This window comes from Acinetobacter stercoris, assembly GCF_900323515.1.
In the GTDB taxonomy this organism is placed as follows: domain Bacteria; phylum Pseudomonadota; class Gammaproteobacteria; order Pseudomonadales; family Moraxellaceae; genus Acinetobacter; species Acinetobacter stercoris.
Map to the genome: position 1 here is coordinate 1 of NZ_OOGT01000001.1, position 57,368 is coordinate 57,368.

The window sequence follows — 57,368 nt, forward strand, 5'->3', positions numbered from 1 at the left end:
GATAATGATTAAGTAGCTGGAATGTTTAGACATAAAATATTTTTATAAAGATGGTTCAGGATGAATCAGGTGATAGAACTCTGTTTTAGACATGATCACAGGCTTGCTGATCAGTAAGTGTAGCGTATTTTCGATATAATTTTTCTATAAAAATGGATTGAGTGCCCTATGATTCAACACTAGAAACGGTTTTCTCTATGAAAAGTAATATTTCCGTACAAAAAGTCGTTTGGAGCTTTGGCAAAACAAGGTAATAATGTGCAGTTACATTTTTGAATAAACTGAACTTGTTTTTATGTCTCATATTTCTGTATTACTGAATGAAACTGTTGATGCATTGTTGGCTGATCGGAATACAGGTGTTTATATCGATGGGACATTTGGGCGTGGTGGACATACACGACTTTTGTTATCCAGATTAGATGAAAACTCTCGTGTATATGCCTTTGATAAAGACCCTCAAGCCCTGGCAGTAGGGGCTGACCTCGAACGAGAGGATGCCCGTTTTAAGATTATTCACGCGAGTTTTGCAGATATACTGGATGAGATGCATAAATTAGGGATAACACAGGTTGATGGCGTAATGGCCGATCTGGGAGTGTCTTCTCCACAGCTTGATCAGGCAGAACGCGGCTTTAGTTTTATGCATGATGGTCCACTTGATATGCGTATGGATAATTCTCAGGGGCAAACGGCTGCTGAATGGTTGGTTGAAATCGATGAAGAAGAGCTAGCCAATGTTATTTTTAAATATGGTGAAGAGCGTTATAGCCGTCGTATTGCCAGAGCGATTAAACAGGCCGGATATATTGAAACAACAGCCAAACTTGCTGAAATTGTTAAGGTCGCACATCCAAAGTGGGAAAAGAACAAACATGCAGCTACCCGTACCTTTCAGGCAATCCGTATAGCCATTAACAAAGAGCTAGATGATATTGATGCGTTTTTGCCGCAAGCTGTAGAATTATTAAAACCGGAAGGTCGATTGGCTGTGATTAGTTTTCATTCGTTGGAAGACAGGTTAATCAAACAATTTATACAAAAAGAGTCAACCTTGCCTGAAGATACAGGCTGGGGGATGCCGAGCAAACAAATAGATACACGTCAATTAAAGAAAATTTCTCGTATTCGTGCCAGTGAAGAGGAAGTACGCTTGAATCCACGTTCACGTAGTGCATGGCTTAGAGTTGCGGAACGTTTAAGTTTAAAAGGCGCAGAATGAAAACAGAAACATTGCAAGAAAACACTGAAGATGTCACTGAAACATTACCAAAAAACAGTTTAGGTATAAAAAAGTTTGTTACCTATGCAATATTGGTACTCATGGTTTTTATCAGTGCCATGATGGTGGTATTTCAGATTTTTGAATATCGTAATGATTTTAGGCAATTGAATTCATATATGCGCGAAAAAGAAGATATTAATGCAGAATGGGGACGTTTGCTCATTGAGCAACAAACCTTTGGTGCAACAGCACAAATTGGTACGCGAGCAGTGACTCAATTACGCATGTATTCTCCTCCTGCTGCACAAACTGTAGTGATTTCTTTACCTATGACGTCTCAACAAAAAAACTAAGGCTGCTGTACTATGGTCGATAAGCGAATGAAGCAAACACGTAAAAAACAGCAGTCAATTACGGAAAAACCATCACTTGCCCCTGATATGTGGCGTTTTTATCTGATGTGGGGCGTGGTGCTTTTATGTTTTGTGGTTTTGGTTGCACGTGCATTTTATGTGCAGGTGATCAATAAGGACTTTTTACAAAATAAAGCCAATGCCAAGATTTTAAGAACAGAAAAATTAAAAGCGATGCGTGGAGTAATCAGTGATCGTCATGGCGTGCCTCTGGCAATAAGTACGCCCGTAATGACGATTATTATTGATCCACGTGATTATTTTGAGACTAAACAAGAAAATAAAGAGATATTGGCGCAATTAAAAGAAGAGCCAAACAATCGGAGGCTAAAACGCCAGTTAACCGATAAAAATCTGAATCTGGATGAGTTGGCAGATGTGGTTGGCTTAGATCGTGCAACATTTAAAAAGCAAATGGCTGATCGACCACGCTCCCGTTACTTGGTGCTTAAAAAAGAAGTTCCACCACCACAGGCTGAACTGATTTTAAAAAGGAACTTTGCCGGTGTTTATACAGAAACAAGCTATAAACGTTATTATCCACAGCCTCAGCCGAATGCCCAGATTATTGGCTTAACCAATAATGATGGGGTAGGTATTGAAGGTCTGGAAATGAAGCTGAATAAGCAGCTTGCAGGTGTGGATGGTGAGCAAAAGATTATTCGCGATAAACACGGTAATCGGATTAAAGTTCCGGAGGTAATCCGAGAGGTTGAGTCAGGGAAAAATGTAACGCTGAGTATTGATTCGCGACTGCAATATATTATGTATCGTGAGTTGACAGCTGTAGGTGTTGCTAATAATGCACGTTCAGCGTCAGCTATTGCTGTTGATGTCAAGACTGGTGAAATTCTGGCGATGTCAAGTTGGCCATCTTACAATCCGAATGATAAGGAAGGGTTGAAAAATAAAGATGCCATGCGTAACCGTGGTGCAATTGATATGTTCGAACCAGGCTCGACCATGAAACCTTTCACAGTTGCAGCAGGTTTGGAAAGTGGTAAATACACACCAAATACCATTGTTAATACCAGCCCAGGGTCTATGGTCATTGGTAATCACCTTATTCGTGATACGCATAACTATGGTTCACTGACAGTTACAGGGGTGATTATTAAGTCATCTAACGTTGGTGCAGCAAAAATTGCCTTGTCTATGCCATATTCGACTTTACCAACGTTCTTTAAACGGATCGGTTTTGGTCAACGTTCTGCGGTGAAATTTCCTGGTGAAAGTCCTGGTCTGATTTTGCCACCACGCTTATGGCATGTCTCTGAAATCGGTACAATGGCTTATGGTTATGGTATCAATGCGACCATGCTACAGTTGGCACAAGGTTATGCAATGCTTGCTAATCATGGGATTAAACATGATTTAAGCTTGTATAAGCTTGAAGGCGAAGCTAAAGGAGAGCAGGTTTTATCTCCAAAAATTGCAGATGAAGTACTACTTATGCTGGAACAAGTAACATTGCCTGGCGGTACAGCGACTCAATCAACGATTCCTGGTTATCGTGTAGGTGGTAAAACAGGGACAGCACATAAACTTCGTCCAGATCATAAAGGTTATTCAAATACAGAATATCGTGCTTTATTTGCTGGTGTAGCGCCTATTAGTGATCCACGCTTAGCGATTATTGTTGTCGTGGAGAATCCGCGAGGACAGTACTACGGTGGTTTGGTTGCAGCTCCTGTATTTGCAAAAATTATGCAAGAATCTTTACGTCTAATGAATGTACCTTTAGACAAACCATTAACAGCTCAGAAATAATGGTTTAGGTGAAAAATAAATGATGACTTTACAAGAAATTTATCCTGCAGAAAATCAACTATCGTGGGTAATGAAACCTTTTAATGGCTTTTGTCTGGATAGCCGACAGGTAGAGAAAGGACAGATTTTCATTGCTTTAAATAGCTATTCTCAGCCTGAAAAAACTTTGCAATTTGCTTTAACTGCACTTGAAAAAGGGGCTATCGGGATTGTTTCCGAATCGGATTTAGGTTTGGAAGATGCAATTATATGTGAAGATGTACGTCATAGAATAGGTGAATGGCAAAAACAATATTTACAAAACGTAGATCCAGTTACGCCAGCTCATATTCTTGCTGTTACAGGGACCAATGGAAAAACAACAATTTCACGATTAGTTGCAGAGTTGATAACACTGCAAAAACATCGCTGTGCTGTTATGGGAACAACGGGCAATGGTATTTTGCCAAATCTGGAAGCTTCATCTCATACAACACTGGATGCTTTGCAGTTACAAAATTTATTACATGATTTTGCAAAACAAGGCGCTGAATTTGCTTCTATTGAAGCCAGTTCACACGGTCTGGAACAGGGGCGTTTGAATGGTGTTGATATTGAAGTTGCTGCATATAGTAATTTAAGCCGTGATCATTTGGACTATCATGGAACAATTGAAGCTTATGCGGAAGCAAAATCAAGATTGTTTCAATTTCCATCATTAAAAGTTGCTGTAATCAACATTGATGATGCACATGCCAATATCATGTTGGATGCCGCGAGTAGTAATCCAGCTCATCCTCGTATTTTAACCTATTCCACAACACAAGCTGCTGATTATCAGGTTTTTTCAATTCAGTATAGTATTGCTGGTGCAACTTTCAGATTGAAGTCTCCAAAAGGTGAGTTTGAAGTTAAAAGCCCTTTGCTTGGTCATTTTAATATTGAGAATCTGGTGGCAAGTCTGATTGTTGTTGAACAGGCAGGTTTTGATATTGCAACACTGGTCGCCGATGTAGCCAAGTTAAAAGGTGCACCAGGACGTATGCAGGTCATTCGTGATGATGAGCGCTTATTTGTCGTGGATTATGCGCATACTCCAGATGCCCTTGTTCAGGTTCTAAAGACACTAAAACGTCATACAAATAATCAACTTTGGGCAATTTTTGGTTGTGGTGGTGACCGTGATCGAGGAAAGCGTCCACTTATGACTCAAGCTGCTCTGGATAATGCTGATCCCGTGATTTTGACCTCGGACAATCCACGAACAGAAAACCCTGAACAAATTTTTGCAGATATGAAACAAGGTATTCATTTCGAAGATCATGATGTTAAAGAAATTCATGATCGTCGCGAAGCGATTAAATACGCCGTTAAAAATGCACAATCTGGCGATATTGTTGTTATTGCTGGAAAGGGGCATGAAAACTATCAGGAAATCGATGGCGTACGTCATTGGTTTGATGATGTGGTTGAAGTGCAGTCTGCGATTGATGCACTTCATCACAAACCGAATTCCGCTTATCCTGCTCAATAGGAAAAAGAGATGCATACCTCTACAACCAGTACAGTACCATTAGAGCCATGGACAGCCGCTCAGTTGTTGGATGCAACACAGGGTTACTGGTATCAAGATCAAATCCCGCAAGGGCAAATTAAAAGGATCTTGACTGATTCACGTGATGCTGAAAAGGGTGATGCCTTTCTTGCATTAAAAGGTGAAAGATTTGATGCGCATGATTTTATTGCCCAAGTCGCAGCTTCAGGCTGCGAAGTGGCGATTGTGGATCATCCCATTGAAGCTAATATATGCCAGCTGGTAGTCAAAGATACACGATTAGCATTAGGAGATTTAGGTGCTTATCGTCGTCGTCAATTTCCAAAGTTACAAGTTTTAGCATTGACTGGAAGTAGTGGAAAAACCACAACCAAAGAAATGCTGGGAAGTATTTTATCCCGTTTAGCACCTACTCTGATCACTCGGGGTAACCTGAATAATGATTTGGGTGTGCCCATGATGCTTTTAGAGCTTCGTTCTGAGCACCAATATGCAGTGATGGAGTTAGGAGCGAGCCATAAAGGTGAAATTGATTATACTTCTGATCTGGTAAAGCCTCATGTTGCTGGTATCTTAAATATTGGTACAGCACATTTAGGTGAATTTGGTGGGCGTGATGGTATCTGTCATGCCAAATCGGAAATTTATGCCAATATTGATGCATCTGGTACATCAATCATTCCTGCTTCTGATGATTTTACAGACAATATTCGTAATGCTGTACGCACTGTTAAAACCTTAAGTTTTGGAATGGGTGGAGATGTATATGCTACAGATGTGAAGCTGCACCCTCAATCAGCAGAATTTAAAATTCATACCCCTGAAGGTGTACGTGACATTAACCTGCCATTTGCAGGTTTGCATAATGTGCACAATGCAGAAGCAGCAACAGCCTTCGCTCTGGCAATAGGGGTTGAACTGGATGATATCATTTATGGTCTGGAACAAGCCCAAGGTGCCAAAGGCCGTTTAAACTTTATCTCTAAAAATCAACATTTATTGATTGATGACACCTACAATGCCAATCCGACATCAATGCGTGCTGCTGCTGAAGTATTATCGCAACAACAAGGGATTAAGGTTATGGTGATGGGAGACATTGGTGAGCTTGGAGAGAGTAGTCATCAAGAACATCACGATTTGGGACATGATGTGGTAAAATTACCTATCGACTATGTTGTTGCCGTTGGTGAGTTTTCAAATGCCACGTCAGATGGCGCTGCATCAGACAAATTAAAAGCTTTTGCGACTCAAGCAGAAGCGCTTTCTTATTTACTAACATTAGTTCAAAAACATCAACCCCAGTCCATGAGTTTCCTATTCAAGGGTTCTCGTTATACCCATATGGAAACGTTGATGGCTGATTTGATGGAGAAACTCTAAATGCTGTTATGGTTATTTGAACATTTGGCGGGCTATAACAGCACGTTTCAGGTTGTTCGGTACTTGTCCTTACGTGCTTTGTTGAGCGTATTGACCTCGCTTGCAATAGGTCTGGTTTTAGGACCTATCATGATCCGTAAACTTCAGGCTTTAAAATATGGACAAGCGGTAAGCTCTTACGCACCAGAAAACCATGCTAAAAAAATGGGTACTCCGACTATGGGGGGGATTTTAATTCTCCTTTCTATCGGGATTAGCACATTACTTTGGGCAGATCTGTCTAACCCATATGTCTGGATTGTACTGGCTGTTATGGTGATTTTTGGCGCAGTAGGCTGGGCAGATGACTGGATCAAAATTCGCTATAAGGACAATGCAGGTCTACCTGCGCGGAAAAAATTCTTTTGGACCTCTGTCGGATCTTTAGGTGCGGGTATTGCACTGTATGTGATTGCGACACATCAATCCAATCCTGCTTATACTGCAGATATGCTGGATTTGTTGATTCCGTTTTTTAAACATTTGAGTATCCCGTTCTCGGCTATCCCTTTAGGTATTGGTTTCATTATCTTTACTTATCTGGTGATCAATGGTGCATCCAATGCCGTAAACCTAACAGATGGTTTAGATGGCTTGGCTATTATGCCAATTGTATTGGTTGCAGCTGGTCTAGGGGTGTTTGCTTATCTGGCAGGTGATATCCGTTTTGCGAACTACCTACATATTCCTTATGTGAAATATACTTCGGAACTGGTCGTGATTTGCTCTGCAATGATCGGGGCAGGGCTGGCATTCCTTTGGTATAACGCCCATCCAGCGCAAATTTTCATGGGAGATGTTGGTGCATTAGCACTAGGTGCGATGCTTGGTACGATGGCTGTTATGGTTCGTCAAGAAATTGTATTTGCAATCATGGGTGGTGTATTCGTCGTTGAAGCCATTTCTGTATTCTTGCAAATCGGTTCACTCCGTATGCGTAACAAACGTGTATTTTTGATGGCACCTTTACACCATCATTATGAAAAAAAGGGGTGGCGTGAAACACAGGTGGTGATTCGTTTCTGGATTATCACAATTATGCTGGTAGTTTTGGGACTAATGACTTTAAAATTACGTTAAGCAAAAGCTGCTTGGAAAAGTCGGCATCTGCCGGCTTTTTTATGCAGGGTTGAATCTTGGAGTGGAAAATGAACCTGTTGATGTGTCCTGTATGTCGTGAAGCATTAAGCTTGGACGCAAGAACTTGGAGATGTATCAATAAACATAGTTACGATATTGCTAAGCAAGGCTATGTCAATCTACATGTGGTTCAACATAAACATAGTAAAAACCCAGGCGACACGCCAGAATCGGTTCAGGCGAGACGTGCATTTTTAAGTGCAGGTTTTTATCAACCATTACAGCAGGCAGTGATTGAAAAAATACGTGAATTGCGTATTGAAAATCTACTTGATATTGGTTGTGGTGAAGGTTATTACACGAATGCCATGCAAGCAGAAGTCATGCAATGCGTGGGAGTCGATATCGCAAAAAATGCGGTTCAGGTTGCAGCTAAGCTCAATAAAGACGTGACTTGGGTAGTAGGTACGGGCGCAACATTACCTGTACTTGATCATTCTATTGATCTATGTAGTAGTTTGTTTAGTCCAATTCCAGAACAAGAAATATTAAGGGTTCTGAAAAATAATGGCTTGCTTATGGTGGTTACTCCTGCTCCAGATCATCTTTATGCCATGCGTGAGGCGTTGTTTGATGAAGTTAAACCACATGAACCATATAAGTTTGTTGATCAACTTTCTAATCATTTTGAGTTGGTTGAACAGCCAGTGATTGAGTCTGAGTTTGAGCTAAATCAGGAGCAGTTAAAAAACCTGATCGCGATGACACCATATGCCTATAAAGCAAAAGCAGATAGACGTATTGAACTAGAAAAACATGAGAAATTTAAATTAAAAGCGGCTTTTCAAATGTATTTGTTTAAAAAGAAAGATTAGTTTTTATATTTGAAAACGATTGTAATACGCGTGATATGTTGTGCAAGATATTTGATATGCACAGAGCCTCGGGATTTTGAATCAATCATCAATAAAAAACTGCCATTACGGCAGTTTTTTTATTGAGCTATTGAACTTCATTAATCAGATTCTCAAGTGAGTCTCTTGTGGGCTGGGTTTCACGCTTTTGCGGAGAAACAGAATTTACATTTGAATTTGCTGGAGGAGTGGCAGTGGTTGCATTTCCATCATCAGGCAAGTCATCAAAATCATTGCCTGGCTCACGAGTTTCTACTGGCGCAGGTCTATAGATCGGGCGAGCGAGTGGAGGAGATGAGCGGTAGTCATCTTGACGGGTTTCGATTTGGTGTTGACCACGTTGTTCACGTGAAACAGGTGCTTTGGCATTTTTATCAAAATGAACCCAGGAAGATGGAGTTCCTTGTAGTGATTTACCCATAAAGTTCGTCCAGATAGGTAATGCTGCCACACCACCATATTCTCGGCGTCCTAGTGTTGTTGGCTGATCAAAACCAACCCAGGCAATAGCAACCAATTTTCCATTGAAGCCTGCAAACCAGGCATCTTTTGCATCATTGGTTGTCCCTGTTTTACCTCCAATATCATCACGACCAATTTTGAGTGCAGCACGACCTGTACCGTGGACAATTACATCATGCAGGATGTTAGACATATCAAAAGCAGATTGTGATTTCAGGATACGCGGTGCTTGTCGATATTTACTGTCAACAACAGCAACCTCTTTTTTGTTATTGTCTACAGTTTTCTTGGTCACAAGAAATGCTTCATCATCTGGTGTAATCGCATCTTTATCATCAGTTGTATCATCCGGTTGGTTGATACAAGAAATACATGCATATTCAGGATTTGACTCAAAAATGACTTTGCCATAAGCATCTTCAATGCGGCTTATAAAGTGAGGTTGAATACGATAACCGCCATTGGCGAAAGTGGCATAACCTGTCGCCATTTGCACTGGCAAAACTTGAGGTGTTCCTAGAGCGATAGTGAAGTTGCGAGGAATCTGATCTTCTTGCAAACCGAAATCCATTAACAGTTGACGTGCCCGTTCAACTCCGACGCTTTGTAACAGGCGAACAGATACGGTGTTGCGTGATAAATACAAAGCCCGACGTAAAGGGATCATCCCGAGATAACGTCCATCAGAGTTTCTGGGTGTCCATTTCCCGATAGTGATGGGACTGTCATTGACCATAGTATAAGGAGTCATTCCGCGCTCTAAAGCCAGCGCATAAATGAAGGGTTTAATGGTGGAGCCTGGCTGACGCCAACCCTGTAATGCACGGTTAAAACGGGATTGATAAAAATTATATCCGCCAACAACGGCTTCGATCGCACCATTATTTGGATTTAAGGCAATGAGTTGTCCTTGTACTTTTGGAACCTGAACCAAAGACCATGACGTTTTGGTTTCATTGGGACGTAGACGAATAATATCCTTCACCTTAACAATCTGGGATGCTCTGCTTGGTGCACCACCAACGGCATTGGCGTTAATATATTTTCTTGCCCAAGACATTCCTGACCATGGAACAGTAACGATAGAACCATCTTGCATTTTCGCATCAAAAGTGCTTGTTCCAACTTTTACAACTTCTGCCGGATAGGTGTTCGCATATTGCATGAATTCATTTAACGGTTTGTCATGTGCTTCCGCTCCACGCCATCCGTGTCTGCGATCATAAGCCTCTAGGCCATCTTGAACAGATTTTTCTGCATATTCCTGACGTTTGCTATCGATAGTTGTATAAACTTTATAACCGGAATCAACTGCTTGTTCACCAAACTTTTCAACTAATTCGGAACGAACCATCTCGCCCACATAAGGGAATTTGTTGCTAAGACTACGATCAGGCATACTTAGATTTAATGGCTCAGCCACGCCTTGTTGATACTGGGTTTGATTGATATAACCCAATTGCAACATACGACCCAAAATCCAGTTACGGCGTTCGAGCGCACGTTCTGGATTTACAACAGGGTTATATTTTGATGGCGCTTTAGGAAGTCCTGCAATCATGGCCATTTGAGCAATCGAGAGTTGATCCAGGTTTTTGTTATAGTAGATTTTGGCTGCTGCGGCGATACCGTAGGCATTTTTCCCCAGGAAAATTTTATTTACGTAGAGTGTTAAGATATCTTCTTTTGATAAATTTTGTTCAATCTTACGTGCCAGAAAAACTTCAGTTAATTTACGTTTTAATGTACGTTCAGGGGTCAAGTAATAGTTTTTTGCTACCTGCATGGTAATGGTTGAGCCACCTGTCTGTACATTTGATCCCGTCACACTTTCACTTAAAGCACGACCTAAGCCTTTAAAGCTAATCCCGCTATGTTCGAAAAAAGAAGAATCTTCAGCAGCGAGGAAGGCGTGGATAAAGGTTGGAGGAATTTGTTTATATTCAACAGGCACAGAAAGTTTGCCGCCATATTCAGCAATAAGCTGATTATCTGCAGAATAAACCTGCAATGGTTTTAATAGTGGTGCTTTTTTTAATGAACTCATCTCAGGTAAAGATGGAGCAATATAGAGATACATTCCATAAAAACCCATAGGAATTGCGACTAACACTATAATTAATAGCAAAAAAATAGGGTGAATACGGCCTGAAGATGATAGCTTTTTCATAACAAGTAAGTTTTAATAGGAGCTAATGGCAAACTAATTATGGGTCAGTATAGCTTCTCATATCGCGGATTGTTAGATGACTTATTGTATCCGCAACAAAAAATTAAGACCGTAACCGATTAGTTTGCATTTATTTGGGGATAAAAATAATAGGAATCGTATTGTGCTTAAATTATATCGTAAGCCAAATATGGGACTTCTAGGAGTAGACATTAGTTCTACTTCCGTTAAGTTACTTGAACTCTCATTGAAAAATGGGCGTTATTGGGTTGAAAGTTATGGGTTATGCCCTCTGGCCGAAGGTAGTGTTGTTGAAAAAAATATTTTAAATACCGATGCCGTTGCTGATGCATTAGAGCGAGCGATCAACATTGCAAATCCACAATCATCCAAAGCAGCCATTGCTGTACCCAACTCTATGGTGATGACTAAAACTATAGAAATGGATGCAGACATGACCGATGATGAGCGGGAAGTCCAGATACGTATGGATGCAGAGCAATATATTCCATATCCACTTGATGAGGTAAGTCTGGATTTTGAGGTTACGACCGAGCCAGCAGCGCATCCAGACCGGGTTAATGTACTACTGGTTGCTACCCGAACAGAGAACATTGACAGTAGAACAGAGGTTTTAAGCTTGGCTGGTCTTAAACCTCAGGTTGTTGATGTTGAAAGTTATGCTTTAGAGAGGGCTTTGGCAATCTTTTCTGACACCTTGCCTTTAGGGGTAAACATGGTGGCAATACTGGACATCGGGCATACAATGACAACACTTTCCGTCATGCATAATGGTAAAATTATATATACGCGTGAACAGGTTTTTGGTGGAAAGTTACTGACTCAGGATGTGCAGAATCGTTATGGGTTATCTTTTGATGAAGCTGGCCGGGCAAAAAAAATGCGCACTTTGCCTGATGATTATGAGTCGGAAGTACTGATGCCATTTTTAGAGTCCGTTGTTCAGCAAACAGCACGATCACTGCAGTTTTTCTTTTCATCTTCACAATATAATGAAATTGACCATATTTTATTGGCAGGTGGTAATGCCAACATTCAAGGGCTTTCAAAACTATTACAACAAAAGCTGGGTTACCGGGTAACCATTGCCAATCCATTTTTACAAATGGGTTTTTCACCGCAAATTGATTTAAAAAAGATAGAAAATGATGCGCCTTCTTTACTGGTGGCTTGCGGGTTAGCGTTAAGGGGATTTGATTAATGGCAAAAATAAACTTACTCCCGTGGCGTGAAGAGCTACGAGAGCAAAGAAAAAAGCAATTTATTCTTACTTGTATTGGGGTATCTGTTGTTGGTCTTTTGGTTGTTGTACTGATGTGGTTTATTAATGATTACCGTCTTCGTGATCAGGAGCAGGCCAATCAGCTGATCCAGAGCCGTAATCAGGGGCTGGATGCTGAATTAAAATCTTTAGATGGTTTGCATGAAAAACGTGATGCAATTATTGAAAGAATGAAATTGATCCAGGGCTTAGAGAGTCAACGCCCAGTTTCGGTGCGTTTATTTGATGAGCTTGCTAGAGTTACACCTGCAAATGTATACCTAACTAAATTTACCCGAACAGATAATAAATTTACGATTGAAGGAAAAGCCGAAAGTCCAAATGCAGTAGCAGACTTTATGCGGGCATTAGGGGCTTCACAGTGGTATCGCAATGTTTTTATGAGTTCATTTGTGGCATATGATGAAAGTAAAAACAAAGAAGAAAGTTCAGTTGTTCCTCGTGTTGAAGAAAAATATGGCAGCTTCATTGTTACTGCAGATTTGGGGGAAATCGCAGTGATGACATCTGAAATGCCTGCAGCTCAACATCAGGCGGAGGTGAAAAAATGAGTTCAAAAAAATTGGATAATTTAAACACCGAAGCACAAGTCAATAAAAAAGCAAAGCTGTCATTAAATCAGTTTTTCAAACAGTTTAATTCACTGGACATGAACAACTATGGTGCTTGGTCTTTTTCAGTCAAACTGACATGCTGGATTTTAATCTTTCTGTGCATTTTTTTTGTTGGTTTTCTATTGGTCATTCAGCCAAAATTAAATGATATTTCAATTGCTCAGGCACAACAAGCCAATTTGTTAAAAGAGTTTAAAGAGAAAGATTCAAAACTCAGAAATTTGCAACTCTACCAAAATCAGCTTCAGGAAATGGAAGCTAAGTTTAATCAGCAACTGCAACAGCTTCCGAAAGAAACTGAAATACCAAGTCTGGTTCAGGATATCAATGAGGCAGGTGTTCATTCTGGATTGAAGTTCAAAAATATTCGATTGGAAAATGAGGTTAAGCAAGAGATTTTCATTGAGCAGCCTATTTCCATTGAGATTACAGGTGATTACCAATCTTTTGGTGCTTTCGTTTCTGCAATTGCCGCTCTACCTCGCATTGTTACTTTGCATGATTTTGTTATTTCTACAGCCGAGAATCCGAAGAAAAAATCTGATATTCCAGAGATTGAATATTCTGTAAAAGCAAAAACTTATCGTTACATCGGTGAACAAGAAAAGAATACAGAGGAGAAGCCTGAATGAGCTTTACAAAAGTGATTTTTATTTTTCTTCTGGGGGGATTGTTCGCAGGGTGTGATTCGAAAATCGACACTGTTAACAAAGAAATGGCAAAAATTCATGCTGAAAAACCTATGATGATAGAACCTGCACCAGAATTTGAGGTTGTGCCATCATTTAGTTATTCAGCGGGACATTTGAGAAGCCCTTTTATTCCAAGTTCTCTAGCCAATGAACTTAAGGCAATGGAAGGTAAACGCGTTTATCCAGATTTTTCGAGACAGCCACAATCGCTTGAAAAGTATCCTTTAGAAAGTTTGAAAATGAAAGGAACCCTGAAAAATAAATCAGGTCCTGTCGTTGCACTGATTCAGGCACCTGATGGTGAAGTAGAACGTGTGAAAGTTGGAAATTATATGGGGTTAAATCAGGGGCGGATTGTGAATATTACAGCACAACGAGTTGATTTATTAGAAGTGGTTCCAGATGGTCGTGATGGTTATATTGAACGTCCTCGGACATTGGTTTTACTCAGTGTAAAATAGATTTTTATTTTTAAATTATTGATTATTTTTAACAATTAGAAAACAAATTTTTGACAGTTTATTGGGGAATACGCAGTAATGAATGTTCATATTCGGCAATGTATTTTGTCTGCAATCGCTATGGCAGTCATGCCAGTATCAATGGCTCAAGTCAGCATATTGAACGTAGTTCCTATGCAGATTCCAGATCAAGGAACAGAAATTCGAGTAATTTTTAATGGAATTCCTCCCGAGCCTAAAGCCTATCAATTAGATGAGCCTGCCCGACTTATTCTTGACTTTGAAAACACTCGGCAAATCATGTCGAAAAAGAATATTACACTTTCAAGCCCTGAGGCTAAATCAGTAGATATGATGGCTGATGATAAGCGAACAAGAATGACGATTAATCTAAGTCATAATCGTTCTGCTTTCACTACTCGTGTAGAGGGCAATACATTTATCCTGAAAATTAATAATTCGGCAAATGTTGTCCCCAAATTCCAGCAGAGTGCTTCTGAAAAAAGTAAGGGTATTTCAAATATTTCTTTCAAAAGAGGAAATGTTGGGGAGGGATTGGTGCTGGTTGATTTGCTTGGTACAAATACTCCTGTTGATGTACAGCAACAAGGGAGTAAGGTGCTGATCAGATTACTTGGACATAAAATTCCGGCACATCTGAATCGACGAATGGATGTTAATGATTTTGCAACACCTGTCCGTACCATTGATGCCTATAATGAAGGGTCAAATGGCATTATTAGTATTCAATCAAATGAAAGCTATGAATATATGGCATTTCAGGCTGAAAATAAACTGACAGTGAGTTTGAAACGCCCAGAAGATCGTGCAACTTTGAAAAACAGGTCTGCTATTTATAGTGGCAAAAAATTATCTCTGGATTTTCAGGATATAGAAGTTCGTAGAGTGTTGCAGTTACTTGCTGACTTTACTGGTATTAATATGGTTGCTGCTGATTCTGTTCAAGGCAATATAACTTTGAAATTGAAAGATGTACCTTGGGATCAGGCACTGGATATTATTTTAAAAACAAAAAGTCTGGATAAGCGACGTAATGGTGATGTGATTTGGATTGCACCTGTAACTGAATTGATAAAATCTGAAGCTGAGGAAGCAAAAGCAATAGAGCAAAGTATAAAGCTGGCGCCACTGCAAACCGAGTTTATTACATTGAAGTATGCAAAAGCAGCTGATATTGAGAAGTTGATCAGTAAAGAAACAAGATCAACAACCAGTAGTGAAAGTGGTAATGGTCAGAATATTACTTCTGAAACCAATGCCTCTCTTTTAAGCCCAAGAGGAAGTGTCTCAACAGATACTCGCACCAATACATTAATTTTACATGATACAGCAGCAAAAATTGATCAGATTCGAAAAATGATTGATTTGCTGGATGTTGCTGTAAAACAGGTCATGGTTGAAGCGCGTATTGTTCGGGCAACAACGGATTTCACCAAAGAAATGGGGGTGAAATGGGGCATACTCTCCCAAGGTATTACTAAGAATAGTGATCTGCTGGTAGGGGGGAGTGAAACAACGCTATGGGATCTTCGTGATCCTAAAAAAGATAGTGAGTCAGGGGGCTGGAAATATACAATTAGTCGCCCAGATAATCTGAATGTGGATTTAGGTGTATCAACAACAGGGGCGAGTAAAATTGCTTTTGGTTTGATCAGCTTGTCGGATTTTATGTTGGATCTCGAGCTATCTGCCTTACAGGCTGATGGTTTTGCCGAGATTATTTCTACTCCAAAAGTTTTGACCGCAGACAAACAAAAAGCCAAAGTTGCATCAGGTCAGGAAATACCTTATCAAACTACAACCAATTCAGGTAGTGGGTCAAGTACAGACACTTCATTTAAACAGGCATTATTGAGTTTGGATGTTACACCAAGCATTACTCCTGATGGGAAAGTACAGTTACAGCTCAACATTACCAATGATTCAAATGGTGGAACTGCACCAAATGGTGAAATTATTTTAAATAAGAATGAAATCAACACTAATGTGTTGGTGGATAACGGTGAAACAGTGGTCTTAGGTGGAATTTTTGAACAGACGACAAAAAGCAAACAAACAAAAGTACCATTACTTGGTGATATTCCAGTGTTAGGACATTTATTTAGAAAAGATGAGAAAGTTGACAATAAAAGTGAGCTTTTGATTTTTGTCACACCGAGAATTGTTAATGACAGGTAAAGCATAAATCATTAATATACTTTTAATGAAAGCAATTCAATAGGTGACTCCTTGCCAAGCAAAGAGTTTGAAACCCTGCCAAATATATATTTGGTAGGGCCCATGGGAGCTGGAAAAACCACAGTTGGAAGACATTTAGCAGAACTGTTAGGGCGTGAATTTCTAGATAGCGATCATGAAATTGAGCGTAAGACAGGTGCATCTATTCCCTGGATTTTTGAAAAAGAAGGGGAACAGGGGTTTCGCTCGCGTGAAACAATCGTAATAGATGATTTAACGTCACGTAAACAGTTAGTTGTGGCAACAGGTGGTGGGGCTGTTACGCAGTCAAAAAATCGCGAATTTCTAAAAAATCGTGGAATTGTGATTTATCTTTATACCCCTGTGGAGATCCAGTTACAACGGACTTACCGAGATAAAAATAGACCACTTCTACAGGTGGAAAATCCTGAACAAAAGCTTCAGGATTTACTTAAAATTCGCGACCCCTTATATAGAGATGTTGCACATTATATTATTGAAACAAATCAAGGTGCAGCGAGAGATCTTGCCCAGAGAATTTTTCAATTGATTATTTCGAAAGAATTATGTTGAACCCAGTTTTATTGGTTTAGGAAAAAATGCAGACTTTATTTGTTGAACTAGGTGAACGTCGTTATCCCATTTTCATTGGGAGTGATTTAAATCCAGCAGAATTACTTGCGCCCTATATTAAGGGCAAGCAAGTGATGATTGTGACTAATGACACAGTTAAACCACTTTATTTAAATCATTATCTGGATGCAGTTCAATCTTTAGGCAAGTCTGTTGCTACCTGTGTTTTACCTGATGGTGAAAAATACAAAAACATTCAACATTTAAATTTGATTTTTGATGCTTTGCTCGAAGCTGGGTTTAATAGAGATTGCACTGTCTTGGCTTTAGGTGGTGGTGTCATTGGTGATATGGCAGGTTTTGCATCTGCCTGTTTCCAGCGTGGCGTGTATTTTATCCAGATTCCAACAACACTCTTGTCTCAAGTTGATTCCAGTGTTGGTGGAAAAACAGGTATTAACCATCCGCTTGGTAAAAATATGATTGGGGCATTTAAACAGCCAGAAGTGGTGATGGCTGATATGTCCCAACTTAAAACACTCCCAGAGAGAGAGCTTTCTGCTGGTCTTGCTGAAGTCATTAAGTATGCATTTTTAGGTGATGTGGAGTTTTTGCATTGGCTTGAACAAAATATGGATGGTCTGGTTGCCCGTGATCCATTGTTACTGGCGGAAGCAGTTTATCGGTCTTGTGCCCATAAAGCACGCATTGTAGCAAATGATGAGAAAGAACAGGGTGAGCGTGCCTTGCTTAATCTGGGACACACATTTGGTCATGCTATTGAATCTTACATGGGGTACGGTGTTTGGTTACATGGTGAAGCTGTAGCAACGGGTATGGTGATGGCTGCTGATTTGTCTCATCGAATGGGATGGATTTCAGCGGAGGATTTGGAGCGTACAAAAAAAATCTTACAACGAGCACATTTACCTGTAGCATGTCCGAAAATTCCAATAGATGAATTTTTGGCATATATGTCACACGATAAAAAAGTGTTAAATGGTCAGCTACGTCTTGTTTTACTAAAAAAGCTAGGACAAGCGATTATTACAAAAGACTTCGATATCGAATTAATGAAACAAGCTATTTTAGCTAATCAATTGAGTGCATAGGTAAAATCATGACAGCAACACGTTTAAATTGGCAAAATATTCGACTGTATATTTGGTTGGTTGGCGGGTTGCTGTTTTTAGTTGCAGCAATTATTTTCTGGGCATTAACAGACACTAAAAAACTGGTAGTGAATGAAAATCCAATCGAAGAAACTCAAACTCAGATTCAACCGGAAAAAGTTGCGGCAACATCACATTTAGGTTCGCTGCTGGATGAAGTACGTCCTTTGGAAATGACAACACGTGTAGTTGCATCCGGAAATCATGAGGCTGAATTCCGTGGTACTAAGTTCATTCAGGATAATAAAACAAAATGGACTCTAGAGCTGTTTAGAGCAACAAAAGAAGATGTTGTTAAAGCATTTTTAGCCAAGCAGTTTGATCGAAAGAATTTTATTTATTTTCGTTTAAGTGGTGAAAAGCAAACTGAACAATATGTTCTGGTTTATGGAATTTGGGGTAATGAGGCAGAAGCGAAAAATCAGTCACAGCTATTGGATTTGAATTTGCCGAAATCAGTTCGCCCTCAAGCGCATAAATTTGGTGATTATGCTGAATTAGTGAATGATTTAGGTGCAGATGAGCTTACAAGCGGAAGTAATACGCTTTACGAAGTGCGTTTGAGAAATGCGCCCGTTCCAGCTGTTGATGAAACTATGTTGGCACGCCCTAAACCATCTACGCCAAATACATCTTCTACAACAGAAAATACTGCGACAAAAACAACGATTACTCGAAAAGATTCACAAGGGAATGTTGTGGATGTACAACGCTCACATAGTACAGTGGATTCAAATAAACCGAAAGAAAATGCTGGTTCGGGAAGCACTAAAAAAGGTAGTGAGCAAGAAATTAGTGATCCATTTAACTAAAAAAGTGCCAAAAAAGAGCATTATTTAAGATTGTGATCTGAAACGCACATTTATGGTGCGTTAAATATTTTTTAGTTTATTCGGTGATTTCTTTAGATGTATTTATTTTAAAGATCTTTAATTCATTTCGTGACTGAATAATAAGTTTGGCATATTTTTTGCTTTATTACTGCGCTAATTGAGAGAGTTGTCCCTATTTTAGAGCGTAATGAACCCAATTAGTGTGCGAAGCTGTCATATTTTCCTGCTTTAAAAGAGTGCGCATTTAGTAAAACATTTTTGCAATAAAGAGAATGCAATCTAGGTTATTTTCAGCCTATAGTGTAATTCGCAAAAAATTTTGCTTTGAATGAAGCCGTAAAGTATAAATCGGACGAAATCGCAAAGATTATTTTTGATTTGTTTTCTGCCTGAAAGGGCCATGTTGAAAGAAGGGTACGCTATGCACATGCCATCGCCTAATACTGTAGCTCCCGCTCAAGGTTTATACCAACCGGATGAGTTTAAAGATAACTGTGGTTTCGGTTTGATCGCCCATATGCAGGGTGATGCAAGTCATGATTTAGTCAAGACCGCGATTCATAGTTTAAGCTGCATGACACACCGTGGTGGTATTGCCGCCGATGGTAAGACAGGGGATGGATGTGGATTGTTATTGGCGATGCCAAAACAATTCTTCCGTGACGAAGCAAAAAAACTCAGTGATATTACCTTAAGTGAAATTTTTGCTGTGGGTACGGTATTTTTAAATACTGATCCTGCGCTTGCTGTAAATGCGAAAAATATTCTCAATAAAGAAATTGAAGAAGAAGGGCTGCGCGTACTCGCTTGGCGTGTCATTCCAACAAATAATGATGTTTTAGGTGAAATTGCACTGCAATCTTTGCCTGTATTTGAACAGGTTATTGTGAATTGCCCAATGGGTGTCACTGAGGTTGAATTTAACCGCAAGTTATTTTTGGCACGTCGTCGTGCAGAGCAAAAATTGGCGAATGATCCGGCATTTTATGTGACTACGCTTTGTTCAACAGTGATTAGCTATAAAGGCTTAATGATGCCTGAGGCAATTGCTGATTTTTATACGGATTTAGCTGATCCACGTTTGGAATCACATATTGTTGTGTTCCATCAGCGTTTCTCAACCAATACCTTACCTCGTTGGCCTTTGGCTCAACCGTTTCGTTACCTTGCACATAATGGTGAAATTAATACCATTACAGCAAACCGTAACTGGGCAATGGCTCGTACACCAAAATTTGAAAATCCATTACTTCCAGGCTTAACTGAGCTTACCCCAATTGTTAACCGTACAGGTTCAGACTCTTCAAGCTTGGATAATATGCTTGAAATTCTTGTTGGTGGTGGAATGGATTTGTTCCGTGCATTGCGTATGCTTGTTCCACCTGCCTGGCAAAACGTTGAAACTTTAGATGCTGATCTTCGCGCATTCTATGAGTTTAACTCTAAGCACATGGAAGCCTGGGATGGTCCTGCCGGTTTGGTGATTCAGGATGGTCGTCATGCGATTTGTATGCTGGATCGAAATGGTTTACGTCCTGCACGTTGGGTTATTACTAAAAATGGTTATATCACGCTTGCTTCTGAAATCGGCGTTTGGGGCTATGAGCCAGAAGACGTGGTTTCAAAAGGTCGTGTAGGTCCTGGTCAAATTCTGGTTGTAGATACCTTTACTGGTAAATTGCTAGATACCAAAGATGTCAGCAATCATTTGAAAAAAATGCGACCTTATCGTGAATGGTTACGTGAACGTTCTATTCGTCTGCAAGGCAGTCCAGAGTTAGAAGAATATTTATGTGATCGTGGTTTGAAAGGGGATGATCTGAAAGCCGCTCAGAAAATGTTTATGGTGACATTTGAAGAGCGTGATCAATTGCTTCGTCCAATCGCTGAAAGTGGTCAGGAAGCAGTAGGTTCTATGGGTGATGATACACCTATGGCAGTTTTATCACGTCAAGTTCGCCATGTATCGGATTACTTCCGTCAACAATTTGCTCAGGTGACAAATCCACCGATTGATCCATTGCGTGAGTCTATCGTCATGTCATTGGAAACATGTCTGGGACGTGAACAAAATGTATTTGAACAAGGCCCTGAACATGCTGAGCGTCTGATTATTTCAAGTCCAGTGCTTACCAACTCAAAAATGCATCAGATGCGTACTTTGGGTCGCGATGGTTATGAAGTCATTGATATCGATCTAAACTACCCAGAAGCAGAAGGATACGAAGCAGCAATCGATCGTATCTGTGCAGAGGCAGCTCAGGCTGTTCGTGATGGAAAAACATTAGTTGTACTTTCTGATAAAAAGATCCGTGAAGGTTACTTGCCAGCAAACGCAGCAATGGCAACAGGTGCAGTACACCATTATTTAATCAATGCTGGTTTACGTACTGATGCAAATATTATTGTTGAAACTGGTGTAGCACGTGACCCACATCAGTTTGCCGTGATTTTAGGTTTTGGTGCGACTGCAATATATCCTTACCTTGCCTATGATGTGATTAATGACTTGATTGCAAAGGGTGAGCTACTAGGTGATCCAATCCATGCTCAAGCGAATTTCCGTAAAGGTATTGAGAAAGGCCTGTTAAAAGTACTTTCAAAAATGGGGATTTCAACTGTAGCTTCCTATCGTGGTGGTCAATTGTTTGAAGCAGTTGGTTTATCTGATGAAGTGGTTAATAAATGCTTTACAGGTGTACCAAGCCGTATCAAGGGTGCGACATTTACCGACCTTGAAAATGATTTGAAAAAATTGGCAGAAACAGCGTGGAAGCCACGTAAGCCAATTGATCAGGGCGGAATGCTCAAATTTGTATTCGGTAAGGAATATCATGCATTTAATCCGGATGTAATCAATGCATTACACAAAGCAGTACGTTCTGGTAACTATGCTGACTTTAAGGAATATGCAGAACTGGTGAATCATCGCCCGATTGCGACCATTCGTGATCTATTTAAACTGAAGACTGATAACTCTATTCCTTTGGAAGCTGTCGAATCAGTTGAAGAGATTTTACCGCGTTTCGACTCGGCTGGGATGTCATTAGGTGCGTTATCACCTGAGGCTCATGAGGCAATAGCCATTGCCATGAATACCATTGGTGGTCGTTCGAATTCTGGTGAGGGTGGTGAAGATCCTGCACGTTATGGCACGATCCGTAACTCTAAAATCAAGCAGATTGCATCAGGTCGTTTTGGTGTAACTCCTGCATATTTGACTTCAGCTGAAGTATTGCAAATCAAGGTAGCACAAGGTGCGAAACCAGGTGAGGGTGGTCAGTTACCTGGTGGTAAAGTCAATGGCCTGATTGCACGTTTACGTTATTCTGTGCCAGGCGTGACATTGATTTCTCCACCTCCACATCACGATATCTACTCAATTGAGGATTTATCGCAGTTGATTTTTGACTTAAAACAAGTCAATCCAAAAGCGATGGTATCAGTGAAACTGGTATCTGAACCAGGTGTAGGTACGATTGCCGCTGGTGTAGCAAAAGCTTATGCCGACTTTATTACGATTTCTGGTTATGATGGTGGTACAGCAGCTTCTCCACTTTCATCAATTCACCATGCGGGTTCACCATGGGAATTGGGTCTAAGTGAGGCACACCAGGCACTGCGTGTAAATGATCTACGTGGCAAAGTTCGTGTACAGACAGATGGTGGTTTGAAAACTGGTTTAGACGTTGTTAAAGCGGCTATTTTAGGCGCTGAGAGCTTCGGTTTTGGTTCTACACCAATGATTGCTTTAGGTTGTAAATATCTTCGTATTTGCCACTTAAATAACTGTGCAACTGGTGTTGCAACACAACAAGACCATTTACGTCAAGAGCACTATATTGGCGAACCTGAAATGTTGATTAATTTCTTCCACTTTATTGCAGAAGAAACACGTGAATGGTTGGCAGCACTGGGCGTTGCAAGCTTAAAAGATTTAATTGGTCGTACTGATTTACTTGAAGTTTTACCAGGTGAAACTGAAAAACATGCTCACTTAGACTTAAGTGCATTGCTCGAGTCACATCCAGCTGCAAATGGCAAGGCACAATATTGCCAAGTTCAAGGTAATGCACCATTTGACAAAGGTGTTCTCGCTGAGAAAATGGTGGCTGAAATGCTTCCGGCGATTGAAGCGAATACTGGTGGTGAATATCACTTTAATGTAGTCAACTGTGACCGTTCTATAGGTGCGCGTATTTCTGGTGAAATCGCACGCCGTTATGGCAACTTAAGCATGGAAGATCATCCAGTCAAACTGAATCTGACTGGTACGGCGGGTCAGTCGCTTGGTGTCTGGAACGCAGGTGGTTTACATATCCGACTTGAAGGAGATGCGAACGACTACGTGGGTAAAGGTATGGCTGGTGGCCGTATTTCGATTTTCCCACCAAAAGGTTCACCTTTCCAGACTCAGGAAACTGCGATTATCGGTAACACATGCTTATACGGGGCTACTGGTGGTAAAATCTTTGCTGCTGGTACTGCGGGTGAGCGTTTTGCGGTTCGGAACTCAGGTGCGTTCGCGGTGATTGAGGGTGCAGGTGACCACTGCTGTGAATATATGACAGGCGGTATCGTGACTGTACTTGGTAAGGTTGGCCACAACTTTGGTGCAGGTATGACTGGTGGTTTTGCTTATGTGCTTGACTTGGAAAATGACTTTGTTGATCACTATAACCACGAATTGATTGAATTGAATCGTATTTCTACAGAATCGATGGAAGAACACCAAGAATTCTTGCTTCGTATTCTGGATGAACATATTAAAGAAACAGGTAGTGCTTGGGCGTATAAGATCCGCAACGAGTTTGATTATTACAGCCGTAAATTCTGGCTAGTAAAACCAAAAGCTGCTAATTTGCAGACACTTTTGAAAACAACTCAAGCAGATCCACAATAATTCCACTACTCAAATATACGGCAGGTGTGGATAACTTCTGATTTATACACAGGTGAAAGAAGTTGTCCACATCCACCCACGGAGAGAGACATGGCAGAGCGCCTAAACAATGACTTTCAATTTCTGGATGTAGCACGCCAAGATCCAGAGAAAAAAGATCTAACTGTCCGCAAAGCAGAGTTTGTGGAGATTTATAAACCTTTTACAGCGGAAATTGCGGCAAATCAGACCCATCGCTGTTTAGGTTGTGGTAACCCTTATTGTGAATGGAAATGTCCAGTACATAACTACATTCCTAACTGGTTAAAACTGATCGCTGAAGGACGCATTTTCCAGGCAGCTGAACTTTGCCATCAAACCAACACACTTCCAGAAGTGTGTGGACGTGTATGCCCACAAGACCGCTTATGTGAAGGTGCGTGTACCTTAAATGATGGTTTTGGTGCAGTCACTATTGGTAATGCTGAAAAGTACATCAATGACACAGCTTTTGCTTTAGGCTGGCGTCCAGATATGTCTTCTGTGAAATGGACAGATAAAAAAGTTGCGATTATTGGTGCAGGACCTGCTGGTTTGGGCTGTGCTGACATTTTGGTACGTAATGGCGTTAAACCAGTTGTATTTGATAAACGCCCTGAAATTGGTGGTCTTTTGACTTTCGGTATTCCAGAATTCAAAATGGAAAAAGATGTAATGAAACGCCGCCGTGAGATTTTCACAGGTATGGGGGTAGAGTTTCGTCTAAATACTGAAATTGGTACGGATGTAACTATAGATCAACTTCTTGCAGATTATGATGCTGTATTTATGGGTATGGGCACATACACATATATGAAAGGCGGGTTTGCAGGTGAAGATCTTGATGGTGTTTATGATGCACTTGATTTCCTGATTGCCAATGTAAATCGTTGTCAGGGCTGGGAAAAAGATCCATCAGAATACATTAGTGTTGAAGGCAAAAAAGTGATCGTTCTGGGTGGTGGTGACACAGCGATGGACTGTAACCGTACTTCTATCCGTCAGGGTGCCGAGTCTGTAACTTGTGCATATCGTCGTGATGAAGAAAACATGCCAGGTTCACGTCGTGAAGTTAAAAATGCGCGTGAAGAAGGTGTCGAGTTTCAGTTTAACCGTCAACCTGTTGAAATCGTAGGTGAAAATGGCAAGGTAACAGGTGTTAAAGTTGTGACAACACAGCTCGGCGAACCTGATAGCCGTGGTCGTCGTAGCCCTGAGCCAATTCCAGGTTCAGAGGAGATCTTACCTGCTGATGCAGTACTTTTAGCATTTGGTTTCCGTACTAGCCCGGCTGACTGGTTTGCAGGTGTGAATATCAGTCTTGATGGTTCTGGGCGTGTGGTTGCACCAGAACAGCAACAATATAAATTCCAGACTTCTAACCCGAAAATTTTTGCGGGTGGCGATATGGTGCGTGGCTCTGACTTGGTTGTGACAGCAATCTGGGAAGGTCGTCAAGCAGCAGAAGGTATTTTGGATTACCTTGACGTTTGATAGGAAGAGAACGTTAAAAATTCCAAAGACCCATTTCCAAAACCCGCAGTAATGCGGGTTTTTTATATGGATTAATTATTTTGAATATCAACTAAAAGAAGTAAAAATAGTACCTTATCTTAAATGAATTTGTTTTAGGGTACTAAGCAAGCGGGACTTGTCAGCTGAGCTCAGGTTTTTTTGATTTAAGCGATGTTTATATTTTTCAGAAGCAAAATGATCTAAGTTGCCTTGACGATAAAGTTCATTGGCAATACTGTCTACAATATCTGAAGATAATTGTGATATTTCGGAGCGTACCGAATTTAAATCTTTCGGTTGCCAATTTGTCTCAGGTTCTGCCAGCCAATCGGCGCGATAACGGTATTGTATGGCTTTCGCAGCATCCATTTGAGCAATAATAAAAGGCTGAATAGATGATGAGTCAATACCTTTTTGTGCGGCTTGATTCAGGGTCGCCTGTAAAACTTTGTCTTCCTGTGCTAAATCCTCAATGGCTTGATAATGAATAGCTTTACTACCAGCAACATCTTTCATTAAACCTAGTCGTGCATTGATTAGGTCGATTAGATTGTAAGTAGTCGCTTGAACACATAGTGAACAGCACAGGCAAATCACAAAAATAATGGATTTCAACATAATATATTCCGAATATGATAAGTGTTAATAGAATGTCGTAAGCTTTTAGATAGATTCTTTAATTTTCATTTATGAGAATTTTAACGTTATTATTGAAAGTTTTTTATTATGATATCACGATGATTTTGTAATAGCTCAATTTATTGGATACATCAGAATAGCTAAAGGTGAAATCTTATAAATGTATTTAATTCAAAATCATATGATCATTAGTAAGTATAAAATCTGATGTATCTTGGATACTTACTAATGATGGTTAATGATCAGATTTCATCATTAAATTGTTTGATTTTACGTTGTCGTTGCCAGGGTAAAGGTCGATCCAGTGTCTCTGGAACTTCTCCACTCATTGAACGTAAACGTAAGTGAATGGCTGCTTGGGCAATGAGATTGGCTGATACTGGTGCAGTGATAAATGAAAGCAGGGTAATGAGTAGTTCAGCAAAGCCAAATCGCCCATAATAGGCTGAGTAAATCATTGCTGCGATCAGAAAACTACCTAAGCCAAGTGTACTTGATTTGGTTGGTGCATGTAGACGCATGAATAAATCGGGAAGGCGTACCATTCCGATACCACCGACCAAAATAAAAAATGCACCGATCAAGAGAAAAATAGAAACGAATATTTCCATTGCTAACTGCATATTGTCCTCCTAATCAATGACATGCCCGGTTGTAAAATAACGGGCCAGAGCTGCTGTGGACAGAAAGCCCAGCATGGCAACCAATAAGGCACCTTCAAATAATGCGGTAGTTACCCAATAAATACCCAAGATAACCATAAGACAAATTGCATTTAAAAACAGGGTATCCAGTGCAAGCAACCGATCTACGATGGATGGACCAATGACCAGCCTGATCAAACATAAAAACATGGATATAGTGACTGCGACCAGGCAGATACCCAGAGCATAAGGCAGAATTGTCATGCATCTTCTCCTTGTTTTACATTAAAAATTTCAAGTAAGGGCTGTTCATAACGGCGCTTGATTTCGATAATTTCTGCATCAGTGTTATCTGTACTCAGGGCATGTACCAAGATATCTCCTCGTTCCTGATCTATACCCGCACTGACTGTTCCTGGGGTAGTCGTGATGATCATCGCCAATAAAGTGTTGACATGTTCGTGTTCTGAATCAAGTGGAACACGAAACCATTGTGGATGCAGATTTTTAATAGGACCTAGTACCTGCTTGGCAACACGGATATTAGAAATGATAATGTCCCAAAGAACGACAAAGAATAATTTCAGTGCCAGTCTCCATTTGATATGAGGTGTACCGACCAGAAATGGTTCAATTATTTTGGGAATACCAATTCCTAAAATAATAGCCACTAAAATATCAAACAGATCAGCACTATGTCCCAGCATTAACCAGCATGCAGCCACCACAACTGAAACAAATGGAAGCGGTAATAATCGCTGAAAAAAAGATTTCTTTTCTTTCATTTAGTGCTCCATTGGCTTGAGTGTTGAATCATCTGGAATATTTTCCTGATGTTCATTCTGGTGATGTATCTGCTCTTGTTTGTATTGTGAGATATGTTCACCCTGATAAGTATCAGGTGTAATCAGATATGGAATATAGTGTGCGTTTTCGTCCTTGGTTTCACCACCATATTTGGTTTCTGGTAGATAGGTTGGGTCGAATGGCAGTACACTAATTACATTTCCATGTTCATCCTTTTTCAATAATACATGTTCATATGCTGCATTATCTTGGATTTGTTGTGACGTTTGCTCAATATATTTCAGGATAGGGTTTGCACATATGACATATAAAACAAGCCCTGTTAGTAAAGCATATATCGCCCAGTCATTGCGCATTGGGGCATGATTCGGTATTGCCTGATAAGCCACATATTCACCCTCATCTGAAAGATCTTCGGGTCTGGTAGCACGCCAAAATAGAATGAAGCCAACGCGGGTAAAAGCAATAATACTGAGTAGACTAACGATCAGTACTGTACCGATAATCCAGGCCTGAAATGGGAAATCACTACTCGCTTGTAAAATAAGGACTTTACCCCAAAAACCGCTAAATGGTGGTAGACCGGCCATCATTAATGCAATAACAAAAAAAGTTATTGAAACAACTTTTTCCTGCTTCATCTTTGGTGCAGTTTTAAGGTGGTCTTTAAATTTTCCACGTTGTGATGTAATCCAGCCGCATAATAAATAAAATGCAGCAGCCACGATTGTACTATGCACCAGATAAAACAAACCTGCTGTCCACGCTTCTGTATTGAGCATGGAAAAAGCGATCAGGATTGTACCGACGGAAGATAAAATCATAAAGCCGACAAAACGGCGTAGACGGTCAGCAGCGATAGCAGCAATAGCACCGTAAAGAGAGGTGATTAAACCGATAGGTAACAACCATGCCATGAGCGACATTTGAGCTAAAGCGTCATCAAATACTGTGCCATTTACACGTAAAATTGCGTATAAGCCAACTTTGGTCATGATAGTAAAAAAAGCTGCAACAGGAGTTGCCGCTACAGCATAGGTTTTTGGTAGCCAGAAACCAACAGGTAACATGGCAGCTTTTATTCCAAAAACAACGAATAGTAGTAAGCTACCGGCAACTGCAAGTTTATGCTGATCAGGTTGTAATGCAGGTAAAAGACGTGCAACATCCGCCATATTCAAGCTGCCAACACTGCCATATATCATGCCCAGCCCAATCAGGAATAGGGCAGAGGCAAGTAAATTGATTGCAACATAATGAAAACCCATTTGAAAACGGGCTTTCCCTTGTCCATGTAATAACAGGACATAAGATGCCATCAATAAGATTTCAAAAAATACGAATAAATTGAATAAGTCGCCTGTTAAAAATGCTCCGCATAGCCCCATTAACAGAAAGTGGAACATGGCATGGAAGTAGCGACCGCGTTCATCAAAATCAGAACTTGCAAACCACAAAACTGGTGTTGCAAGTGTATAGGTGAGCACAAGCATCAAGGCTGAAAGGCGGTCCAGAACCAGTACAATTCCAAAAGGAGCCGACCATTCACTTAAGTTGTAAACTGTAATCTGACCTGTATTGGCATGGATCAAATAACTAATAGCAGTTGCCAGTCCTAACAGCACCGAAACAAAGCTGATTCCTCTTCGCCATGGTTGTCGCCAATCATGCGATAAATATCCGGAACCTGGATTTCCAAGCAAAATCAGAATAAATGCAGTAAATGCAGGGATTAAAATACTGATGATCGGAGTGTGAGTATGCCAGAAATTGAGAAAATCATTCATTATGGCGTATCCTCACGTGGGTCTATTTCCTCTGGTTTTTCTTTCGAGTCCACATGATCGGTACCTGACTCATAACGGCTGCGCAAAGCAAGTTGTACCACAAATGCTGTGGTGGCAAATCCGATAACAATTGCGGTTAGAACCAGTGCCTGAGGGAGTGGATCGGTTACTTTGGTGGCTTCAGTGAGAACAGCAGGAGAACTGACCTGAACACGGCCCATTGCAAATAAAAATAGATTTACCGCGTAACCGATCATGGCTAAGCCAAGAACAACAGCAAAGGTACGTGCACGTAAGATAAGGTAAATACCTGATGCAACCAGTAATCCGATGGATGATGCTAGTAAAAATTCTAAACTGATCATGACTTACTCCTTCGGAACTGGACCAGACATGCCTGAGTGTCTAGAGTCACCCAAAACAGAAATTAGTAACATGGCAGAGCCAACAACTGTGATATAGACCCCCAAGTCAAAACCAGCGGCAGAAGCGAGGTGCATTTTTCCAAACAGCGCTGGTTCTACGTAAATATGGGCACTGGTTAAGAATGGACGTCCCCAGAACCATGCAGCAATGCCTGTCAGACCTGCGATAACCAGACCCGAGCCAATCCAGACTTCATACAGTCGACCTGACTTGGCACGTAAAATCTTCTCTGCCTGATCTTGGCCGAGTGCGACATATTGAATGATTAGTGCTGATGAAGTGATTAGACCTGCTACAAAACCGCCACCAGGATAGTTATGCCCCCGTAGGAATATATATAGGCTGATGACCAAGGCAACAGGTAAAATCCACGATGCGGTCATACGGAACATGAGTGGTGAAGGATTAAAACGGTAGGTCAGACCTTGGGTAATTGTTGTTCCATGAGCACGCATGCCATCCATGAGACAAAGTGCACCAATGGCAGCGATGCCTAGAACAGCGATTTCACCAAAGGTATCGAATCCACGGAAATCAACCAGAATGACGTTCACTACATTTGATCCGCCACCAAGTGGTAAAGCCTGCTGAACGAAGAACCATGAAATTGAATTATGATCTCTGGTTAAAATCAGCCAGGTAATCCAGCCGATACTAACGCCACCTAGAATCGCGATCACAGCATCACGGTAACGATGAGACTTTTTAGATTCATAAGGTGTTAATTGAGGGAGGAGTGACAGGCTCATCAAAAGTAAAACTGTTGTCACAACATCTACGGTAATTTGTGTCAGTGCCAGGTCTGGTGCTGAAAATGAAACAAAAACCATAGTGACAACAAGTCCAATTGCACCACTGATGAGAACAGCCTTGATACGTTCATGATGGAACCAGAGCATCATCCAGCATGAACAGAATAAAATCAGCCATAAAACAATAGCAGTGATAGGTGCACTGGTGAGTTCTTTTGTACCCGTTCCAAGACCTTGATTAACTAATGGTGTTGCAACAATTGCAATACTGAACAGAATGATGAGGAATAAATAGCTTTGTAATGAGCCTGTTTCTGTTCTTTGTTTAATCTTTCGGGAAATCTGAAGCAGGTTTTTTAGAAAGTCCTCAAATAAAATTCTGCCCTGAAGCTTACCGAGCATAGGATCTAAGTCAATTTCACGAATCTTTCCACCTTTTGCCAGGGCGAAATAGAAAACAACCCCACCCAGCAAGGCTATGGCACTCATCAGTAAAGGTAGATTAAATCCATGCCAGATAGCTAAATGGACACCTTCAAAACTGCCCAACTGTGTACTTGACCGTGTTCCGGCATTAACGATATTTTCAACAAAAAATGCAGGAAGAATACCAACCAGAATACATAAAGTTGCGAGTAGGATTGCTGGAGCGCGCATTCCAAGAGGTGGTTCGTGCGCATCCTTGTTTGGTACATTTTTACCAATATCACCATCAAAAAATACGCCGTGAACTAAACGTACCGAATAAGCAACAGCAAAAAGCCCTGCCAAGGTGGCGACAACAGCAGCAAAGATAACGCTCATACCTGATAGATTTGCCAACAGTTCAGTAAAGAACATTTCTTTCGATAAGAAACCATTGGTTAGCGGAACACCTGCCATAGCGGCAGCTGTAATCATGGTCAATGTTCCTGTAAATGGTAACAATTGCCAGATCCCACTCAATTTTCTCAAATCTCTGGTTTGTGTTTCATGATCAATAATTCCCGCGATCATGAATAATGCGGCCTTGAATGTTGCATGATTGATGATATGGAATATAGCCGCTGCAACAGCTAGAGGAGAATCTATACCAAGTAAAGCAATAATGAGTCCCAGATGGCTAATGGTAGAGTAGGCAAGTAAACCTTTTAAATCCTCTTTAAATATGGCAAAAAAAGCGGCCATACATAAAGTCAATAAACCAATACTGGTGACAACATTATGGTAAAGCGCAGAACCTGCAAAAATTGGCAACAGGCGGGCCAGCAAGAAGATTCCTGCCTTAACCATGGTTGCTGAATGTAGATAGGCCGAAACCGGTGTTGGTGCTGCCATTGCATTGGGTAACCAGAAGTGAAATGGAAACTGAGCACTCTTGGTAAATGCGCCAAGTAAAATCAATAACAGAATAGGAACGAACAGATTGCTATTTTGAATGGTATCGCCCATTCCTAAAATCTGGTCGATTTGATATGTTCCAGTCACCTGACCCAGTAAAATAAATCCACCGAGCATGGCAAGCCCACCTAGCCCAGTAATGGTCAATGCCATACGTGAGCCACGCTGAGCAGCTTCATAATTGCTCCAGTAACCTACAAGTAAAAAGGAGGAAATACTGGTAAGCTCCCAGAAAACAAGCAAAATGATTAAATTATTGGATAGAGATATACCGAGCATTGCTGCCATGAATAACATGAGCAAGGTATAAAGTTTACTTAATGAATTTTTAGGGCTGAGGTAATAGTAGGCATAGATATAAATTAAGGTGCCTATGCCTGTAATAAGTAAGGAGAAAATAAGTCCTAATGCATCTAGACGAAAACTTAAATTAATACCAACTTGAGGCAACCAATGCCAGCTCTCTTCAATAGCTATACCATTGAAGACATTTTTAGCCTGAGTCAGTAACAAGCTGAAACTCGTTAAACTGACTCCAATTGCCCCTAATGCCGTAAGCCTGCGTGAAAAGTTTTTCAGCCACGAGACTAGGATTGTGCCAAGTATTAACGGTAACAATATAATAATCGGTAGCACACTCGTATCCAATGTATGAATAGGTCGAAACCTAAGTGAATCTTTTTTCCTAAATTACAGGATTACAAAATTGCAATCCAAATTACTCAATTTAGGAAACTGAAAATTGAAAGTAAACGAAAAAACCAAGTTGTGTTGCGCAACTTGCAATGCATATTGCAGAAAATTAGATTGTAAAATCTAATAGAGATTTCATCTTATTACATGAATAAAATAACATCAAATTTTTTTTACGCACACAGCACTATTTTACGCCTCAATGTTGATATTAACAGACATATTGGTCAAATAGATTGCACATTTATGTTGTAAAAAAAACTATTTTTAATAGAAATAAACTTAATTTCAGGAAATAATTCGTTTTAATTTACATGAAATAGAAAGTAAATTATTCAACATGATTTAAGTCAAATGTTCATGAGAAGAAGTATCGTCACCATTTTGTAATAACTGACGCAAAAGTTGTTGTTGCTCATCATTTAAATTTTGGATTTGATGAAACATTTGCTCAACTGCTGATAACTGGGTATCTGGTTCTTGCAGTATTTCTGTATTTTCCAGTTCCATACCTTGCATAAGGTGGTTGTATATTTCATCAAAATTCAATGTTTCCGGCTGTAAATGGATAGTGCTCAGGTTTTTATTTTCCAGTCTGAGACATTGGTAGTGTTCTGCATTTTCCAAAAGCTCTGAACGATTACCTGTTGCAATAATTTGTACTTGAGGGAATGCTTGATTCAAGCGAGCTAAGATCATTTGTGACATTTCTGAATCTAAATAAGCATCGATATGATCAATTAATAAAATACCATCCCCCTCCAGACATGGGTATAGACTGAGTGGATTAAGTATACATAAACGGCGTACAACATCTCCAATCAATGCAACCCAACTCTTTAAAGTGTTTGAAAGTTGCTGATACATGATATTGCTATTTTTATAGCAAACCATCAGTTGTAATTTAGGCTGGTATTCAAGGTATATATCAGTGATTTCTGGGAATACCGTATTCAGTGCAGTTTTCAATGCTTTTAAACTTGGTGCATGTAATTGAGCATGCGCCTGAAATAGTGTGCTATGTAGGTCAATTCCCGATAGATCCTCAGATTCTTGATGTTGGGAACTTACAAGATGCTGAAAAAGCTGAGCTGTCTGAGCATTCTCGATATCACTTACTTCTCTAAACCATTCAAAAAAGCGAGCATAAGTGGTAAAAGGAATAGCAACGACTTCATATGCAGCATGTACCTGAAATAGGCCAGGATTATTTTTACTCAGCAGGTTGGTTTCATTTACAAACCGTTCCGAAGGATAATAAGCAATCATTGGAAGACCTTGTAGAGGGTCATGTTTTATTGCCTGCTGGTATAAATGAATCAATTGTTCCAGTTGAGTTGTTTCAACCTTGCTTAATCCCATTCCCTGTGTATTGAGCGTTTTATACAGTTTCCATGAACAGCTGGATACATCCTGGTCACGGTTATCACTATTTTCGGGGAGTTGTCCAATTTCTGCTGGAAACTTGACTGTTAGCACTATTTTGGATTGGATTGCATTATCACGGATATCCTGATCGAGCATGACGACACCAGCGGTACGCATATCTTTTAGCCGTGCTGAATACCAGGTTAAAGCCTGATAGATATTTTTTATAATTGCAGTTTTCCCAGCCGCCTGATGACCTAAAATAAGGGTCACAGGTTTACTTAAGTCAAATTCGACCTTTAAATTAGAAAAATGAAAGGTTTGAGACAAATGTATTGATTTAATTTTCATACAACACCAGTGTTTGCAGTTGTAGTTTTATGCTGAAACTTTATTTTTGATTGGTTTTTTGACTTTGAGTTGTTGAATCAAGTCATAGATATGGTGAATATTTAAGCTTACTTTAGCACGAGTACAGGCAACGTATAATAATCGTAACTCTTCATCAGTAATTTTATGTTCTAAACCATTTATTTTAAATTGATAGTCATCTTCTAAATGAACACGGTCCCATTCTAGTCCTTTGGCTTTATGCGCTGTTGAAATCACATAATCTGCTTGATCAATTGGTGTGATTTTGGCAAGTGCCTTTTTGAGTGGGTCAGTTCCATGATCATCAACCAGTTTGACTAGTGGTTTAATATCACTGCCATCATTGGTTTCACAGTATTCATGTACATCATGCCAGGAATTAAACCATGCCAACTCTGGAACGTCAGTGACACGTTTACCTTGTTTAAGCAGACTCGCAGCATCGACAAAACGGTTCAATTTAACATGATCCGCTTGTAGACTGACTTTATCTCCCTGTACTAGACCAGAAAGTAATAATTCCATGGCACGGGCATTGGTACGACATAAAATGGCATCACGCATTTTTGTATGTGGTTTGTTGACTACACTGGATTTCATGTCAGGATTGCCCATGAGAGGAACATTTTCATCTAGAGCACCAAGTAGATAATTGGCAACATCGGCAATAGCATCACCAAAACGGAATGAAGTGGTTAAACGTGACTCTGGTAGAGGCATTTGTTGCATGGCATTGATTGCACCACGCCATGCATAGATTTGTTGATGAGCATCACCAACATAGATGACCTGGGTACTTCGCTGTTTAAGCAAAATTCCCAACATGAGTGGGTCAGCATCTTGGGCTTCATCAAATAAAACATAATCTGCTGGAATAAAGGGGTCTGATAGTGCCCATAGCTTTAAGTAAATATCATGTCCAATACCCGCTTGATGATTGGGGTCGATGGATTCAAGCCAGCGTCTTTCTACTGCCCGATATAGATGATTTTGCAAAGATTCGACATCATCTGGATGTAACCAGCTTGGTGCTTGAATATGACGAGGGGCAGGGTACGCTGAGCTGGTAGAACAAAAATAACTAACTGCGTTTGCTACTAGACTTGCCAAACGGCTTGGCATCAGGACATATTTCTCATAACGCCCCCCCATCATCCGCCTGAGAGTAATCGGTTCTAAACGGTATTCTTTAGCAATAAAGCTCGGGCTTAAGCGTGGAAGACGTAATTTGTCAGTTACTCCACGTGGAACGCTACGAAAAGCCAGTGAGTGGAAAGTTCGACAGTCTACATTTCGATGAAATTTATTTTGTGCTTCTGAGGCGATGGCTTTATTAAATGCCAGATACATACCACGCCGATGGGGCATAGCATCACTGATTAACTGTAAAGTTGTGGTTTTACCTGTGCCCGCATAGGCAATCACCTTAAATGATTCACCCTTTTGTGCTTGTGCAATAGCAAAACTTTGTTCTGTAGTTGGTGTGAAAGAATTGGGCACAGTATAAAAAAATCTAAAAATAAAAGTTAATTTTGAGGAAATGAGTATAGCAAAAATATAATCGAAGCGGGGTTTTAAATCATGTACCCCTAATCCCGTATAAAAATAGTAAATCACAATTTTTTATCTTGATGATATTGCTGATTTTGTCTTCGCTGTTAAGTTTTTGTCTTTAAACTGACCTAAAAGTGTAACTTAAATGTCATGCGTGCTTTCTAGAATCTGCGGAGTAAATTTCTAAATACAAAGCAAATGGACAATTCTTATGACGAATTCAGCCAACCAACATACACGCCGTGAAGTTATAAAATGGTTAGCCAGTATTCCTTTTTTACCACTTGGGGCTATGGCAACATCAGCAGCTTTAGTCGGTTGCAATGATGATAAGGATATTGTTGTTACTCCGCCAATTAAACCTGCAAAACTAAAATCAGCGACATTTACATCAATGAATGCTCCGAAGAATGGTGAATGGGCTGCCATTGCAACTACAACAGTGACATCTAAGCTGAATGTAACTTGGGAGGATGGTTCGACTACTCCGTATACATTAGGTTATAAAACCTTTTTTCAAACCGGTAAATCAGTTGACAAACTGGGTGGTGGAAAAATTATTGCGGGTGGCTATTATGATATTCAAAACAACCCGATTATGGATAATTCTTTGCCATCGAATGTTCGTCAATTTTTTTCTGATTGCCCAGATGGAAGCTCTTTGATTAGCTTTAAACAAGCAACAGGTAAAGATTTCACAGATGCAGATAAAAAAGCATTGGGGGTAACAGGAAATCCAGTTTTTCATGTGGTTCAATTTGAATATACAACCCGTGACCAAGGTGGTAACGATATGTATGGAAAATTACCATCTCCAATTGCAATTTTGGCACTGGATCAAGATCCTAAAACAGGTCATTTAGAGCTCAGAAGATACCACAACGTTGATATGTCTAAAGTACATGGCTTATGGATTACATGCGGAGCAAGTCTTTCACCATGGGGAACTCATTTATCTAGTGAAGAATATGAGCCAGATGCATTTGGTCAAGGTATTGGTACTGATTTAGCTACTCTCAAAGCTTATAGTAAAAATTTATATGGAAATGAAAATGAAGCAAATCCGTATAATTATGGTCATTTACCTGAAATTATCGTGAATGCAGATGGTACTGGTACAGCGAAAAAGCATTATTGTCTAGGTCGTATTTCACATGAATTAATTCAGGTTATGCCTGATAATCGCACAGCGATCATGGGGGATGACTATACTAATGGTGCATTCTTTATGTTTGTTGCTGATAAAGAAAAAGATCTTTCAGCAGGAACATTATATGCTGCAAAATATACGACAACGTTAGCTGAAACTACTACTGGTAAAATCCAATGGATCAGGCTTGGTCATGCAACTAGCCAGGAAATCGATAGCTTAGTTAATAATAAAAAGATCAAGCCCGAAGATATTATGGAAAGTTTAACGACTGATCCACAAGATGCCAGTTATACTAAAGTTATTTTAAGTAAAAAAACTCTTTGGTTAAAAGTAAAGCCTGGAATGGAAACAGCAGCAGCTTTCCTAGAAACGCATCGTTATGCTGCACTTAAAGGTGCAAGTATGGCATTTACTAAAATGGAAGGTACGACTGTCAATATCAAAGATAAGGTGGCGTATTCAGCTTTAGCTAATATTCAGGATTCAATGGTGAAAGATAATGCTGCTTGGAATGCGGCTGCCAATGTTACATTTGCAAAGAAAATTTCAGCAGGTGGGATCATGGCACATGATCTAGACAAAGGACAAAGCGATTCAACAGGCACATTAATTAACAGTGAATGGGTTCCACATCAAAGCCATATGCTATTAATTGGTAAAGATATTAAGGTTAATGAAGATCCATTAGATATTGGAAATACCTCGGATCCAAACAATATTGCCAGCGCCGATAACTTAAAATTCTCAGAAACATTACGTACATTATTTATTGGTGAAGATAGTGGTAACCATGTCAATAATTACTTGTGGGCTTATAACGTTGACTCTGGAGCATTAGATCGTATTTTATCTTGTCCAGCTGCTGCAGAATCAACAGGTTTGCATGCTGTGGACTCAATCAATGGCTGGACTTATATCATGAGTAATTTCCAGCATGCAGGTGACTGGAATGATTTACACGTCAAAGTAAAAGATCAAGTCAAAGATTTTATTGATAAAGAATATAATTATCGTTTTGGTGCAGCAGTGGGTTATATCACCGCTGATCCTATTGCACCATCAATTGAAAAGAAATCTTCTTAGAGTTTTTAAGAGATAAAAAATCCCCTGATTAATCAGGGGATTTTTTTGATTTGATTTTTAAATCAGTGTTCACGATTGGCTTTTTCAACCAGACCTGACAGTCCTTGACGACGAGCCAATTCATTTAAAACAACCTGAGGGTCAATATCAAAATAACCGAGCATGACGATACTATGGAACCAGACATCAGCAACCTCATAGACTAGATCATTTCGATTATCTTCAGATTTCTCCTTATCAAAATCCTTCGCAGCAATGACTGTTTCAAAGCTTTCTTCACCAATTTTTTCTAAAATTTTATTGATGCCTTTGTGGTAAAGCTTAGCGACATAGGAGGAGTCAGGATCTGCCGATTTACGTTCCGCCATCATTTGACCTAGATAAGTCAGGACATCCACTTGTTCTGATTTAGCTGTGGAGGTAGACATGACTTGGGTATGGTGATTTTGTGATTTTCCACCATAAATCTGGTTTGGATCTTTGAGCTGGGCATCAACGATTTCCCAACCACTTTCAGTCAGCTTACGATAAAAACATGATTCACGACCTGTATGGCAGGCAATGCCTCCATGTTGTTCAATTTGTAGCACAATTACATCAGCATCACAGTCTAGACGAATTTCATAGACCGTTTGAAAATGCCCAGACTCTTCACCTTTGTGCCAAAGCTTTTGGCGAGAACGTGAATAATAAACAGCCTGCTTTTTTTCGGCAGTCAGTGCTAATGCTTCACGATTCATCCAGGCGACCATCAAGATACGACCAGTTTGATGATGTTGAGCAATGGCAGGGATTAAACCTTGTTCGTTAAATTTTACTTCATCGAGCCATCGCAGATTATTCATGAGAATTTCACCAAATTTGATTACATACGGAAAATATCAAATACGCATTGCGTACTTGTTTTATAGTTTACGGTATTCGGTCACTTTTCGGGAAATATTCTTTAGTCAATTTTGGCATCATGGAAAGATAAATATTCACGCTCTTTATGGGGTGATGTTGCTATTTCAGCAAAATTAAGTTGCGTAAACATACCTGTTTTAAGCCCTGAGATAGTGATAGCCATTTCTTTACGAAAATATGGAATACGATACATCCATGTAAATGTAATATCCCGTAAAGGACCTGCCCAAAAATGATGAGACTGGTAAAGTGGTGTTAAAAGTCTGCTCAAAAATTGATAAAAATTGGTAGATGATTGACGAGTTGAATGATAATTTTTCCATAGTTTTACGAAATCAATTTGTTCATGCTTTCTGGCTTGGGCGGCGGCTTGACCAAGTGCCCAAGCATCAAGGAGTGCCATATTCGCTCCTTGCCCAAGCTGCGGACTCATTGCATGAGCGGCATCACCAATGACACCTATACGGCCTTGACCAAATTTAGACATAACAACATCACGATATTCAGCAGAAAGCCATTGTTGATTGTATTTATTGTGCTCTAGAACGCTTTCTAACCAGTCCGCGGCTGGTTTCCAGCGTTTTGCGACATCGTTTAACCAGTCCTTTTTTTGTATTTTCATGAGTCAAAAAGGTTTTTAGATCATTGGCTGGTAAGCTCCAGAAAACACTGGAAAGTCGTTGAGTCGGTTCATCTGGAATAGCTCCAGTGGGCATAATCCCCATCATGATTTGAGAGCGATCATAGAATTGATGCAAAATCTGTGGATTTAAAGAGAGACACTCTGGAACAATATTCCACACAGCACCCCATGGGTATGCTTTATCAATTTTGACCCATGGTTTCGGTCTTAGGGTGCTCCGAGCACCATTGGCAATAATTGCAGCATCAAAACGCGTTTCAAACTTCAAGTCCCCATATAAACCTGATATTCTGACTTCCTGTAATTGTTCCTGAATATTTTCAATTGAATGATTGAAGCGCCAACTCACCAAATCGGAATATTGCTCCAAACCAGTTTGCAATACATGGCATAAGGTTGAGCGATGAATTCCAAGACCAAAATAATGTTGATGTGCCTGTTTATAATGACTGTTGATCAAAAGTCTACCATCTGCAAGCTGGCCTTCTAACCCTGTAACATAAGCACCTAATTTGAGCGCATGATCCAAGATACCCAAATGCTCAAATACTGCTAAACCAGAGGGTTGTAATAATAGCCCAGCACCTACGGGTTCGAGTTTGCTGACTTTTTCAAAAATAGTGACTCTGATATTTTGTCGAGCTAATAAAATGGCTGTGGCTAAACCAGCTGTTCCAGCTCCAATTATGGCAAAATGCGGTGTTTTCATATTTATTATTAAAGTCTTTAATAGCTTAATAATGTAGCAGATAATTTCATTGTCGCATTATTCTTATTTTCTATGGATTCGTACAGCTTTTTAAGTTATTTATCAACTAATTTAATATATTTTTCGAGGACTATTTTGTCCAGAATAATATAAACACCAAGGCATCCATGCCCAATATCAGGAATCACATTTTCAATGGGATGATTTTACAAATCCTGTATGACTTCACTAAGTCTTTGCTTTTCGACCAGCTCTAAAAACTCATCCCCCATACGCTGGCTTTCAGCAATACATTGATTCCAGATTTGAATACGTTTTTTCTGGTCCAGTCCTTTTTCTACAAAATCATTTCGGTCAGGTAAACGACCTAAAGGCAATGTCTTAAGAAATTCTTGTGAAGGAGAAATGAGTAAAGTACGGTCTTGGTTACTGGAGTTCGCTTTACGCCATTTTACTAATTTATCAAACCATCCTGGTGTGATGTGATCGGTAAAATGAGGATAAAGTACAATGCCTTTACTTTGATATGGCAGGTCTATGTGATAATCAATCAATCCGCCATCCCGATAAACACCATTGGGTGCTCCCTGAATGTTTGAAATCCCAGACATTGCAAATGGAATAGACGCCGAAGCCATGAGCCAGTCTTCCACGTTATTTTCGAGTAACGGAAAATAATGAGTGTGAAAACCATCATCTGCTATTTTAAACTGTTGTCCATTTTCTGGCTGGGCAACAACCCGTTGCATGAATAAGCCACTTTTGGGGCGTGATATTGCATTTGTACCGATGATGCCTAGGATTGCTGCTGCAAGTGCCAGTTTCTTATCGCTTTGCATCAGGTTCTGTGATTTTACAGCTAGAACTGTCAGATGATAATCAGGGTGATTCAATATGTGGTTTTCTTTACCCTGAATAAGCCCCTGTAGCATATTTCTACAAATATCACTGACTTCTTGAGCTGTTATATTTTTTTGAAAATACAGGTTGGTGTAAAGCTCTGCCAAGCGTTCAGTACCTTGTTTTGCTCCCCAGGCCAAAATACTGGCAAATCTCCAGCTTCCAATTGAAGAGCCAATAACTGTTCTGTGTATTTTTTCTCTTTCTAGAAAATCTCCAAAAATTGCCTGATCTAGACCTTGAATACCAATACCTTTGGGACCACCAGCTGCACCAGGAATAACATCTACCTGAGCAGGACGTAATCCATCGTTCAAAATCAATTTTTTCGCAAGATTTCCAGCTTTGATATTTAGGCTAGAAGGATGTTTTTTAAGAATTTGCGTCATGGTCAATCAATTAACAAATGCAGAGATGCTTGTTATTGTATTTGGGAACTGCAAATGGACAATGGCGTGAAATATCGAGATGTGACTGAGAAGTCAATAAAAATCTGCCGCTTTATCAATTATAACGACAGATTGATCAAAGTTTACTGAAACTGTTTAATGCAATTATTTCATCACTCGCCAAAGCGACACAAATCCAGCCAATATAATTAAAATAACCGAAACAAACCAAGGTGCAATAATTGCAATGGATAAAAGAATTGCAATCATACTACCAAAAATCCAGTTACTACGTTGCTGGGTCTCGATTTGCATACGTAAACTTTGTAATTCTCTGAGTTGCTTATCATGCCAGGCAGATTGATTTTTCAACCCATTCAAACTGTCAATCATTAAACTTGGTAAATCCTGTGCACCTAATAGCAGATCAGGTACTTGCTGACCGATTTCTTTTAGATTCTTGACTGGATTCATGTTGGATTTAACCCATTCTGTCAAAATAGGTTTGGCTAGTTTCCAGATATCTAACTGCGGATATAAATCTGTACCTAACCCTTCGACATGAACCAATGTTTTGAGTAACAACATGAGTTGTGGTGGGATTTCCAAATGAAAACGACGGGCAATATCCATGACTTGTAGCAAAATACCTGCAAAGTCAAGTTGATCCATTGGTTTTGATACCATAGGACCTACAGTCCGACGCATTTCACGAGCTAAAGCATCCTGATCTGTGCCTGGTGGAATCCATCCGGCCTGATGTACGATCTGGATGAGTTGCATAAAGTTGCTATTCATTACAGCAAGCAACATACGCGCAACAGTCATTTGATCCTGTTTGGAAAGCTCTCCCATGATTGCACAATCCAGAGCAATAAAGCGCGGATTACTTGGGTTGATAGTCTCGACAAAGACATTACCCGGATGCATATCAGCATGGAAAAAATTGTCGCGAAAGACTTGAGTAAAGAATATTGTTAATCCACGTTCTGCAAGTAATGCACGATCCATTCCCAAACGGTCGAAAGTTTCAGTATCAGAAATCGGGACGCCCGTAATGCGCTCAGCGACCATCACATCAGTACTGTCCATATATACTTCTGGAACATACATCATGCTGGAGCCTGTAAAATAATGGCGCATACGACGGGTATTATCCGCTTCTAGGCTTAAATCCAGTTCATTTAAAATGATTTGACGATAGTCTTGAATGATTTCATTTAAATGTAAGGCCCGTGCGGCTTCAATGCGATTTTCTAAGGTATTGCCTAACCATGTCAGGATTTCAAAGTCCTGTAAAATCTGACTACGAATATTTGGACGTGTAACTTTTACAATAACTTCACGGCCATCATGTAATGCTGCTGTATGTACTTGAGCAATAGATGCAGCAGCAAGTGGCTGCTCATCAAAACGGGCGAAAAGTGTGTTTACATCTGCTTTTAATGACTGCTGAATACGTGTTTTCAGAACATCAACATCGTAAGGTTTAACACGATCTTGTAATAAAACCAACTGAGAAAGAATTTCAGGTGGAATCAAGTCACGTCGGGTAGAAAGTAGTTGACCAAGTTTGATTGCAAGAGGTCCCATATCTTCTAAAGCTTGTTTGAGCTTTAGAGGATTCTTGCGTTCACGACTAGACCATGCTGCTGGATGCATTCGTATTAAACTCAATGCATGCCGAGCTTTGATCGGTAATTCTTCCGCAGGGACTAACGTGTCAAGTCTATAGTGCGCAGCAATACGCCAGAGTTCAAGTAAACGTGTAATATGCGGAATCATAAAATTATTACCTAATCTTGAACCGGGTTGAGCTTGGCTTGAAGTGCTTTCACTTTAGCTTCAAGTCGGTCAACTTCTTGGTTGAGTTTTCGTGTTTCTTTATTTAAGTCATCCATTTGCCAGCGTGGGGCAAATAAGCCACTATCTTCTTTGAGAAAATCTTCTGCAAAGAAAGCATGGCTTTGAAGAGAGCGTTTTATATGTTTGGGTGCGAGCTGGATTTTGCCAATTTCATGCGCCAATGCGGGACCAATCCATGGGCTAAGATGTGATGCCAGATCGGGCTCAGCTTGCTGGATAATGTGCTGGATATCCTGTAACAGGTGATAATCACCTTCGAGGGGGATATTTCCTATATCATCAGCCAACAATAATTTCAGAAGTGCCACGATATTTTTGACATGTAAGGTCGCTGTGGCATCAGTGATCAAGTTATTTTTATCGAAAGGACGCTGTTCGAAAATGGAGTGCTGATTTTCATTTTGTCCTGTAACGGTTGGTTCGAGCCGAACTTTATTTTCATCAAAGAATATATCTACAGAAAGCTGTGGCGAGTCGATCACGACACGCAGCATTTTGCCTTGTAATTGATTAAGCTGAACGCGAGTAATTGCATCCAGATCAATAATATGATGAATGATTCGTTCAACTGCACCAAGTGCAAGAATCGACCACATAGGGAGAAACCTTATAGTTTAAAACCACGATGCACGGCAACAATCCCACCTGTCAGATTGTGGTAGTCACAGTTTTGGAAACCAGCGTGTTCCATCATCCCTTTTAGTGTACGTTGGTCTGGATGCATGCGAATGGATTCAGCCAAATATTTATAGCTTTCTGAATCATTCGCCACAATTTTACCCATGATTGGTAAAGCTGTGAAAGAGTATAAGTCGTAAAGTTTTGAAAATGGTTCAAAAACAGGTTTGGAAAACTCTAAAATAAGTAAGCGACCACCTGGTTTAAGTACACGATACATTGCTTCAAGAGCGGCATCTTTGTCTGTGACATTGCGAAGACCGAAACTGATTGTGACGAGGTCGAAACTATTGTCTGCAAAAGGTTCTAGTGTTTCTGCATTTGCTAAAACGAAATCAACATTGGTACAACCAGCATCAATCAGGCGGTCTCGACCAACGTTTAACATAGACTCATTGATATCAGAAAGGACGACATGACCTTGAGGTCCGACTTCACGACTAAAGACTTTAGCTAAGTCACCAGTACCACCAGCAATATCCAGAACATGTTGACCACGACGTACACCAGACATGTTGATTGCAAAGCGTTTCCATAAGCGGTGGATACCAAATGACATCAGGTCATTCATAATGTCGTATTTACTCGCTACAGAGTGAAATACTTCTGCCACTTTTTGCGCTTTTTCTTCACTGTTTATCGTTTGATAACCAAAGTGGGTTGTTGCACCGACATTACCAGTGTTCGCACCTTTAGGTAAATTGTATTTAGGAATGGCACCAGAAACCGAAGAGTCTGTAGCAGCATGTTGTAGTGATTGTTGCTGACCTTGAGGAGCACCTTGTGGTAATGGTTCAGATAAGAAAGGACTTGTAGTGTCTGTTTTAGTTGCCAAACCTTTAGGTTGGGAAGGCTTTTGGTTTTCATTAGACATGAGTCACTCCTGAACACAAAATAAGAAAAATCTCGCAATTATTGCATGATGACAGATTCTAGTCAGTTTTTCAGCGGTCATCATGCATTTAATATGAATAATATACAGAAAATAAAAAAAATTGTCGGACTTCATTTTCTGTGGCTAAATATTATCCAGAATAAAGTTCAAACTCTAAAAGGGTTTTCTTTTCCAGAATGAACATTGTTAACAATACGGCGTTCTTCAACTGTAAATGTTTTTATAAATTGTGCTGCAGATTTTAGAGGTTTCATTGCTACGAAACCCTCCCCAATAAATTCATACATTAAATCGAAATTATATTTATGAGCTGCACCTTTACACATTTTAAAAGCAGTATACATGATAAAGGAACGCATATATTTATCTAGACTTTCGCCCAATTCATCCAGTAAGTCAAGCTGCTTATAGCGAGCATCTGCCTGATCTAGTTTGATAAAGGTCTGACGCATGATTTCGTCATTGAGTGGCGTATTGGCTGGATAGTCTTTTAACAGTTGTTGGGCGACTTCTTCATCCAGTTGCATGGCGAGTAAAGCTAACCCTACAGATTTCAGACCTGTTCTGATCGCATTTTCCGGGATAATTTTTTCGGCTTTATGCGCGTATTTTAGGAGACGTTCAATTTGTATAGCTAGAGGATCAAAATCAGGTCCTCCATATAACCTGTTCATAAAATATTGTGCCATCAATTCATGGCGAGGTTGCTGGAAAAAATCCTGATGGGTATGCTGGATACGTTGTTTAAGCCAACTTTGTACCTCACGTAAACGTTGATTAAGTACAGGGTCTTGATGATAGTTTAGTTGTTTATATTGTTCTAAAAGTTGATCAAGTTGGGCGAGCTTTGACATCGGGTAACTCAAAATCAGATATACATATGAGGAGCATAGTAATACTTATACTGAAGGGCTATGACGAAAATGTGTTTAAATTGCTAAAAAAACGTCAGTTGAGTATGAAAATGAGAAAATATAGACATAAATTCAACAGGCTGTTTTTAAAATCCTGTTTATACTGTTGAAAAGTTGATAAAAAAAGAGAAAAAAATGTCTGAAAAGAATGACACTTTTAAATTAATTGATCCTGAACAATTAAGTGTGGAACTCATCGAGGCACAATATGCGTTAAAGGACTCTCGAGGAAAAGAAAATGCAAAAAGTCTGGTCATTTTAGTCAGTGGCATTGAACTCGCTGGTAAAGGTGAGGCCGTAAAACAATTACGGGAATGGGTTGACCCTCGCTATTTACATGTAAAAGCTGATCCAGCTTATTTATTTACTGCAAACAGAACTTTCTGGCAGCCTTATGCTCGGGATATCCCTGCTGAGGGGGAAATGTTGGTGATGTTCAGTAACTGGTATAGTGATTTACTTGCGACAGCATTGAATGAATCTGAACCTATGGACGACACTTCGTTCGATGCTTATATCAAAGATATGCAAGAGTTTGAGCAAGATTTGAAAAATAATCATGTTGATGTTATCAAGGTCTGGTTTGATTTGTCTTGGAAATCACTGCAAAAGCGCTTGGATAAAATGGATCCTTCTGAGCAATGCTGGCATAAATTACATGGTCTGGATTGGCGAAATAAAAAGCAATACGATGCTGTGCAAAAGTTACGTAAAAGGTTTACAGATGACTGGTATCTGGTTGACTGTGAAAGTGAAGAAGCTCGTGATCAACAGTTTGCGCAGTATATTTTAAAGCATTTGAAAGAGTTGCCAGTACATCCAACTCAATCAATATTGGAATGGCAACAAGCCGAAGTTCCGGAACAGTTGCTCAATCCATCTAATGAAAAGACCGATAAAGATGTTTATAAAGAAGAAATGAAAAAGCTGACTGCAAAAGTTGCAGAAGCACTCCGTTTTGATGGACGACAAGTTGTACTCGCTTTTGAAGGGATGGATGCAGCAGGAAAAGGTGGTTCTATTAAGCGTATCGTGAAAAAGCTTGACCCCCGTGAATATGGTATTTTTCCTATTTCCGCACCAGAAAAATTTGAGTTGGCACGCCCCTATTTATGGCGTTTTTGGACTAAATTAAATGAGGAAACCATTTCTATTTTTGATCGGAGCTGGTACGGACGGGTTCTGGTTGAACGTATTGAAGGATTTGCATCAGAGGTTGAATGGCAACGGGCTTACGAAGAAATTAATCGTTTTGAAAAAAATTTGAATAATAGTAAGACCGTGGTGATCAAGTTCTGGTTAGCGATTAGTAAAGATGAGCAAGAAGCACGTTTTAAATCACGTGAGGAATTGCCATATAAACAATATAAAATTACACCTGATGATTGGCGTAATCGTGAGCATTGGGATGATTATCTGGATGCTGCTGCTGATATGCTGCAAAGAACCAGCACATCTTATGCACCGTGGCATGTGATTTCAACGAATGACAAATACACTGCGCGGCTGGAAGTATTAAGAAGTATTTTAAAACAATTAGAGGCAGATTAATCTGCCTCTGTAGATTGTCAGTTAAACCTTAACTGACAATTTTTAAGCTTTGTTTATTTTGAATCTGTTTAGCCAGTTTATAACATTCTTCAACATGGGCTTCTGCGACTTTCTTCATCACGATGTAGCCCATACCTGCAGCAACAATTTGACCACCTATAGGAATAAATTTGGTCACTTGTTTGGTGATGACTTTGGTTGCAACATTATCCAATGTTTTTTTAACAGCAGTACGAGCAACAACAAAACCTGAAAACTCAAATCCACGTTTACGCAGTTCACTCCAGTGAATTTCTTTGGTTTTAGGATCATATACTGTAATTTGATCTGGTGCTAAACCAAATCTGGCACTAATTTCGGGAATTAGAATAGATAAAATACCGACGTCAATGACCACATCAAAAAAAGGAATCGGAATGATTGCAGCGCCTGCTGAAACATAGGCACGTTTTTTGACCATGTTTAAACATTCTTCTCGGACTTGTTCTAAATTCAAACTTGGATCAATTGATTCTGGCAGTTTATCAATTTTCATAAAGTACCTGTTTTCAAACTCGTTATAATATTTTTGATTATGCACATTTCCAATAGACAGTGTAAATTGAAGTGCATTAAACATTCCATCTTGTGTAAAAGTGACATAGTCTGTTTGAGATGTATAGTAATCTTTCTTTATTTTTTTGTGCACTGGTTCTAATAAAAGCTGAGGGTATATGGGGATTCATGTAATTCAAAGCCAGCGGATTGATGTGCTGGTTCAAGGTGTTTTGCAAAGTATCGCAACACCATCCTCTCATCCTTTCGATGTTTTAAAGACACAGCATTTTATTGTCCCAAGTCCCGCAGTACAGGAATGGCTTACCCAGAAGATTTCCGAGATTCAGGGAATTAGTGCAAATACGCTATTTCACCAGCGTATCCGTGGTTTTCAATGGTATGCCTATCAACAAGTTCTGGAAAATAAGGATAAAGTACGTAAGGCGAATATTCCACGTTTGATCATGAAATGGAGAATTTATCAAACTCTGAAACCATTTATTGAAGCTGAACATTTTGATCTGGCAGCAGAACATCCATTATTTTCGATTATTCAACGGATTTATGATAGTGCAGACCGGTTAGAGCAAGGCCTGGAAAAACAACAAAAAAAACAAAGTATGTTGTATTGGGTGGCAGAGCAAGTTTCTAAATTGTTTAGTAACTATATGATTTATCGTGGAGAGTGCACAAAGAAATGCGAGGGAGATTGCCATTGTGCTACCAACTGGTTAAGTCGCTGGGGGCAAAATCAGGCGCTGGATATAGAAAACTTATTTTTTAAAACCAATTCTGACGTTTCAGCATTTCATTTAAATCAGGCACAGGCTTTGGAGTCTTGGCAGCGTTGGCTCTGGCAACAGAGTTTTCATCAGGATTATTTGGAAATTCAAAATATTGATCGAGAATTTTGGCAAATGCTGGATCATCCAGATACTCAGGTTCAAGCGCTAAAACAACTCCCTAAACAAGTGGTCATTTTTACCGTTCTAGATTTGCCACCTAGCCAGTTACATTTTCTACGTCGTTTAGGGCAGTATATAGAAGTTCTGATTTTGCATTATAACCCTTCTCAGGAGTATTGGGCTGACAGTGTCGACCCGAACTGGAAGAAACAGTACGATTTAGGGGTGAAAGAACGTTTTATTGCTAAAAACCCCAATGCATCAGATCAGGAAATTGATCAATTTTTTCAAGAGTTCACCTTAAATTTTAATGCGGAAATACGTGAGTCTCGTCATCCACTTTTAACCCGTTTTGGTAAACAGGCGCGTGATCATTTTTCCATTTTGTCTCATCTTTCTTCTGGTGAAGAAGGGCAATGGGTTGATGCTTTTGTTGATGAGTTCCCTGAACATTTACTTGGTAAATTACAGTCTGATATTTTGTATCTGGTCGAGCCAGAACCGCATGCATATTCATTAAAAAAACAGGATGATTCAATACAAATTCATGTCTGCCATTCTACACAGCGTCAGCTTGAAGTTCTAAAAGAGCAGTTGATCCATTGGTTATCTAAAAATACTGTTGATCACTCGCATAAACCTCATGATGTTTTAGTTCTTGTTCCAAATTTAAAAGAAATCGAACCCCTGATTCGTAGTGTATTTCCGAGTTCTGGCAATGCTCAAGGAGTGCATTTGCCTGTAAAAATCGCAGGTGTGACTCAACTGGATGCCAATAATGCCTGGCGTGCTATTTTGGGGCGTATACAACTGGTACAAGGTCGATTTACAGTAGAAGATTTTGCAGACTGGCTTAATCTCAGTGCTACACAACTTCGTTATGCACTTGATGTTTCTGCATCACAAAGAATGGTTCAACTGTTGGTCAATGCGGGTTTTAAGCGTGGTTTAAATCCTGAACATTTAAAACAGAGTTTAAGTGAAAATGACGAAGATTTTCGCTTTAGCTTTAAATATGCGCTGGATCGTTTGGCATTAGGCATTGCCATACCTGAACATGCTGTTTTTGAAGATACCTTAAGTTATGATTCGGTGTTGCCAAGTGATTTTGAATTGATTGCAAAGTTGATTGATATTTATAAGGATTTTTCAGCACGTCAGAACTGGTTGATTTGGCATGAAATATATCCTGCACCTCGTTCGACAGAAAGCTGGATTAAACAATTATTTGATGATATTTCCGAGTTTGAACAGGCTGGGGTTGAATCATTAAAAACTGTTCGTGAGATTGTAAAAAAGCAGGAACGGATGCTGACACTTTCTTATAATTATGAAAATCAGGGGCAAGGTGATCTTAAATATATTCATTTACCTTTACCTTATTTGTTGCAGGAAATTCAAAATACTCTAGACAGTCAGATTGAACAGGCTATACCAACAGGACAGATCACTTTTAGCCAGATTGGGCAAATACGACCTATCCCTTACAAATTGATTGTCATGTTAAATCTGGATAGCGGTAAGTTTCCAAGTCGCAATCAGCATTTACCTTTTGATTTAATGCAATTGTTACGTCCTCAGTTAGGTGATCGTTCTCGTTTGGAAGATGATCAGGGAGCGTTTCTTGATGCATTATTACTGGCTCAGGAAAATTTATGGTTATTCTATAATGGCTTCGATGTGAATGATGGTGAAGTTCGTGAACCATCAAGTGTTCTTCAGGAGCTGATCAATCACATTGCTTTGATTAGCCGATCTGACGATGAGGATGTAATCATAGACCAGCGAGTGTCTTTAGAGGGGATAGAAGTTCCAGCCCAGATTGTGAACCTTTATCATTTACACCCATTACAGCCATTTGATCCAGTTGGGTTTGAATCAAATGAAATTGTACGTTATCAGGATCAGTGGTTTACCATTGCGTCACAAATAAGACAACAAAATGGGCAACGTGAAGCCTGGGTGAACACGCTTTATGCTACAAATCAGGAACAGATCAATGTACTCGATGCTGGGCAATGGATTTTAGATATTACATTTCCTGCACGTTTATATCTAAAAACACTAGGGGTAGAAAATTTAAGTCCAAATGATTTACCTATACAGAATGAACCATTGGTTCTGGATGGTTTGGGGCGTTATAACATTCGAGATTTCTTACAGAACGCAAATGAAATATCCAATACAACTATTATGGAAAGGCAGCTGGAAGACCAGCTTCCTGTAGGCAAAGTCAGACCAGCGGCTTTACGAATGAGTCTGGTAGAGCAACAAGCTTTGCAATCCAGATTGCATTTATATGCAACTGAGGTAACCCAGATTACCCAAAGGCAGTGGCGATATACTGATGATTTAACTTTAAATATTATTGTACCTAAAAATCCTGATCAGGATTGGATCAGTGTAGATGCCTCTAGCAGTCGTGCTAAGCGCAGAACTAAAGCTTGGCTAGAATATTTAATTTGGCTTGCTTATTTAAATCTGGATGATGAACAATCTGCAAAGTTAAGACGTATTGCAATTTTTAGTGATCATACGGTCATTAGTGAAGGCTTGACCTCAAAGCAAGCGCAACAGTATCTGTCTGCATGGTTTAAGGCTTATGAATATGCGCAAAAACAACCTCTGGTTTTGCCTGCAGCATTATTGTTACAACTTGCAGAAAAGGGCAAGAGTCTTGAATGGGAAATGGATGAGCATGGGCATCAGCACATCCAAAACTTTAATGATCTGATCAAGGAATGGGACAAAAGTGATGCCTATTTAAATTATTCCTTGCAGGATATGGAGTGGAGTAAACATCACCGCGATTGGCAGTTTATTTTACAGGAACAGGATGCAAGAGCACTGTTACAACATGCCTGTGATGCATTTTCATATGCTTTATATCAGCCTATTTATCAATATCAGTACGTGCCTGAGGAATAAGACATGAGTCAAGATAAAGTGTCTATTCAACCGATTTCAGACATGCATTTTTCAGGGCTACACTGGATTGAAGCATCTGCTGGAACAGGTAAAACCTATACACTATCAAGTTTGATGGTACGCATTTTACTTGAACAATATTTACCGAAACAGGTGATTGCAACGACATTCACTCGGGCTGCCGCCGCTGAGCTAAAAGCCAGAATACGTGCCAGATTGATTGAAACATATCGTTATTTTGATACTAAACGAGAGCAGACAGAGCAGGAAAATTTAAATCAGGCAGCACAAGAGTCTGATCCTTTATTTGCAAAAGTATTAACAGTTTTTGCTACACGTGTTGCATATGCCTGTGAACGATTAAAACTGGTGATTGATCAGCTGGATGAGCTTTTTGTTGGAACGCTGGACAGTTTTAGTCAAAAATTACTTCGAGAGTTTGCTTTTGAAAGTGGCAAAATTGAACGTGCAGAAATTACCGAAGATGCAAAAAAATATACTTTACAGCTTATTCATGACATTTTACGTGAGTGGATTCAATCACAACCACAAGATGTGATCAGTCATTTGGTTTTTACTGGAGTTCTGCGCGATGTTGATTATTATGCCGATACTGTGGAGCAAAGCCTGAATTTTGCCTCTGCCAGCTTTGTAGAACCACAGTTTACAGCATTGGATATACAAACATTTGAACAGGCTATATTACAGTTGGCAGAGATTGATGTCGTAGAATTAAAAAACCTGGAACCCTATTATTTACTGGATGGCGCATATTATAAAAATATCAATGGGACAAAATTTAGAAATGGAAGATTCAACCGTATTTTTACTAAAAGCCTTCCGCTCATTATTCAAAATATCAAGGAATTTGGTAGTCAGGGTTATTTGAGCCAGAATTTGTCCCAAGCAAAAGAAGACTTGGCGACCTTGATCAAGGTGTTGAATGAAGAGCAGATTTTTAAAAAAGCAGCGAGTGAAGATACTCAGCATCAGTTTTACCAACATGTATTTATTAAAAAGTTAGTTCAACTATTTCCGTTTATTCAATCTTTTGAAAATCAGTTGGATGCGGTTGATAGCTATTTAAAATTTTATATTGCCAAAGAAGTGAAAAAACGTTTGCCACAAGTGTTGCAGCAAAAGGGTGAAACGACATTTTCCCAACAGATCCGTACACTCTCTGAAGCCCTGCAAAATGAACAAGGGCAACGTTTCGCTGCATTTGTACATGCACGTTACCCTCTGATACTGGTGGATGAGTTTCAGGATACCAACCAAGATCAAGATGATATGCTGGCGCAAATTTGGCGACATCCAAGTCGTGTCAAGGCAGGTTGCATGATCATGGTCGGAGATCGTAAACAGGCGATTTACGGCTTTCGCGGTGGTGATATGTTAACTTTCTTGAAAGCTCATCAGGATGTATTTGGCAAAGAAGGTCACGCTTATAATCTGGTTTATAACCATCGTTCAGTCAAGCCTATGGTTGAGGTTGTTGATGCTTTATTTCAAAGACAACCTGATTTTGGTGAGCAAGTTTTTTACACACCTGTTCAGGCAGGTCCTAGGTCACATCCAGATTTGATCGATCATGGCAATATCAATCCTTTTCCTTTGCGTTGGATATACCTCACTGACAAAAATACTGAAGCAGAACAGGTTGCATGGAAAATCAGAGAACTTTTAAATCAGAGTGTCTCAGGTCAACTGTATTTTACTGAGAAATCAGGAAAACGTAGTTTAGATGAAAGTGATATTGCGATTTTATCGAAAAATCATGCAGGACTGGATAATGCTCAACGTGCTTTGGAAAGCTTGGGTATACGGGTCAACCGTCCTGCGAAAAAGAGTGTTTTTGATCATCAGATTGCTAAAGATGTAGGGGCTGTATTGACAGCAATATTGCATCCATTTGATGAAGCAAAAATTAAAAGAGCATTATTGAGCCGTTTATTAGGCTTTGATTTGCAGCAGTTGTTAGATCTGGAGTCACATGCAGATGGTTTAAGCCACTATATTGCAAAATTTGATGAGATTAGAGAACTCTGGTTACAACAGGGTTTTTTATCAGCATGGCAAAGCTGTTTAAATGAGTTTCAGATCTGGCGAAAACTGGTCGAGAAGTCTAGTCGTGATAATGAACGTGCTGTGGTGAATCTTCGCCATTTGACAGAAGTTCTATCACAACATAGTGAACATTATCAGGGTGCGCAAAATCTGTATCACTGGTATCTGAAACAGTTACAGTCTCCGAGTGAACGTGATTGGGAGTTAGAGAGAAAACTGTCCAGTGAGGCTGGTGTTCAACTGATGACGATTCACCAGTCTAAAGGGCTTGAGTTTAAGTTTGTATTTTTATTGGGAGCAGATGCTGCATTTAGTGAAAAAAATAAAACCCTGAACTTTTCAACTGTGCAGCAACACAATCCATCATCAGGAAAAAATGAAGTTCAGCGGATAGTCGCAGTTAATGATAAAAATACCTTAAAGCCTGAGGACATACAGCAGCATAATGAGCGGGCCGCAGCAGAACAGCATCGTCTCTGGTACGTTGCACTCACACGCGCCAGCTATCGAGTATACGCCATGATGAGTGATCTTGAGGGTAAGTCAAATACAGCATTGGCATTCTGGAAAAATGTAGCAGGCGGGTTTGTACATGATTATAGCTGTCATGAGGCATTATTACTTGAGCGACCACAAAAAATTGAATCTCAAAAGCTGGAACATTATACAGAATTATATGCCAGGACATTTCCAGTTGAACGCTTTTATCCACGAGGAAAAACCAGTTTTAGTTACCTTGCCCAGCATTTAACTCGCCGTCAAATTCAGGATGCTTTAGCCGAAGCAAACTATACGATGGAAAGTGCTGAAGATGAAATCAATCTGGATATACCGATCATTGAAAATGTTACCCAACCTATAGACTGGATCAAAGCAAATTTTCCTATGGGGACTATGGCAGGGAATTTTTTACATGAAATTTTTGAGCATATTGATTTTCAAGACTCCAAAAACTGGCATGTTGAAATTCATCGACGATTTAAAAATACCTATCCTGCACTTTGGAATGAATTGATTGAAAAATATCAGTCAGCTTTTCCAGAAGAGCAACAGGTGGAAGAACATTTGATCTCACTTGTTGCATCTTGGCTACAGGATATTTTAACTACGCCGATTCAAAATGATTTTTGCTTAAATCAACTCGACAACAACCAACGTCTAGCTGAGTTTCCATTTTATTTGGCACTGTCAGACCGTGTTCTGGCAACACAACGGATTCATCAGCTTTTTGATGAGTATGGCATTGATATGCCTGATTTTAAGGAAAGTTTCTCTGCACGCTATTTGAATGGCTCAATCGATTTATTGTTTTATGATGGACATCAATATCATATCGCTGATTATAAAAGTAATTTTTTAGGTACAGATCAGCTTAACTATACATCTGAAGAAATCAAAGCCAGCATGTCACATTCTAGTTATTGGTTACAAGCTGCATTATATCTGGTTGCTTTGCATCGCTATTTAAAAGTTCAGTTAGCTGATTACCAGATAGAACGGGATTTGGGTGGAGCAACATATTTATATTTGAGAGGGATGAATACCCAGCCTGATCAAGGATATTTTTACTGGAAACCCGAAACTGAATTCATCTTGAGACTTGATGCAGTTTTAGGATATTTGCATGAGGATAAAATGAGTGAAGTTATATGAATATTTGAGTGAAGTTATTTAAAATTAAAGTGTTAGTTTGTGGATAAATATGTTGAAAACGTTGTAGATAACTCTGAGGATAAGTGTGTGGAAAATATACAGCAACTTGAAAGTCAGATCCCGGAATGGATACAGACATGGAGTGATTACATTTTAAAGGGTTATCCACATAGTGAAAAATCGCATGATCAAGCACTTGAACTGATACAAGAAATTTTGATGGCAATGCTAAATGGTGATAGCTGTATCGAACGCGAAAATAAAAATATTAATGTGCTAGAAAGTCATGTGATTGCGGACACAATTGCTGAAACAACAGTTGCACCATTTGTATATGATGATAAATATTTATATCTATACCGTTATTGGCATTTAGAACAGAGTCTTGCAACTCAGGTTGCCCGATTAAAATTACAGAGAATACCAGCAATTGATATCTCAGGATTTGAGCATTTACTTGAAGACCAGCACCAAAAGTCTGCAATGAATATGGTGGCAAAGCACGCTTTGAATATTATTACAGGTGGACCTGGTACAGGAAAGACTTATACACTTGCCCGGATCATTGCTGTATTGAATCAGGCAATACCTGATATACGAATTGCTATGGCTGCTCCAACGGGAAAGGCTGCACAGCGTATGAAAGAAGCATTACAAAATTCTTTTGATGATCCTAAATTGAATGAAATGGGGCTGGTTTCTGATCGTTTAAAAAATCAGGAAACCTTGACTATCCATCGTTTGTTGGGCTTAGGTCATCAGCAAAAACCACGCTTTCATGCTAAACAGCAATTACCATTTGATGTGATTGTAATTGATGAAGCTTCCATGCTGGATTTGAATCTGGCAACGTTGCTTTTCAATGCTGTACCAGAAAATTGTCGGCTCATTTTGTTGGGAGATGCACATCAGTTAGCTTCTGTTGATGTTGGTTCTGTATTGGCTGATCTCGGTGAAGTCCCTGCTTTGCAAGAAAACAGGGTAAATCTATTGACGAGTCGGAGATTTAAAGAGGGAGCATTGATTGGGAAAATGGCAAAGTTTATTCAGCAGTCTGAAAATTCTTTGCCAGATACGACTGAACTACTCACAAACTTTGGTGTGCAGGTTGTTGTTCCTTCGGATATTGAACCTATTGTTATTCAACCCGAGATGTCAGACATCATTCAGCTTGAATACCTTCCAGAGACAATCAAAATTTCAGATTTACCCGAATATTACCAAAAATTGAGTTATGGATTTTTAAATTATTTTGATGTACTACAAAGTTATTTAAATACGGAAGATTTTACTGAAAAACATAAGGATGTGGTTAAAGCATTTGATCAATATCGAATTTTAACTGCAATTCATCATGGTGCTTTTGGACTGGAAAGCTTAAATCATGAGATGGAGAAAGTGTTGTTTCAAAGGTTACCACGTCTGGTTAAACAGGGAGATTGGTATATTGGGCGTCCTGTGATGATGAGCTATAACGATTATCAGCTAGGTCTTTCCAATGGTGATATCGGGATTTGCTTTAAACATCGAACTCAATCAGGACAGTTTGAAGTTTATTTTCCAAGTTTAGATAAGTGGGTTAGTGCAGCACGCTTACCCAAAAATATTCAGACAGCTTTTGCTTTGACGATTCATAAATCCCAGGGCTCAGAGTTTAGTCATACTGCTGTTGTTCTGGATTCGGCGGCAACAAAGCTTTTAAGTCAGGAACTTATTTATACTGCGATTACCCGTGCTAAAACAGCGGTTAGTTTACTTGTTGATGTTCAAGCATTTATCCAATCACTAAAAATAAAAACAGTCAGACACAGTGGTTTAAAAGATAAAATTATATTGAAAATAAATAAGTAAATTTTATTGGTTTTATTGACGATG

The 57,368-nt window shown here is 39.6% G+C and carries 39 protein-coding genes and 1 pseudogene; 22 read left to right on the top strand and 18 right to left on the bottom strand.

The annotated features are described in order from the left end of the window. Positions 1 to 295: 295 nt before the first annotated feature. From rsmH to KPC_RS00035, 7 genes are all read left to right on the top strand, one after another. Complete coding sequence (rsmH, locus tag KPC_RS00005) at positions 296 to 1,222, top strand: 16S rRNA (cytosine(1402)-N(4))-methyltransferase RsmH (protein WP_121972401.1); 927 nt, start codon at positions 296 to 298, stop codon at positions 1,220 to 1,222. After that, positions 1,219 to 1,578: a cell division protein FtsL gene (gene ftsL / locus KPC_RS00010; RefSeq protein ID WP_121972402.1), complete on the top strand. Its 360-nt coding sequence runs from the start codon at positions 1,219 to 1,221 to the stop codon at positions 1,576 to 1,578. The genes rsmH and ftsL overlap by 4 nt, the downstream gene beginning before the upstream one ends. Before the next feature lie 12 nt (positions 1,579 to 1,590). Continuing rightward, positions 1,591 to 3,408: a penicillin-binding protein PBP3 gene (gene ftsI, locus KPC_RS00015; protein WP_121972403.1), complete on the top strand. Its 1,818-nt coding sequence runs from the start codon at positions 1,591 to 1,593 to the stop codon at positions 3,406 to 3,408. 19 nt (positions 3,409 to 3,427) lie between these two features. Then, positions 3,428 to 4,921, top strand: a complete 1,494-nt coding sequence (locus KPC_RS00020; protein WP_407641958.1) for a UDP-N-acetylmuramoyl-L-alanyl-D-glutamate--2,6-diaminopimelate ligase — start codon at positions 3,428 to 3,430, stop codon at positions 4,919 to 4,921. A 9-nt stretch (positions 4,922 to 4,930) separates the two neighbouring features. Further along, positions 4,931 to 6,325 carry a UDP-N-acetylmuramoyl-tripeptide--D-alanyl-D-alanine ligase gene (locus KPC_RS00025; RefSeq protein ID WP_121972404.1) on the top strand — a complete coding sequence of 465 codons (1,395 nt, stop codon included), beginning with the start codon at positions 4,931 to 4,933 and terminating at the stop codon, positions 6,323 to 6,325. Beyond that, complete coding sequence (mraY, locus tag KPC_RS00030) at positions 6,326 to 7,444, top strand: phospho-N-acetylmuramoyl-pentapeptide-transferase (protein WP_121972405.1); 1,119 nt, start codon at positions 6,326 to 6,328, stop codon at positions 7,442 to 7,444. A 68-nt stretch (positions 7,445 to 7,512) separates the two neighbouring features. Further along, positions 7,513 to 8,319: a putative RNA methyltransferase gene (locus tag KPC_RS00035; protein WP_121972406.1), complete on the top strand. Its 807-nt coding sequence runs from the start codon at positions 7,513 to 7,515 to the stop codon at positions 8,317 to 8,319. Positions 8,320 to 8,446: 127 nt separating this feature from the next. On the opposite strand, the gene ponA is transcribed toward KPC_RS00035, so the two are convergent. Continuing rightward, positions 8,447 to 10,990 carry a penicillin-binding protein PBP1a gene (gene ponA, locus KPC_RS00040; RefSeq protein ID WP_121972407.1) on the bottom strand — a complete coding sequence of 848 codons (2,544 nt, stop codon included), beginning with the start codon at positions 10,988 to 10,990 and terminating at the stop codon, positions 8,447 to 8,449. Between the two features lie 163 nt (positions 10,991 to 11,153). Between ponA and KPC_RS00045 the strand changes: the two genes are divergently transcribed. The 10 genes from KPC_RS00045 (at position 11,154) to KPC_RS00090 (ending at position 25,273) form a co-directional block, all read left to right on the top strand. Further along, positions 11,154 to 12,212: a pilus assembly protein PilM gene (locus KPC_RS00045; protein ID WP_121972408.1), complete on the top strand. Its 1,059-nt coding sequence runs from the start codon at positions 11,154 to 11,156 to the stop codon at positions 12,210 to 12,212. After that, complete coding sequence (locus KPC_RS00050) at positions 12,212 to 12,844, top strand: PilN domain-containing protein (protein ID WP_121972409.1); 633 nt, start codon at positions 12,212 to 12,214, stop codon at positions 12,842 to 12,844. The genes KPC_RS00045 and KPC_RS00050 overlap by 1 nt, the downstream gene beginning before the upstream one ends. Then, complete coding sequence (locus KPC_RS00055; protein WP_121972410.1) at positions 12,841 to 13,539, top strand: type IV pilus inner membrane component PilO; 699 nt, start codon at positions 12,841 to 12,843, stop codon at positions 13,537 to 13,539. The genes KPC_RS00050 and KPC_RS00055 overlap by 4 nt, the downstream gene beginning before the upstream one ends. Further along, positions 13,536 to 14,060 carry a pilus assembly protein PilP gene (locus tag KPC_RS00060; protein WP_121972411.1) on the top strand — a complete coding sequence of 175 codons (525 nt, stop codon included), beginning with the start codon at positions 13,536 to 13,538 and terminating at the stop codon, positions 14,058 to 14,060. Before KPC_RS00055 ends, KPC_RS00060 begins: the two co-directional genes overlap by 4 nt. Before the next feature lie 78 nt (positions 14,061 to 14,138). Continuing rightward, positions 14,139 to 16,259: a type IV pilus secretin PilQ family protein gene (pilQ, locus tag KPC_RS00065; RefSeq protein WP_121972412.1), complete on the top strand. Its 2,121-nt coding sequence runs from the start codon at positions 14,139 to 14,141 to the stop codon at positions 16,257 to 16,259. 51 nt (positions 16,260 to 16,310) lie between these two features. Then, entirely contained in the window at positions 16,311 to 16,853 is a 543-nt protein-coding gene (gene aroK, locus KPC_RS00070; RefSeq protein WP_121972413.1) for a shikimate kinase AroK, read from the top strand. Positions 16,854 to 16,879: 26 nt separating this feature from the next. Beyond that, complete coding sequence (gene aroB / locus KPC_RS00075; protein ID WP_121972414.1) at positions 16,880 to 17,965, top strand: 3-dehydroquinate synthase; 1,086 nt, start codon at positions 16,880 to 16,882, stop codon at positions 17,963 to 17,965. Positions 17,966 to 17,973: 8 nt separating this feature from the next. Further along, positions 17,974 to 18,837, top strand: coding sequence for a hypothetical protein (locus KPC_RS00080; RefSeq protein WP_121972415.1), 864 nt, complete (start codon positions 17,974 to 17,976; stop codon positions 18,835 to 18,837). Between the two features lie 448 nt (positions 18,838 to 19,285). Further along, positions 19,286 to 23,761 carry a glutamate synthase large subunit gene (gene gltB / locus KPC_RS00085; RefSeq protein ID WP_171334381.1) on the top strand — a complete coding sequence of 1,492 codons (4,476 nt, stop codon included), beginning with the start codon at positions 19,286 to 19,288 and terminating at the stop codon, positions 23,759 to 23,761. Positions 23,762 to 23,851: 90 nt separating this feature from the next. Next, a complete protein-coding gene (locus KPC_RS00090) occupies positions 23,852 to 25,273 on the top strand; it encodes an FAD-dependent oxidoreductase (protein ID WP_121972417.1) in 1,422 nt (473 codons plus the stop codon). 114 nt (positions 25,274 to 25,387) lie between these two features. Here KPC_RS00090 and KPC_RS00095 read toward each other — a convergent pair whose 3' ends face one another. From KPC_RS00095 to KPC_RS00135, 9 genes are all read right to left on the bottom strand, one after another. Beyond that, on the bottom strand, positions 25,388 to 25,912 hold the full coding sequence (locus tag KPC_RS00095; protein WP_121972418.1) for a chorismate mutase: 525 nt from the start codon (positions 25,910 to 25,912) through the stop codon (positions 25,388 to 25,390). 263 nt (positions 25,913 to 26,175) lie between these two features. After that, on the bottom strand, positions 26,176 to 26,556 hold the full coding sequence (locus tag KPC_RS00100; protein ID WP_121972419.1) for a Na+/H+ antiporter subunit G: 381 nt from the start codon (positions 26,554 to 26,556) through the stop codon (positions 26,176 to 26,178). 9 nt (positions 26,557 to 26,565) lie between these two features. After that, entirely contained in the window at positions 26,566 to 26,841 is a 276-nt protein-coding gene (locus KPC_RS00105; RefSeq protein ID WP_121972420.1) for a monovalent cation/H+ antiporter subunit F, read from the bottom strand. After that, positions 26,838 to 27,362, bottom strand: coding sequence for a Na+/H+ antiporter subunit E (locus tag KPC_RS00110; protein ID WP_121972421.1), 525 nt, complete (start codon positions 27,360 to 27,362; stop codon positions 26,838 to 26,840). Before KPC_RS00110 ends, KPC_RS00105 begins: the two co-directional genes overlap by 4 nt. Then, on the bottom strand, positions 27,363 to 29,171 hold the full coding sequence (locus KPC_RS00115) for a monovalent cation/H+ antiporter subunit D (protein WP_121972422.1): 1,809 nt from the start codon (positions 29,169 to 29,171) through the stop codon (positions 27,363 to 27,365). After that, positions 29,171 to 29,536, bottom strand: coding sequence for a Na+/H+ antiporter subunit C (locus tag KPC_RS00120; RefSeq protein WP_121972423.1), 366 nt, complete (start codon positions 29,534 to 29,536; stop codon positions 29,171 to 29,173). The genes KPC_RS00115 and KPC_RS00120 overlap by 1 nt, the downstream gene beginning before the upstream one ends. A 3-nt stretch (positions 29,537 to 29,539) precedes the next feature. Next, entirely contained in the window at positions 29,540 to 32,377 is a 2,838-nt protein-coding gene (locus tag KPC_RS00125; protein WP_121972424.1) for a monovalent cation/H+ antiporter subunit A, read from the bottom strand. 390 nt (positions 32,378 to 32,767) lie between these two features. Then, on the bottom strand, positions 32,768 to 34,141 hold the full coding sequence (locus tag KPC_RS00130) for an AAA family ATPase (RefSeq protein WP_121972425.1): 1,374 nt from the start codon (positions 34,139 to 34,141) through the stop codon (positions 32,768 to 32,770). 27 nt (positions 34,142 to 34,168) lie between these two features. Then, the gene (locus KPC_RS00135) at positions 34,169 to 35,662 is read right to left on the bottom strand and encodes a UvrD-helicase domain-containing protein (protein ID WP_121972438.1); all 1,494 of its coding nucleotides are present in this window, start codon (positions 35,660 to 35,662) and stop codon (positions 34,169 to 34,171) included. Positions 35,663 to 35,927: 265 nt separating this feature from the next. Here KPC_RS00135 and KPC_RS00140 point away from each other — a divergent pair, with 265 nt between their 5' ends. Continuing rightward, positions 35,928 to 37,952 (top strand): PhoX family protein, encoded by a 2,025-nt coding sequence (locus tag KPC_RS00140; protein ID WP_121972426.1) that lies wholly within the window; start codon positions 35,928 to 35,930, stop codon positions 37,950 to 37,952. 62 nt (positions 37,953 to 38,014) lie between these two features. Here the strand turns inward: KPC_RS00140 and hisIE are convergent, their stop codons facing one another. The 7 genes and pseudogenes from hisIE to KPC_RS00175 all read right to left on the bottom strand — a co-directional run bounded on the left by hisIE (position 38,015) and on the right by KPC_RS00175 (position 45,792). Then, positions 38,015 to 38,797 (bottom strand): bifunctional phosphoribosyl-AMP cyclohydrolase/phosphoribosyl-ATP diphosphatase HisIE, encoded by a 783-nt coding sequence (gene hisIE / locus KPC_RS00145; RefSeq protein WP_121972427.1) that lies wholly within the window; start codon positions 38,795 to 38,797, stop codon positions 38,015 to 38,017. Between the two features lie 101 nt (positions 38,798 to 38,898). After that, a pseudogene (locus KPC_RS00150) lies at positions 38,899 to 40,210 on the bottom strand (FAD-dependent oxidoreductase). 206 nt (positions 40,211 to 40,416) lie between these two features. Next, a complete protein-coding gene (locus tag KPC_RS00155) occupies positions 40,417 to 41,499 on the bottom strand; it encodes a patatin-like phospholipase domain-containing protein (protein ID WP_121972428.1) in 1,083 nt (360 codons plus the stop codon). A gap of 165 nt (positions 41,500 to 41,664) precedes the next feature. Then, complete coding sequence (locus KPC_RS00160) at positions 41,665 to 43,284, bottom strand: ABC1 kinase family protein (RefSeq protein WP_121972429.1); 1,620 nt, start codon at positions 43,282 to 43,284, stop codon at positions 41,665 to 41,667. A gap of 11 nt (positions 43,285 to 43,295) precedes the next feature. Next, positions 43,296 to 43,961, bottom strand: coding sequence for a ubiquinone biosynthesis accessory factor UbiJ (locus KPC_RS00165; protein WP_121972430.1), 666 nt, complete (start codon positions 43,959 to 43,961; stop codon positions 43,296 to 43,298). A gap of 11 nt (positions 43,962 to 43,972) precedes the next feature. Further along, on the bottom strand, positions 43,973 to 44,917 hold the full coding sequence (ubiE, locus tag KPC_RS00170) for a bifunctional demethylmenaquinone methyltransferase/2-methoxy-6-polyprenyl-1,4-benzoquinol methylase UbiE (RefSeq protein ID WP_121972431.1): 945 nt from the start codon (positions 44,915 to 44,917) through the stop codon (positions 43,973 to 43,975). 167 nt (positions 44,918 to 45,084) lie between these two features. Further along, positions 45,085 to 45,792 (bottom strand): FFLEELY motif protein, encoded by a 708-nt coding sequence (locus KPC_RS00175; protein WP_121972432.1) that lies wholly within the window; start codon positions 45,790 to 45,792, stop codon positions 45,085 to 45,087. Between the two features lie 195 nt (positions 45,793 to 45,987). On the opposite strand from KPC_RS00175, the gene pap reads away from it, so the two are divergent. Beyond that, positions 45,988 to 47,403 carry a polyphosphate:AMP phosphotransferase gene (gene pap / locus KPC_RS00180; protein WP_121972433.1) on the top strand — a complete coding sequence of 472 codons (1,416 nt, stop codon included), beginning with the start codon at positions 45,988 to 45,990 and terminating at the stop codon, positions 47,401 to 47,403. A 28-nt stretch (positions 47,404 to 47,431) separates the two neighbouring features. On the opposite strand, the gene KPC_RS00185 is transcribed toward pap, so the two are convergent. Next, the gene (locus KPC_RS00185; protein WP_121972439.1) at positions 47,432 to 47,938 is read right to left on the bottom strand and encodes a hypothetical protein; all 507 of its coding nucleotides are present in this window, start codon (positions 47,936 to 47,938) and stop codon (positions 47,432 to 47,434) included. Positions 47,939 to 48,116: 178 nt separating this feature from the next. On the opposite strand from KPC_RS00185, the gene KPC_RS00190 reads away from it, so the two are divergent. The 3 genes from KPC_RS00190 to recD all read left to right on the top strand — a co-directional run bounded on the left by KPC_RS00190 (position 48,117) and on the right by recD (position 57,344). Continuing rightward, entirely contained in the window at positions 48,117 to 51,773 is a 3,657-nt protein-coding gene (locus KPC_RS00190) for an exodeoxyribonuclease V subunit gamma (RefSeq protein ID WP_121972434.1), read from the top strand. A 3-nt stretch (positions 51,774 to 51,776) separates the two neighbouring features. Then, positions 51,777 to 55,493 carry a UvrD-helicase domain-containing protein gene (locus KPC_RS00195; RefSeq protein ID WP_121972435.1) on the top strand — a complete coding sequence of 1,239 codons (3,717 nt, stop codon included), beginning with the start codon at positions 51,777 to 51,779 and terminating at the stop codon, positions 55,491 to 55,493. Between the two features lie 87 nt (positions 55,494 to 55,580). Further along, positions 55,581 to 57,344, top strand: a complete 1,764-nt coding sequence (recD, locus tag KPC_RS00200; RefSeq protein ID WP_213065866.1) for an exodeoxyribonuclease V subunit alpha — start codon at positions 55,581 to 55,583, stop codon at positions 57,342 to 57,344. Positions 57,345 to 57,368: the final 24 nt, after the last annotated feature.

Coding starts and splice junctions, on each gene's coding strand:
- rsmH (WP_121972401.1), top strand. CDS start 296: ATGTCTCATATTTCTGTATTACTGAATGAAACTGTTGATGCATTGTTG.
- ftsL (WP_121972402.1), top strand. CDS start 1,219: ATGAAAACAGAAACATTGCAAGAAAACACTGAAGATGTCACTGAAACA.
- ftsI (WP_121972403.1), top strand. CDS start 1,591: ATGGTCGATAAGCGAATGAAGCAAACACGTAAAAAACAGCAGTCAATT.
- KPC_RS00020 (WP_407641958.1), top strand. CDS start 3,428: ATGATGACTTTACAAGAAATTTATCCTGCAGAAAATCAACTATCGTGG.
- KPC_RS00025 (WP_121972404.1), top strand. CDS start 4,931: ATGCATACCTCTACAACCAGTACAGTACCATTAGAGCCATGGACAGCC.
- mraY (WP_121972405.1), top strand. CDS start 6,326: ATGCTGTTATGGTTATTTGAACATTTGGCGGGCTATAACAGCACGTTT.
- KPC_RS00035 (WP_121972406.1), top strand. CDS start 7,513: ATGAACCTGTTGATGTGTCCTGTATGTCGTGAAGCATTAAGCTTGGAC.
- ponA (WP_121972407.1), bottom strand. CDS start 10,990: ATGAAAAAGCTATCATCTTCAGGCCGTATTCACCCTATTTTTTTGCTA.
- KPC_RS00050 (WP_121972409.1), top strand. CDS start 12,212: ATGGCAAAAATAAACTTACTCCCGTGGCGTGAAGAGCTACGAGAGCAA.
- KPC_RS00055 (WP_121972410.1), top strand. CDS start 12,841: ATGAGTTCAAAAAAATTGGATAATTTAAACACCGAAGCACAAGTCAAT.
- KPC_RS00060 (WP_121972411.1), top strand. CDS start 13,536: ATGAGCTTTACAAAAGTGATTTTTATTTTTCTTCTGGGGGGATTGTTC.
- pilQ (WP_121972412.1), top strand. CDS start 14,139: ATGAATGTTCATATTCGGCAATGTATTTTGTCTGCAATCGCTATGGCA.
- aroB (WP_121972414.1), top strand. CDS start 16,880: ATGCAGACTTTATTTGTTGAACTAGGTGAACGTCGTTATCCCATTTTC.
- KPC_RS00080 (WP_121972415.1), top strand. CDS start 17,974: ATGACAGCAACACGTTTAAATTGGCAAAATATTCGACTGTATATTTGG.
- gltB (WP_171334381.1), top strand. CDS start 19,286: ATGCCATCGCCTAATACTGTAGCTCCCGCTCAAGGTTTATACCAACCG.
- KPC_RS00090 (WP_121972417.1), top strand. CDS start 23,852: ATGGCAGAGCGCCTAAACAATGACTTTCAATTTCTGGATGTAGCACGC.
- KPC_RS00095 (WP_121972418.1), bottom strand. CDS start 25,912: ATGTTGAAATCCATTATTTTTGTGATTTGCCTGTGCTGTTCACTATGT.
- KPC_RS00100 (WP_121972419.1), bottom strand. CDS start 26,556: ATGCAGTTAGCAATGGAAATATTCGTTTCTATTTTTCTCTTGATCGGT.
- KPC_RS00105 (WP_121972420.1), bottom strand. CDS start 26,841: ATGACAATTCTGCCTTATGCTCTGGGTATCTGCCTGGTCGCAGTCACT.
- KPC_RS00110 (WP_121972421.1), bottom strand. CDS start 27,362: ATGAAAGAAAAGAAATCTTTTTTTCAGCGATTATTACCGCTTCCATTT.
- KPC_RS00115 (WP_121972422.1), bottom strand. CDS start 29,171: ATGAATGATTTTCTCAATTTCTGGCATACTCACACTCCGATCATCAGT.
- KPC_RS00120 (WP_121972423.1), bottom strand. CDS start 29,536: ATGATCAGTTTAGAATTTTTACTAGCATCATCCATCGGATTACTGGTT.
- KPC_RS00130 (WP_121972425.1), bottom strand. CDS start 34,141: ATGAAAATTAAATCAATACATTTGTCTCAAACCTTTCATTTTTCTAAT.
- KPC_RS00140 (WP_121972426.1), top strand. CDS start 35,928: ATGACGAATTCAGCCAACCAACATACACGCCGTGAAGTTATAAAATGG.
- hisIE (WP_121972427.1), bottom strand. CDS start 38,797: ATGAATAATCTGCGATGGCTCGATGAAGTAAAATTTAACGAACAAGGT.
- KPC_RS00155 (WP_121972428.1), bottom strand. CDS start 41,499: ATGACGCAAATTCTTAAAAAACATCCTTCTAGCCTAAATATCAAAGCT.
- KPC_RS00160 (WP_121972429.1), bottom strand. CDS start 43,284: ATGATTCCGCATATTACACGTTTACTTGAACTCTGGCGTATTGCTGCG.
- KPC_RS00165 (WP_121972430.1), bottom strand. CDS start 43,961: ATGTGGTCGATTCTTGCACTTGGTGCAGTTGAACGAATCATTCATCAT.
- ubiE (WP_121972431.1), bottom strand. CDS start 44,917: ATGTCTAATGAAAACCAAAAGCCTTCCCAACCTAAAGGTTTGGCAACT.
- KPC_RS00175 (WP_121972432.1), bottom strand. CDS start 45,792: ATGTCAAAGCTCGCCCAACTTGATCAACTTTTAGAACAATATAAACAA.
- pap (WP_121972433.1), top strand. CDS start 45,988: ATGTCTGAAAAGAATGACACTTTTAAATTAATTGATCCTGAACAATTA.
- KPC_RS00185 (WP_121972439.1), bottom strand. CDS start 47,938: ATGAAAATTGATAAACTGCCAGAATCAATTGATCCAAGTTTGAATTTA.
- KPC_RS00190 (WP_121972434.1), top strand. CDS start 48,117: ATGGGGATTCATGTAATTCAAAGCCAGCGGATTGATGTGCTGGTTCAA.
- KPC_RS00195 (WP_121972435.1), top strand. CDS start 51,777: ATGAGTCAAGATAAAGTGTCTATTCAACCGATTTCAGACATGCATTTT.